At 66.6% G+C, this 57,116-nt stretch carries 49 protein-coding genes and 2 pseudogenes (1 of these 51 running past the window's edge); 24 read left to right on the top strand and 27 right to left on the bottom strand.

Going from position 1 to position 57,116, the window contains the following annotated elements; all coding sequences use genetic code 11:
- From U5N23_RS20775 to mtgA, 5 genes are all read left to right on the top strand, one after another.
- On the top strand, positions 1-68 hold the final stretch of the coding sequence (locus U5N23_RS20775) for a pilin (RefSeq protein ID WP_322594640.1). It extends 451 nt beyond the left edge of the window; only the last 68 of its 519 coding nucleotides appear in the window; its start codon lies off the left edge, out of view; its stop codon occupies positions 66-68.
- A 56-nt stretch (positions 69-124) separates the two neighbouring features.
- Complete coding sequence (locus U5N23_RS20770) at positions 125-2,197, top strand: ribonuclease catalytic domain-containing protein (RefSeq protein ID WP_322594639.1); 2,073 nt, start codon at positions 125-127, stop codon at positions 2,195-2,197.
- Entirely contained in the window at positions 2,194-3,054 is an 861-nt protein-coding gene (locus U5N23_RS20765; protein WP_322594638.1) for a TonB family protein, read from the top strand. The genes U5N23_RS20770 and U5N23_RS20765 overlap by 4 nt, the downstream gene beginning before the upstream one ends.
- A gap of 171 nt (positions 3,055-3,225) precedes the next feature.
- On the top strand, positions 3,226-4,083 hold the full coding sequence (aroE, locus tag U5N23_RS20760) for a shikimate dehydrogenase (RefSeq protein ID WP_322594637.1): 858 nt from the start codon (positions 3,226-3,228) through the stop codon (positions 4,081-4,083).
- A 28-nt stretch (positions 4,084-4,111) separates the two neighbouring features.
- A complete protein-coding gene (gene mtgA, locus U5N23_RS20755) occupies positions 4,112-4,846 on the top strand; it encodes a monofunctional biosynthetic peptidoglycan transglycosylase (RefSeq protein WP_322594636.1) in 735 nt (244 codons plus the stop codon).
- A gap of 25 nt (positions 4,847-4,871) precedes the next feature.
- On the opposite strand, the gene U5N23_RS20750 is transcribed toward mtgA, so the two are convergent.
- The 3 genes from U5N23_RS20750 to U5N23_RS20740 form a co-directional block, all read right to left on the bottom strand.
- Positions 4,872-6,017, bottom strand: a complete 1,146-nt coding sequence (locus U5N23_RS20750; protein WP_322594635.1) for an AAA family ATPase — start codon at positions 6,015-6,017, stop codon at positions 4,872-4,874.
- Positions 6,018-6,054: 37 nt separating this feature from the next.
- Entirely contained in the window at positions 6,055-6,915 is an 861-nt protein-coding gene (locus U5N23_RS20745; protein ID WP_322594634.1) for an RNA ligase family protein, read from the bottom strand.
- Positions 6,916-7,339: 424 nt separating this feature from the next.
- Complete coding sequence (locus tag U5N23_RS20740) at positions 7,340-8,341, bottom strand: LacI family DNA-binding transcriptional regulator (RefSeq protein WP_322594633.1); 1,002 nt, start codon at positions 8,339-8,341, stop codon at positions 7,340-7,342.
- A gap of 123 nt (positions 8,342-8,464) precedes the next feature.
- Here U5N23_RS20740 and U5N23_RS20735 point away from each other — a divergent pair, with 123 nt between their 5' ends.
- From U5N23_RS20735 to U5N23_RS20715, 5 genes and pseudogenes are all read left to right on the top strand, one after another.
- On the top strand, positions 8,465-9,217 hold the full coding sequence (locus tag U5N23_RS20735) for a lysophospholipid acyltransferase family protein (RefSeq protein ID WP_322594632.1): 753 nt from the start codon (positions 8,465-8,467) through the stop codon (positions 9,215-9,217).
- A 1-nt stretch (position 9,218) separates the two neighbouring features.
- Positions 9,219-10,211, top strand: a complete 993-nt coding sequence (locus U5N23_RS20730) for a phosphatidate cytidylyltransferase (RefSeq protein ID WP_322594631.1) — start codon at positions 9,219-9,221, stop codon at positions 10,209-10,211.
- Positions 10,208-10,756 (top strand): crossover junction endodeoxyribonuclease RuvC, encoded by a 549-nt coding sequence (gene ruvC, locus U5N23_RS20725; RefSeq protein WP_322594630.1) that lies wholly within the window; start codon positions 10,208-10,210, stop codon positions 10,754-10,756. Before U5N23_RS20730 ends, ruvC begins: the two co-directional genes overlap by 4 nt.
- Positions 10,757-10,894: 138 nt before the next feature.
- Positions 10,895-11,053 carry a hypothetical protein gene (locus U5N23_RS20720; protein ID WP_322594629.1) on the top strand — a complete coding sequence of 53 codons (159 nt, stop codon included), beginning with the start codon at positions 10,895-10,897 and terminating at the stop codon, positions 11,051-11,053.
- An 89-nt stretch (positions 11,054-11,142) separates the two neighbouring features.
- A pseudogene (locus U5N23_RS20715) lies at positions 11,143-11,322 on the top strand (transposase); the annotation flags it as partial.
- A 168-nt stretch (positions 11,323-11,490) separates the two neighbouring features.
- On the opposite strand, the gene U5N23_RS20710 reads toward U5N23_RS20715, so the two are convergent.
- The 7 genes from U5N23_RS20710 to U5N23_RS20680 all read right to left on the bottom strand — a co-directional run bounded on the left by U5N23_RS20710 (position 11,491) and on the right by U5N23_RS20680 (position 22,894).
- The gene (locus tag U5N23_RS20710; protein ID WP_322594628.1) at positions 11,491-12,051 is read right to left on the bottom strand and encodes a hypothetical protein; all 561 of its coding nucleotides are present in this window, start codon (positions 12,049-12,051) and stop codon (positions 11,491-11,493) included.
- A 240-nt stretch (positions 12,052-12,291) separates the two neighbouring features.
- Positions 12,292-13,863, bottom strand: coding sequence for a hypothetical protein (locus tag U5N23_RS20705; RefSeq protein ID WP_322594627.1), 1,572 nt, complete (start codon positions 13,861-13,863; stop codon positions 12,292-12,294).
- Positions 13,864-14,028: 165 nt separating this feature from the next.
- A complete protein-coding gene (locus U5N23_RS20700) occupies positions 14,029-15,564 on the bottom strand; it encodes a methyltransferase regulatory domain-containing protein (RefSeq protein ID WP_322594626.1) in 1,536 nt (511 codons plus the stop codon).
- Positions 15,565-15,782: 218 nt separating this feature from the next.
- On the bottom strand, positions 15,783-17,363 hold the full coding sequence (locus tag U5N23_RS20695) for a hypothetical protein (RefSeq protein WP_322594625.1): 1,581 nt from the start codon (positions 17,361-17,363) through the stop codon (positions 15,783-15,785).
- A 316-nt stretch (positions 17,364-17,679) separates the two neighbouring features.
- Entirely contained in the window at positions 17,680-19,227 is a 1,548-nt protein-coding gene (locus U5N23_RS20690) for a hypothetical protein (protein WP_322594624.1), read from the bottom strand.
- A 55-nt stretch (positions 19,228-19,282) separates the two neighbouring features.
- Positions 19,283-21,352: a CHASE2 domain-containing protein gene (locus U5N23_RS20685; RefSeq protein ID WP_322594623.1), complete on the bottom strand. Its 2,070-nt coding sequence runs from the start codon at positions 21,350-21,352 to the stop codon at positions 19,283-19,285.
- Between the two features lie 96 nt (positions 21,353-21,448).
- Entirely contained in the window at positions 21,449-22,894 is a 1,446-nt protein-coding gene (locus U5N23_RS20680) for a FecR family protein (protein ID WP_322594622.1), read from the bottom strand.
- A 316-nt stretch (positions 22,895-23,210) separates the two neighbouring features.
- Between U5N23_RS20680 and U5N23_RS20675 the strand changes: the two genes are divergently transcribed.
- From U5N23_RS20675 to U5N23_RS20630, 10 genes are all read left to right on the top strand, one after another.
- Positions 23,211-23,909, top strand: a complete 699-nt coding sequence (locus U5N23_RS20675) for a Crp/Fnr family transcriptional regulator (RefSeq protein WP_322594621.1) — start codon at positions 23,211-23,213, stop codon at positions 23,907-23,909.
- 67 nt (positions 23,910-23,976) lie between these two features.
- Positions 23,977-24,780 carry an ABC transporter permease gene (locus tag U5N23_RS20670; RefSeq protein WP_322594620.1) on the top strand — a complete coding sequence of 268 codons (804 nt, stop codon included), beginning with the start codon at positions 23,977-23,979 and terminating at the stop codon, positions 24,778-24,780.
- The gene (locus U5N23_RS20665) at positions 24,770-26,080 is read left to right on the top strand and encodes an ABC transporter ATP-binding protein (RefSeq protein ID WP_322594619.1); all 1,311 of its coding nucleotides are present in this window, start codon (positions 24,770-24,772) and stop codon (positions 26,078-26,080) included. Before U5N23_RS20670 ends, U5N23_RS20665 begins: the two co-directional genes overlap by 11 nt.
- The gene (locus U5N23_RS20660; RefSeq protein ID WP_322594618.1) at positions 26,077-27,072 is read left to right on the top strand and encodes a GNAT family N-acetyltransferase; all 996 of its coding nucleotides are present in this window, start codon (positions 26,077-26,079) and stop codon (positions 27,070-27,072) included. Before U5N23_RS20665 ends, U5N23_RS20660 begins: the two co-directional genes overlap by 4 nt.
- 120 nt (positions 27,073-27,192) lie before the next feature.
- Entirely contained in the window at positions 27,193-28,011 is an 819-nt protein-coding gene (locus tag U5N23_RS20655) for a class I SAM-dependent methyltransferase (RefSeq protein WP_322594617.1), read from the top strand.
- Positions 28,008-28,955 carry a lysophospholipid acyltransferase family protein gene (locus U5N23_RS20650; protein WP_322594616.1) on the top strand — a complete coding sequence of 316 codons (948 nt, stop codon included), beginning with the start codon at positions 28,008-28,010 and terminating at the stop codon, positions 28,953-28,955. The genes U5N23_RS20655 and U5N23_RS20650 overlap by 4 nt, the downstream gene beginning before the upstream one ends.
- A 33-nt stretch (positions 28,956-28,988) precedes the next feature.
- The gene (locus tag U5N23_RS20645) at positions 28,989-29,732 is read left to right on the top strand and encodes a hypothetical protein (protein ID WP_322594615.1); all 744 of its coding nucleotides are present in this window, start codon (positions 28,989-28,991) and stop codon (positions 29,730-29,732) included.
- Positions 29,729-30,913: a class I SAM-dependent methyltransferase gene (locus U5N23_RS20640; RefSeq protein ID WP_322594614.1), complete on the top strand. Its 1,185-nt coding sequence runs from the start codon at positions 29,729-29,731 to the stop codon at positions 30,911-30,913. The genes U5N23_RS20645 and U5N23_RS20640 overlap by 4 nt, the downstream gene beginning before the upstream one ends.
- On the top strand, positions 30,904-32,034 hold the full coding sequence (locus U5N23_RS20635) for a glycosyltransferase family 2 protein (protein ID WP_322594613.1): 1,131 nt from the start codon (positions 30,904-30,906) through the stop codon (positions 32,032-32,034). The genes U5N23_RS20640 and U5N23_RS20635 overlap by 10 nt, the downstream gene beginning before the upstream one ends.
- A 538-nt stretch (positions 32,035-32,572) precedes the next feature.
- Positions 32,573-33,142: a hypothetical protein gene (locus U5N23_RS20630; RefSeq protein ID WP_322594612.1), complete on the top strand. Its 570-nt coding sequence runs from the start codon at positions 32,573-32,575 to the stop codon at positions 33,140-33,142.
- 167 nt (positions 33,143-33,309) lie between these two features.
- On the opposite strand, the gene U5N23_RS20625 is transcribed toward U5N23_RS20630, so the two are convergent.
- The 13 genes from U5N23_RS20625 to U5N23_RS20565 all read right to left on the bottom strand — a co-directional run bounded on the left by U5N23_RS20625 (position 33,310) and on the right by U5N23_RS20565 (position 51,330).
- Complete coding sequence (locus tag U5N23_RS20625; protein ID WP_322594611.1) at positions 33,310-34,452, bottom strand: hypothetical protein; 1,143 nt, start codon at positions 34,450-34,452, stop codon at positions 33,310-33,312.
- A 101-nt stretch (positions 34,453-34,553) separates the two neighbouring features.
- Positions 34,554-35,726 (bottom strand): hypothetical protein, encoded by a 1,173-nt coding sequence (locus tag U5N23_RS20620; protein ID WP_322594610.1) that lies wholly within the window; start codon positions 35,724-35,726, stop codon positions 34,554-34,556.
- 373 nt (positions 35,727-36,099) lie between these two features.
- A complete protein-coding gene (locus U5N23_RS20615; RefSeq protein WP_322594609.1) occupies positions 36,100-36,603 on the bottom strand; it encodes a hypothetical protein in 504 nt (167 codons plus the stop codon).
- 25 nt (positions 36,604-36,628) lie between these two features.
- Positions 36,629-38,434 (bottom strand): methyltransferase domain-containing protein, encoded by a 1,806-nt coding sequence (locus U5N23_RS20610; RefSeq protein ID WP_322594608.1) that lies wholly within the window; start codon positions 38,432-38,434, stop codon positions 36,629-36,631.
- 53 nt (positions 38,435-38,487) lie between these two features.
- On the bottom strand, positions 38,488-42,381 hold the full coding sequence (locus tag U5N23_RS20605; protein WP_322594607.1) for a glycosyltransferase: 3,894 nt from the start codon (positions 42,379-42,381) through the stop codon (positions 38,488-38,490).
- A gap of 394 nt (positions 42,382-42,775) precedes the next feature.
- On the bottom strand, positions 42,776-43,672 hold the full coding sequence (locus tag U5N23_RS20600) for a glycosyltransferase family 2 protein (RefSeq protein WP_322594606.1): 897 nt from the start codon (positions 43,670-43,672) through the stop codon (positions 42,776-42,778).
- Positions 43,669-44,781 (bottom strand): DUF1972 domain-containing protein, encoded by a 1,113-nt coding sequence (locus tag U5N23_RS20595; RefSeq protein ID WP_322594605.1) that lies wholly within the window; start codon positions 44,779-44,781, stop codon positions 43,669-43,671. The genes U5N23_RS20600 and U5N23_RS20595 overlap by 4 nt, the downstream gene beginning before the upstream one ends.
- Positions 44,778-45,749, bottom strand: coding sequence for a glycosyltransferase (locus U5N23_RS20590; RefSeq protein WP_322594604.1), 972 nt, complete (start codon positions 45,747-45,749; stop codon positions 44,778-44,780). Before U5N23_RS20590 ends, U5N23_RS20595 begins: the two co-directional genes overlap by 4 nt.
- A 32-nt stretch (positions 45,750-45,781) precedes the next feature.
- The gene (gene rfbC / locus U5N23_RS20585; protein ID WP_322594603.1) at positions 45,782-46,342 is read right to left on the bottom strand and encodes a dTDP-4-dehydrorhamnose 3,5-epimerase; all 561 of its coding nucleotides are present in this window, start codon (positions 46,340-46,342) and stop codon (positions 45,782-45,784) included.
- An 18-nt stretch (positions 46,343-46,360) separates the two neighbouring features.
- A complete protein-coding gene (gene rfbA / locus U5N23_RS20580) occupies positions 46,361-47,245 on the bottom strand; it encodes a glucose-1-phosphate thymidylyltransferase RfbA (RefSeq protein ID WP_322594602.1) in 885 nt (294 codons plus the stop codon).
- A 12-nt stretch (positions 47,246-47,257) separates the two neighbouring features.
- Entirely contained in the window at positions 47,258-48,148 is an 891-nt protein-coding gene (gene rfbD, locus U5N23_RS20575) for a dTDP-4-dehydrorhamnose reductase (protein ID WP_322594601.1), read from the bottom strand.
- Positions 48,145-49,233, bottom strand: coding sequence for a dTDP-glucose 4,6-dehydratase (gene rfbB / locus U5N23_RS20570; protein ID WP_322594600.1), 1,089 nt, complete (start codon positions 49,231-49,233; stop codon positions 48,145-48,147). Before rfbB ends, rfbD begins: the two co-directional genes overlap by 4 nt.
- A gap of 111 nt (positions 49,234-49,344) precedes the next feature.
- Complete coding sequence (locus tag U5N23_RS20565; protein WP_322594599.1) at positions 49,345-51,330, bottom strand: SDR family oxidoreductase; 1,986 nt, start codon at positions 51,328-51,330, stop codon at positions 49,345-49,347.
- Between the two features lie 220 nt (positions 51,331-51,550).
- Between U5N23_RS20565 and U5N23_RS20560 the strand changes: the two genes are divergently transcribed.
- The 3 genes from U5N23_RS20560 to U5N23_RS20550 all read left to right on the top strand — a co-directional run bounded on the left by U5N23_RS20560 (position 51,551) and on the right by U5N23_RS20550 (position 53,904).
- Positions 51,551-52,162, top strand: coding sequence for a phasin family protein (locus U5N23_RS20560; protein WP_322594598.1), 612 nt, complete (start codon positions 51,551-51,553; stop codon positions 52,160-52,162).
- A 247-nt stretch (positions 52,163-52,409) separates the two neighbouring features.
- Positions 52,410-53,072: a TetR/AcrR family transcriptional regulator gene (locus U5N23_RS20555; protein WP_057200023.1), complete on the top strand. Its 663-nt coding sequence runs from the start codon at positions 52,410-52,412 to the stop codon at positions 53,070-53,072.
- A gap of 58 nt (positions 53,073-53,130) precedes the next feature.
- The gene (locus U5N23_RS20550) at positions 53,131-53,904 is read left to right on the top strand and encodes a hypothetical protein (RefSeq protein WP_322594597.1); all 774 of its coding nucleotides are present in this window, start codon (positions 53,131-53,133) and stop codon (positions 53,902-53,904) included.
- A 24-nt stretch (positions 53,905-53,928) separates the two neighbouring features.
- Here U5N23_RS20550 and U5N23_RS20545 read toward each other — a convergent pair whose 3' ends face one another.
- Complete coding sequence (locus U5N23_RS20545) at positions 53,929-54,696, bottom strand: type III pantothenate kinase (RefSeq protein ID WP_322594596.1); 768 nt, start codon at positions 54,694-54,696, stop codon at positions 53,929-53,931.
- Positions 54,697-54,883: 187 nt separating this feature from the next.
- On the opposite strand from U5N23_RS20545, the gene lysM reads away from it, so the two are divergent.
- A complete protein-coding gene (gene lysM / locus U5N23_RS20540) occupies positions 54,884-55,366 on the top strand; it encodes a peptidoglycan-binding protein LysM (RefSeq protein ID WP_322594595.1) in 483 nt (160 codons plus the stop codon).
- 63 nt (positions 55,367-55,429) lie between these two features.
- Here the strand turns inward: lysM and U5N23_RS20535 are convergent, their stop codons facing one another.
- The 3 genes and pseudogenes from U5N23_RS20535 to U5N23_RS20525 form a co-directional block, all read right to left on the bottom strand.
- Positions 55,430-55,840 (bottom strand): rhodanese-like domain-containing protein, encoded by a 411-nt coding sequence (locus tag U5N23_RS20535; protein ID WP_369818153.1) that lies wholly within the window; start codon positions 55,838-55,840, stop codon positions 55,430-55,432.
- Positions 55,841-56,041: 201 nt separating this feature from the next.
- Positions 56,042-56,542, bottom strand: a pseudogene (locus tag U5N23_RS20530) (MBL fold metallo-hydrolase); the annotation flags it as partial.
- Between the two features lie 64 nt (positions 56,543-56,606).
- A partial coding sequence (locus tag U5N23_RS20525) for a SprT family zinc-dependent metalloprotease (protein WP_322594594.1) occupies positions 56,607-57,116 on the bottom strand: 510 nt, incomplete at its 5' end.

Genomic DNA, 57,116 nt, shown 5'->3' with positions numbered 1-57,116 from the left:
GAACGAACGCCACGAACATCCCCGCCATTGCCACGCCTTTGGAGTGCACCGGCCCGGCCGGATCCTGACCCCTTCTGCCCCCTGCCTGCCGGAAGGGGCCGCGCCCCATGGGAGAATGCCGCCCATGCATGCATTGTTTGAAGAAGCCGGCAAGTTCATGGCCGGCCGTATCCTGTCCGAGGCCGAGAGCTCGGCCCAAGTCGAGCTCGATTCGGGCAAGCGGGTCAAGGTCAAGGCCGCCAACGTTCTGTTGAAGTTCGAAAAACCCGCTCCGGCCGAGCTGGTGGCCCAGGCGCAGGCCGTGGCCGAGACCATCGAGCTGGACCTGGCCTGGGAATTCGCGCCCGAGGACGATTTCGGCTTTGCCGATCTGGCGCGCGACTATTTCTCCGAGAACGCCACGCTGGTCCAGCAGGCCGGTGCGCTGTTTCGCCTGTACGAGGCGCCGCACTACTTCCGCCGCGCGGGCAAGGGCCGCTTCAAGAAGGCACCGGCCGAGATCCTGCAGCAGGCGCTGGCCGCCATCGAGAAGAAAAAGGCCGTGCTGGCGCAGATCGACGAATGGGCTGCGGCCCTCGCCCGGGGCGAATGCCCGCAGCCCATCCGCGACCAGCTCTACAAGATCCTGTTCAAGCCGGACAAGAACGCGCCCGAGTACAAGGCCGTGGTCGACGCCAGCCGCGCTACGCACACCGCCCCGCTGGACCTGCTGCAAAAGGCCGGCGCCATCGACTCGGCCTACCAGTTCCACTGGAAGCGCTTTTTGTTCGAGAACTTCCCCAAGGGCACGGGCTTCCCCGCCATGACCGCCCCCCAGCCGCCGGACGACCTGCCGCTGGCCACGGTGCAGGCCTATTCCATCGACGATTCGCAGACCACGGAAATCGACGATGCGCTCTCCGTGCAGGGCCTGGGCACGGGCACCGTGGTGCTGGGCATCCACATCGCCGCGCCCGGCCTGGCCGTGCAGCCGGGCAGCGCCATCGACCAGTTGGGCCGCGCCCGCCTGTCCACGGTGTACATGCCGGGCTACAAGATCACCATGCTGCCCGACGAAGTGGTGCAGATCTACACGCTGGACGAAGGGCGGGCCAACCCTGCCGTGTCGCTGTACGTCACGGTCAACGAGACCACGCTGGAGATCCTGGCCACCGAAACGCGCCTGGAGCGCGTGCCGGTGGTGGCCAACCTGCGCCACGACCAGCTTGACCACATCGTGACCGAGGCCTGGCTGACCGACCCTGCCGTGCAGGTAGAAGGCACGCCGGAGCGCGTGGCACAGTTGCGCAGCGAACTGTCCTTCCTGTTCCGCCTGGCCAAGAGCCTGAAGGCGCAGCGCGAGGTGGTGCGCGGCAAGCCCGAGAACTTCAACCGGCCGGACTACAACTTCCGCCTGGTGGGCAATGACCGCGGCGAGCCCAATGGTTCGGAGACGGTGCAGATCACCACGCGCCAGCGCGGTGCCCCGCTGGACCTGATCGTGGCCGAGGCCGCCATCGTGGCCAACAGCACCTGGGGCAGCTGGATGGCCGAGCTCGGCGTGCCCGGCATCTACCGCAGCCAGGCCAGCATGGCCCCGGGCGTGAAGGTGCGCATGGGCACCAAGGCGCTGCCGCATGCGGGCATCGGCGTGAAAAGCTATTCCTGGGCCACCTCGCCGCTGCGCCGCTACACCGACCTCGTGAACCAGTGGCAGATCATTGCCTGCGCGCGCCACGGCAAGACGGCGGCGCTGGCGGCGCCGTTCAAGCCCAAGGACGCCGACCTGTTCTCCATCATCAGCAGCTTCGACGGCGCCTACAGCGCCTACAACGGCTACCAGGCCGGCATGGAGCGCTTCTGGACGCTCAAGTACGTGCAGCAGAACGGCCTGACCGAGCTGACCGCCACGGTCTTCAAGGAAGGCCCGGGCGGCAGCTTCCTGGTGCGGGCGGACGACATTCCGCTGGTGTTCCCGGTGCTGGGCGCGCAGAACCTGCCGCGCGGTGCGCGTCTGCGCGTGAAGCTCGGCGAGATCGACGAGATCACGCTGGACATCCATGGCACGGTGCTGGAACGCCTGGACAGCGACGAACCCGAGGCCGGTGCCGACGAGGCGGCGGAGGAGGACGACGAGACCGTGGCCGGCCCGATCGCCATTGCCGTGGACATGAACGAAGCCGAAGCGCCCGCCAGCGCTGATAATCTGACGCCGTGAAACTGCCCGCCTTCCTCCGCACCTTCAGCACGCTGCAGCTTGCGCTCGGCATCTCGATTGCCGTGCATGCGGCGCTCATCACCGTGCGCTTCATCGACCCGGAGGGCTTCAACCGCGTGTTCGAGGACACGCCGCTCGAAGTCATCCTGGTCAATGCCAAGTCCAACGAGCGCCCCGAGAAGGCCCAAGCCATCGCCCAGGCCAACCTGGCCGGCGGCGGCGATGCGGAAAAGGGCCGGGCCACCAGCCCCCTGCCCTACTCGGCGCTGACCGCCCTGGGGGACGATTTCGAGGAAGCCCAGCGCAAGATGGACGCGATGCAGGAGCAGCAGACCCAGCTCCTGACCCAGCTGCGCAAGCAACTGGCCACCATGCCGCCCCCCGATCCGCGCAAGCCCAGCCAGAGCGGTGAGCAGGCTGCGCAGGACGAAAAGCGCCGCCAGCTGGTCAAGCTGCTGGCCGAGATCGAAAAGCGCATCAACGAAGAGAACTCGCGCCCCAAGAAGCGCTACATCAGCCCCGCCACGCGCGAAGAGGCCTATGCCATCTACTACGACGCGCTGCGCCGAAAGGTCGAGGACAAGGGCACCGAGAACTTTCCCGAGCAGGCTGGCCGCAAACTCTATGGCGAGCTGACGATGATCGTCACGGTGAACCACGATGGTCGCGTGCTCGAGACCGAGGTGGTCCAGGGTTCGGGCAACGCCACGCTCGACCGCCGCGCCGAGGCCATCGCCCGCGCCGCCGGACCGTTCGGCGCCTTCAACCAGGAAATGCGCGCCAAGGCCGACCAGATCGCCATGGTGGCGCGCTTTCGCTTCACCCGCGACCAGACGCTGGAAACCACCGTTCGCTAGAAATGAAGCACCCCCTGAGGCGCTTCGCGCCTTCACCCCTCTCTCGACTCGCTGCGCGAGTCGGGAGGGGGACGCCCCCAGTGCGGCGGGGCGGCCCTTGCACGGGGACGCTGGCGTGGGCCGCGCCAGTTGCATGCGTCGCGGGTGGCGTGAGCGCTATGGATAACTGAGATGAGCCAAGCTACTGACTTGTATTGCGTGATGGGCAACCCGGTGGCGCACAGCCGCTCACCGGCCATCCACGCCCGCTTTGCCGAACTGACCGGCGAGCGCCTGGCCTACGAGCGCCGGCTGGTCGCACTCGACGGGTTTGCCCAGGGGGTGCGTGCATTTGCGGCCCAGGGCGGGCGTGGCTGCAATGTCACCGTGCCGTTCAAGATCGAGGCACCCCTGCTGGCCACACAGTGCAGCGAGCGCGTGCAACTGGCCGGCGCGGCCAACACCCTGGCGTTTCGCCCGGACGGCAGCATCCACGCCGACAACACCGATGGCCTGGGCCTGGTGGCCGACATCACGCGCAATGCCGGCGTGGCCTTGCAGGGCCGCGACGTGCTGCTGGTGGGCGCAGGCGGCGCGGCGGCCGGCGTGCTGGGCCCGCTGCTGCAGGCTGGTGCGCGCCACATCGCCCTTGCCAACCGCACCCTGGCCAAGGCCCAGGCGCTGGTGCAGTCGCACCAGGCCCTGGCCACACAGCTCGGCGCGCGGCTTGCGGCCAGCACCCTGGATGCCGTGACCGGCGACTTCGACGTGGTCATCAACGCCACGGCCAGCAGCCTGGCGGGTGACGCCGTGCCCGTGGCGGCCAGCGTGCTGCGCCCCAGCGGCCTGGCCTACGACATGATGTATGGCCCTGCGGCCCAGGGCTTCCTGGACTGGGCTGCCGCCCATGGGGCGGTGCCGCGCGACGGCCTGGGCATGCTGGTGGAGCAGGCAGCCGAGGCCTTCGCCTTCTGGCGCGGCGTGCGCCCACCCTCGGCCCAGGTGCTGGCCGAGCTGCAGTCGCAACTGGCGCTGCAGCCCCCGCACTGAACCCCGGCCAGGAAAAGAGAACCCGCACATGAAAGCCGTGCTGCGCTGGCTGGGCCTGGTGGTGTTTGCCGCCGTGGCACTGCAGCTGTTCTTCGTGCTGCGCATCGCGGCCATGGTGGTGGTGAACCCCGAATCCACCAGCTTTCAGCGCTCCGAGGCCTGGGTGCAACTGGCCAGCAGCGGCCAGGTGCGCTGGCGCCAGCAGTGGATGCCCTATGGCGATATCTCCGACCATTTGAAGCGCGCCGTGATCGCCTCGGAGGACGACGGTTTTGCCAACCATGACGGCGTGGACTGGGCTGCCATCGAAAAAGCCTGGGAGCGCAATGCCAAGGCCGAAGCCCAGGCCGCCAAGGCCCAGAACCGGGCGCCTGAAAAACCCCAGCGCGCGCCCAAGATCCGGGGCGGCTCCACCATCACCCAGCAACTGGCCAAGAACCTGCTGCTCTCGGGCGAGCGCACCCTGCTGCGCAAGGGGCAGGAGTTCGCGCTCACGCTGCTGCTGGAGCAACTGCTGAGCAAGGAGCGCATCCTGGAGATCTACCTCAACAGCGTGGAATGGGGCGAGGGCGTGTTCGGTGCCGAGGCCGCCGCCCAGCACTACTTTCGCAAGAGCGCCAACCGCCTCGCACCCGGCGAGGCGGCCCGCCTGGCCGTGATGCTGCCCGCCCCCAAGCGCTTCGAGAAGACGCCCGGGTCGGCCTACCTCGCGGGGCGAACGCGGACCATTCTGGCCCGGATGAACAGCGCGGAGCTGCCCTGACCCAGCACAGGACAGCGTCCCGTCGCTACCCCGCGTAACGCACCCTGTGCGCCTCGGTGGGCAGCGGCACCTCCCAGCGCAACAGCATCTCCAGCAGGCGCTTGTTGGTCAGCGACGTATCGCGCCGCTGGTTGCGTGCCAGCACCTCTGCGCGGGGCTGCTCCAGGTACACGATCTCCACTTCGGCGTGGTAGGCCAGGCACAGGTCCAGTGTCTTGGCACGCATCTGGTCCGACAGGTGGGTGGCGTTCCACACGAAGGGTTCGTGCGCCCGCAACAAGGCCTTGGCCTGTTCCACCGCGTGGTGGGCCACCATGCCCTCGTTCTTGCCATGGCGCAGGCCCAGCTGAGCGCGCGCATCGTCGAACGACACCACGGGCAGCCGGGGGTGGTGGGTGGCCACCCAGGTGTCCTTGCCTGAAGCCGGCAGGCCCGACATCACCACCACCCGGGAGCCGGGCTCCTGGTGCAGGGCGTAGTCGGGGTGAACGCTGGCCCCGCGAAAGTAGCTGAGCGCCGTGTGCGCATCGGCAAAGGTGCGCGGCTGGCCGTAGCAGTTCTCCTCGCGCGCCAGTTCGCGGAACAGCTCGATGGCATCGAGCGTGCGCTGCGGGTCAGGGCAGATGCGCCCGCGCATGTCCGCCTCGGCCAACAGGGCCAGGAGGTGCAGGTCCACCTGCCAGGACAGCTGGCGCACGGTGAACTCGGGCGAGGTGCCCTTGCGCGAGGTTTCCAGTGCGAAGAACGGCACCTGGTGCACGGCGATCAGCCGGCAGATGGCCTCGCGCGCGGCCAGCGGCGCGCCCGCATCCCACAGCGCGATGCGCGCGTCGATGGCCCCCTTGCGCGAGTGACCAGGCTGCGAGATGCGGCCCGTGGCCTCGTCCACCACCGTGGTGCTGCACTTGGCCACGTCGTGCAGCAGTGCGGCGAGGAACACGACCTCCTGGTCGGCGCGCGCAAGCGCGGCGTAGTCCGCGCTGTCCAGCAGGCAGCGCAGCACCATGGCCGTGTGGGTCCATACATCGCCCTCGGCGTGGAACACGGGGTCCTGCGGCGTGGTCGCGGCCAGCCGCAGTTGCGGAAAGGCCTCCAGGCAAGCGGCCAGATCGGGCGCGCCGCCTGCGGCAGGGACCAGGCCCTGCACATTTTTCCATTGAAATGTCGTCATGGGATTCTCCTGGGCGGGCCTTGCCCGCCGCTGGGGTTCAGAGGCGCCCGCCGCCCGCCATGGGCCAGCGCTTGTCGACCTCGGGGCCGAACAGGTCCACGCCCGCACGCAGGCGGTTGGGGATGACCGGGCGCTCGCTGTGGTGCGACTGCGAATCGAGGATGGTCTGGATGAAGTCCGGCCGCACGAGCTTGAAGCGCCCCACGGTCCGACCGCCCTCCTCCACCTTGATGTACAGGCCCTCGGCCAGCTCGGACCGGTCGGTCTGCTGCCAGCACAGTGCCAGGTCAAGCCCCTGGCGTGCGACCTCCTCCTCGAACGCGGCGCGCCACTGGGCACTGCGTGCGAGCGAAGGTGCCACCAGGGCCTGCAAATCCTGGATACGCCGTGGCGCAAGCCCCGCATGGAGCACGGGCACCGACACCACCGGTACACCCGCCAGCAGGGCATGCCGCGCGGGCGTGTCGAGGAATGCCTGGGCGCGGCGGTCCCAGATGTCGAACTCGCAGAACAGGTGCGGCAACGCGTCGTAGTAGACCGAGTGCTTGGCGTGCATGAACTCGCCGTACACCACATAGCGGTCTTCCAGCACGTCGAGCAGCCGGCCTTCGTGCGCCCGCGCCCATTGCTTGAACAGGTTGAACTGGCGTTCGCGGCCGCCCAGTCGGTCCACGTCGAGGTAGTGGCCGCGCGACTGCAGCAGCAACTGGCCTGCGGCATCGAAGCTCAGGCCGGCGTTGGCGGCGTCGAGCTTTTCCTCCACCACGAGGGTTTTGCCCAGCAGCTCGGCATACGCAACGGGTTCGCCCTTGTCACCGGGCTGGTAGCGCGAGCCCTGCAGATGGGGCGTACGGGGGTATTTCGCGAGATCGCGGTTGTGCAAAAAGGTGTGCGTCATGGAATTCTCCGGCAGGCAGGGAACCAGGCAGCAAGGCCTGGGACAGGGGCCGAAGACGACGCAGAAGGTCAGCAGGTGACCATGGAGGGCTGGATCAAGGCAGGCAGTTCAGGGGCCGTGCGCACGGCGTGCGACAGGGGAACTGGCTGGCTTGCCCGCATGCCCACACGAGTGGCATGACCCGGGGCTTGAGGCCGCGGGCTTCGTGTGGCGTGTCGTTCAGCAGGAACGGGAGGTGCGGGGCATGTCGGTCTCGAGGGTGAGGATTTTTGAAAGAGGGCGAATGCTACGTGCGAGCGCCGGTGTTTTCAAGAACAGCGCGCAACCCTGGTGTTTTATTGCCACAGCCCGGCGCTGTCTGCGCGCCTCCTGCACCGCTTCGTGGCTGTGTGCGTACAGGGTGGCACGGGGATGCGCCAGGGTGTCATGCGCTCGCGCGCGAGACGATCTCGAAACCGATGTCGATGATCGGTTGGTCGACCGTGCGGCCTTCCGCGCGGTCATCGATGAACTGCGCGGCCGTCCGTCCGATGCGCGTGCCGTCGATGCGCACCGTGGTCAGGGCCGGCTGCAGGCTGGCGGCGAACTCCAGGTCACCCAGGCCCACGACGGCCAGTTGCTGCGGCACCGACAGGCCGCGCGCCTGGGCCTCGATCAGCACCCCCAGGGCCAGCATGTCCGAGCTGCAGAACACCGCATCGGTCCCGGGGTGAGCGGCCAGCGCCGCCACCAGCCCGCTGCGCCCCGAACCCAGCGTGGTGGGCGCGGGCACCAGCACCGCAGGCACCTCGGCCGCGAAGCCCAGCTCTCGGGCCGCGCGCCGGAACCCGCCCATGCGCAGGCGCGCCCGGTCATCGTTGGCGCCGAGCAGCAAGGGCTGCCGGTAGCCGCGCTGGTGCAGGAATTGGCAGACCGCCTCGCCGATGCCTTCGTGGGAGAAACCCACCAGCATGTCGATGGGGGTGGGCGTCAGGTCCCAGGTCTCGACCACCGGAATGCCCGTGGCCAGCAGCTGGCGCCGGCCCTCTACGGAATGCATGATGCCGGTCAGCACGATGCCATCGGGCCTGCGCCGGATGATGGCGTCGAGCAGCGCATCCTCGCGCGAGGCGTCGTAGCCACTCTGGCCGATCATCAGCTGGTAGCCGCGCTCGTCCAGGGCCTGGTTCAGCGCGCGCACGGTTTCCTGGAACACCGGGCCCGTCAGCGTCGGCAGCACCGCGGCCACCAGCCGGGCGCGCGAGGAGCGCAGGCCACCCGCCATGCCGTTGGGCACAAAGCCCGTCTGGCGCACCACTTCGCGCACCTTGAGCAGCGTGGCGGGTGCCACCCGCTCGGGATGGTTCAAGGCGCGCGACACCGTCATGGCGGACACACCGGCCATGCGGGCGACATCGTGGACGGTGAAGACTTGGGGCTTTTTCATGGAGCAGCGTGCGCCCGGATGATACTGTCGCGCTGCAGCCGGGGGCCAACTGCCGCGCCAGCAGGCTGGCGGGCGGCTACCGGCTCGGCAGGGGCGCACGGGTTCGCCCGTATCATCCGCGCCATGCTTGCCAAGTTGATGAGTCTCCTCCTTCTGGGAATAGTGCGGTTCCTGACCGGCTCCCAGGCCCGCTGGTATGGTTGCCCGCCCAAGGCGGAGCAGCGCATCTACTTCGCCAACCACCAGAGCCATGCCGACATGGTGCTGATCTGGGCGGCGCTGCCCGAGGAGCTGCGCAGCATCACCCGCCCGATCGCTGCCAAGGACTACTGGACCAAGACGCCGTTTCGCCAATGGATCACCACCGCCGTGTTCAATGCGGTGTATGTGGACCGCCAGGCCACCCCGGCACGCCCGGCCGCTGTGGAGCCCCCACCAGGTACCCCGGCCCTGCCCGAAACAGAAACCGCCTCCGCCGGCGGGCCCGACCCGGCACCCGAGGCACCGCCCAGGCCCCCGACCCCCGAGGAACTGCGCGCCGCGCTGCCCGAGGGCGATCCGCTGGCGCCGCTGGTGAAGGCGCTGGAGAGCGGTGACTCCATCGTGATCTTCCCCGAAGGCACGCGCGGCCATGGCGAGGAGCCCCAGCCCTTCAAGTCCGGCCTGTACAAGCTGGCGCAGATGTTCCCGCAGGTGGTGCTGGTGCCGGCCTGGATCAACAACGTGCAGCGCGTGATGCCCAAGGGTGAAGTGGTGCCCGTGCCCATCCTGTGCTCGGTGACCTTCGGCGCGCCGATCGAGCTGGCGCCGGACGAAGATCGCCGCCCTTTTCTCGACCGCGCCCGGCGCGCGGTCATCGCCTTGAGGGAGGTGTGAGATGAACGCTTTCCTGCGCAACCTGACGGCCACCCAGCAGATCGGTGCCCTGTTCCTCGTGGTGTTCGGCCTGCTGTCCATCGTCACCATCTGGGCCTATGTGCGCATGCTGCGCGAGCAGTCCAACGATGACCCGCAGGCGGAAGCTGATGCGCTCGAAGCCAAGCGCTTCTGGGGCCTGCTCAAGACTTCGTGGGCGATGGCGACCGTGTTCTGGGTGGGCTGGGCGCTGGGCGATACGGTGGCCACCGTGCTGTTCGCCATCGTGGGCTTTTTCGCGCTGCGCGAGTTCATCACGCTATCGCCCACGCGCCGGGGCGACCACCGCAGCCTGGTGCTGGCCTTCTTCGTGGTGCTGCCGCTGCAGTTCTGGATCGTGGGCAGCCGGCATTTCGACCTGTTCACGGTGTTCATACCGGTCTACGTGTTCCTGGCGCTGCCGGTGGTGAGCGCGCTGGCCAACGACCCGCAGCGCTTCCTGGAGCGCAATGCCAAGCTGCAGTGGGGCATCATGGTCTGCGTCTACGGCATGAGCCATGTGCCGGCGCTGCTGCTGCTCGACTTTCCGGGCTACAAGGACAAGGGCGCCTTCCTGGTGTTCTTCCTGGTGTTCGTGGTGCAGACCTGCATGGTGGTGCAGCACCTGCTGGGCCGGCGCTTTCCGCACAAGCCGGTGGCACCGCAGGTGAGCCAGAGCTTCCAGTGGGTGAGCTGGCTGGCCGGCGTGGCCGTGGGCGGCCTGGTGGGCGGCCTGCTCTCTTTCATCACCCCCTTCAAGCCCGGCCAGGCGCTGGGCATGGCCCTGCTGGCCTGCGTGGCCGGCAGCCTGGGGCACCTGGTGATGAAGGCGCTCAAGCGCGACCGCGGCATCACCAGCTGGGGCATGCAGGGCATGTCGGTCACCGGCGCGGGCGGCCTGCTCGACCGGGTGGATGCGCTGTGCTTTGCCGCCCCGGTATTCTTCCACTCAGTGCGCTGGTACTTCGGACTATGAGAATCCTGGGCATCGACCCCGGCCTGCAGACCACCGGCTTCGGCGTGGTGGACATGGACGGCCACCGGCTCAGCTACGTGGCCAGCGGCACCATCCGCACCACCACGCTGGCCCTGGGCGACCTGCCCGGGCGCCTGAAGATGCTGTTCGACGGCATCAGCGAAGTGGTGGCCCGCTATGAGCCCGACACCTCGTCGGTCGAGATCGTCTTCGTCAACGTGAACCCGCAGTCGACCCTGCTGCTGGGCCAGGCGCGCGGCGCCTGCATCACCGCCCTGGTGGCCAGCAACCTGCCCGTGGCCGAGTACACCGCGCTGCAGATGAAGAAAGCCGTGGTCGGCCACGGCCGCGCCGCCAAGAGCCAGGTGCAGGAGATGGTGCGCCGCCTGCTGAGCCTGCCCGGCCTGCCCGGCACCGATGCCGCCGACGGCCTGGGCATGGCCATCACCCACGCCCACGCCGGCGCCGCCATGGGCCGCCTGGGCGAGGCCGCCACACTGCAGCGCCGCCAGCATGCCATGTACAAGGGCGGCAGAAGTTACTGACACCGCAAGACGCTGGCAGATTCCTCAGCAGCGAAAGCCGGCGCTCCGCAGGCCAGTACGCCCCCGAAAGGGCCCGATACCAAATTGCGTGCAATAAATTTATGACATCAATCCACGAACTTCAAAGCGCCGTGGATGATGAGCCTGATCACTGACAATAAAGCGACCGTGGCGCGCCTGGCAGCCCGGCTCAAGCAGGCCCGCAGCCATTCGCAGTACCAGCGCATCCAGTGCGTGCCGATCCGTGCCACGCCGGGCAGTTCGGCCACTGATACGGATTTGCATTCGATCGTATAGCTAGAAGGGAACCGCAGACAGTGCTGTAGCACGGCAAGGCGAACCAACGACGTTATACGGTTGAAGGCCAATCCGTATGAGATTGCTCAATTGCTTGGCTGGACCACAGCCACGTGGCCGAGGTCGCCCAGCGCCACGCTGAGCAATTCATCATGATGGTCATGGACCAGGCGGGCTGGCACCTGGCGGGCGAATTGACTGTGCCAGACAACATGCGGCTGATCTACCTGCCGCCCTACAGCCCGGAACTCAATCCGGCAGAGCACCTGGGGAGGCTGCGCACGTGGACTGTTTTGCCAACCATGTCTTCGCAGATCTTGATGCGGTCGAAGCAGCATTGACCAAGGGCCTCGTGGCACTCGAATCGAATCCCGGCAGAACTCAATCAATGACCGGGTTCAGATGGGTGATCTCTATATTTTTAACGCAAATTGGTATCAGACCAGCAAAGGCCCGGCGTCGCCGCCCACGCCCACCAATTGCACCATGGCAGCGTCGTCAATTTGCGGGTGCTCCGCCGCCGAGCTCCAGGCTGCAGCGCCTGCAGGGGTGCCCTTGGGCGAAGGGACGCCGTTGGCCGAGTTGGTCGAGTACATGTACGACTCTGCGATCTCCTTGGCCCATGCTGCTGCGGGGGCGTTGTAGACAGCCATGTCGCCGGTGGCGTTTTCCAGGCCGAGCAGAAGGTGGCCCAGTTGCACGGCGACGATGCCCACGTTCTCCTTGCCCACGGCGTCGAGGTACGAGACCAGCGCGCCTTGCAGGCCAATGTCGTTCCCCATCCCCATGTTGGTCACGATCTTCAGCGCCAGGGCCCCCGACGACAGGTGCTGGTAGTTGGCGCCGAACTGGAAGGCATAGTCCTGCCAGCTTTGCGGAGTGAAACCGGCGGCCATCTTCTGCTGGTAGAAAACCGTGCTCGAAGGCGACTGGTCGTTGAACGCACGGTTCAGAATGCTGACTTCGAGTTCGGCAGAGAGGACAACGGTCGCGGGCATCACACAGCTCCAAGATGAGGGAAACGCGCAGAGCATAGCGCGTAGCCTGGCACACGCCCGCGCAATGGATGCTTTCCATCACCCCACCTTTGGGTGATACCGCTTTGCAGCATCCTGCTGTTGATTTTCGGTTGCCGCGACCGGCCACCTCGGCCTTCAGGCACCGCGCGCGATGGCCATTCGGGGTGGCGCCCACCCCCGAATGGCGCTCATCGCTCGGCAACCCCCGGTGAGGCGTGTTCAGTCGCTGAGTCCACCCAGGATGGCCGTGTTGCCAATGGCGACACCGCGGGTACCCGGCGGCGTGGCGCTGCGCCGGTCGAATGCCGGGCTGGTGAACGACTGCGTGGTTGCGAACTTGCCCGCCGTGGCCACACGCACCATGGCGCCCGGAAGCGCCGCCTCTTGCGCAATGCCCAGAATGGAAGACGCTTGCGGAATGGTGACATGGAGCTGCGCGGCGCCCGACGAGGGCTGCCCGCAGGCCACGCTGACCAGCATGCCGCTGGAGAGCACCTCGGTCCAGGCGTAGGACAAGGGGTACGAGCTGGAGGTGCTCAACACGAGCGTGCTTTCTATCGCGCTCAGGTCGGCATTCCAGCTGTAGAGGTGTGTGGTGAACCCACTGCCCACAGTATGCACCGCCATCAATGGCCCGGTTCCCGCCCGGTCGAACAGCATGAAGGGCTGTGTGGGTGCCAACAGTGACTGCCGCAGGCTGATGCCGGCATTGTCGTACTCATACAACTGCCCGCCCACGGTCAACCAGAAACCGCCGAACTGGCGCGGGCACATGCACACGGTATTGGGCATGCCCGCAGCCCCCGTGGCCACGGCCAATGTGGAAAGGTAATTGCCCGCCGCATCGTACAGACGCACCGCCGCACTGGTATTGCTGGATGGATCGACAAAGACCAGATGGCCATTGGTCAACTCCATGGCGTTGCGCTCGGAGGGGCTCACGGAGCGGTTGGGCGAGCCAGCTGCCAGGGTGGTCAGCGCACCCTGCTGCGAGCCATCGGCGGAAAAGCGCGCGAACTTGTATGCCGTGCCGGATGCGTACCGGTAGTGGTGCACCACAAAGCCTCCCACCCTGAGGGCCAGCACCCCCACAAAGGCCGGCGATGCACCCGCTTCCACCACGGTCTCGCCGCCCTGCAACACGCCAGCGGCATTGAAGCGCCTGAAGACCAGGTCGCTGCCACCACTTTTGCCATAGGCCAGCACGAAATCACCACCTGAAAGGGCGGCCAGGTTCCACCCCTGGACATCACTGCTGGCCAGCGTGGCCACGGTGGTTTCGGAAGCCACCACCGCGCCGCTGCCTGCAGAATGGATGGCCAGTTTGAGTACCGCCCCCTCCGTCCAGGCCACGGCAATGTGGTCGGCACCCGCGCGCGCCAGGCGCGTACCCACCACCCCGGTGGCGGATGCCACCACCACGCGCGGCGATACGGGTACCCGCATGGGGTTGTAGAGCCGCAGGTTCACGCCGGTATCGGCCTGCGAGCCATTGCCGCTGAAGACCACTGCGAACCGTCCGCTGCCGAGCGCGAGAACAGAGCGAAAAAATTGCCCATTGAAACTGGTGCGCCCCCATGCACCGCTCCCGCCGTCCACCAGTGTGGCGGGTACCAGGGCGGTCACGCCACTCGATGAATTTTGCAGCGCCAATGGCACGCCATCAGCCGCTCGCCGCACATATCCACCCACACCGAGTCTCGCGTAGTCGCCCGCGCCGATGGCGCTTTCGGCCATGAGCGAAACCGCCTGGTGCGGGGTTTCGGTGGCCGATGTGAAATGACGTCCCATGGGGTAGCTCCATTCTTTGAACCATTGTGAGGAACGGGCAGAGAGCCCGTTCGCACCATGTTCATTCGATTGAGTCCGCATCGGAACCTTGCGCATATATGCGGCCGCCCAATCACCCCGAGCGGCCACAGGCACTGGGCAATGGCTTGCCACATGGCCGGTATGTCAGGCAATCATCAATGCCTTTAGCATAGGCAGTCGCTTTTGCACGAAGGTATTGGCCTGTTCCACCAGTTCAGCGATATTCTCTTCGTCGGTCACCAGTGCTTGGCCATCCTTGACCAGCCTTCGCCCTTGCGCCTTGACCACGGCCCAGACAAATGCAGCCCACTCCTCAGGCTGCTTCTTGCCCTGCGCCAGCGCCAGCAAGAACAGTTGCTGGAACTTCGCCACGGACACGCCCCCGCCCGTGACAGGGCTTGCCAGAAACTCCACCTCGTCGTCACCCCGGGCTTTTCGCATGAGGTGGAGGTTGATTTTTTCAGTCTGCTTGCGCACCTTGGCGATCACGGCATCACTTTGCACCGCAGCGAAGTGACCCAGCCCTGAAAGCACGATTGCGGACTGGAGGATCTGGCCGAAATCGATTCCTTGCTCCTTCAAGGCCGCTTGAATTTGCCCCAGTGTGCGCGGCTTGTGGTCAGCCATCAGGTCCAGCAGCGGCTTGTAGATACTCTCGTTCAGCTGTGCCTCCCCCGCGGGTCCAGGCACCTTCAGGGCGACAGACGCACGCTCAGCCACCAGCACCATTCTTTGCTCAAGAAGCGCTTCCATGCGCTCGACCGCACTGAGCGTACGGCGGCCCTTGACCCAGTAGTCCCGGCGAAATTGCTGGTTGGTGATGAAATCCCGGGTACTTTCGCGAAGAATGGGGTTGCCAATCGACCTGAGCAACTCTTGCTGCTCGCCTGTCATGCTGAAGCCCTCCACATGGTCCATCGGATGGGCAGAACAAGCAAATTGTAGCTTGGCGGTCTCCAGCCAATCGGCCACATCGCCAAAGTGCATGGGCAACCAGTCGCGATTGAAGTACTCGTGCGCCACATAGTGGCGGTTCTGCCCTTTCACGGTCTTGAATCGGTCTGCCACCTTCGGATTGGCCTGGGCATAGATGGGATTGGTGGCCAACAGTTTGTCGGCAAACTCAAAGGCACCATCGACGCGCCCCATGGTTCCCTGCCCCACCGCGCCGGCAATTTGCGCATGAAGGCACAGCAAATGGCGCATGGGTGCAAAGGCCCCCCAGCCCGGCTGGGTGTTGTAGCTGATATAGACCACCCCCCCCACCTTCAGGCGCGTGCGGATGAATTCAACGATGAAGGCCCTGTTTTCATTGCTCACCCAGGTCCAGATGCCGTGCAGCCCGATGTAGTCGAACTGGGGCAGATCCTCACGGGCCGCAAACTCTGCAAAGGCTTCGTCGTACAGCTTTGCATCGGTGCCTGCCACATTCGCTAGGTCACGCGCAAACCCCGCCTGGGAGGGGTTGAAGTCCGTCCCGTGCCATGTCGTCACGCTGGCCGCCGCATGGAAATTGGCGCTGAGCCCCTGCCCAAAGCCTAGTTCGCAGGCAGCGCCCACCTCCGGCATTACCAATCCCTGGTTCAGAAACAGAAGCTTCAATCGCAGCGGATTGAGCTCGGCGTAATAACCAAAGGTATATCCAATTTCGGCGACGTAGCCGGCGGTCCAGTCTGACATGTAGCGCAACTCCTCTATCAACAGTTTGGGGGCAAGTAATGGAAGGGCCGACAAGGCAGTGGCAGAACACCATGCACCCCACCCGAATGTTCAGCCCGGCTGCGGCTATATATCACCCGCGAAGAAGAACCCATTGTGGCAAAAAAAAACCCCACCGCTCAGGGAGCGGCGGGGTTTTGGCACCTACCCTAATTGCTTAGGGTGACGCTGACTGGCAATTAAGCCAGGGTCAGGTCAGCAGCGGTGAAGGTGGCAGCAGTTGCGCCGGTCAGCACCAGGGCCAGGTCAGTGCCAGCGTTGAAGTTGCCGTCCTTGTTCACGTCAACGTACACGGTGTCGGTGGTGTCGTTCAGCACGACACGTGCGGTGCCGCTGAAGAAACCAGCGATGTCACCAGCAACATTCACGGCGGTGGAACCGACGGTGGTGTCAGCGCCCAGGGCGAAGGCAGCAACGTCCAGCTTGTCAGCGGCGAAGTCGAAACCGGTAACCGTCGTCAGCTTGTTCACGGTGGACACGTTACCAGCCACGAACTTGATCACGTCGGTTTGACCGGCCGTGGCGCTCATCGTGATGGTGTTGGTGCCGCCGCTGGAAGCCAGGATGGTCACGCCGGTCGTTGGGTCGGTACCCGTGGCCAGGTCCAGAACCAGGTTGCCCTTCAGGCCGGAAGCGTCGAAGGTCTTCAGTGCGGTGAAGTTGGCATCAGCATGGTTACCGATGGTCAGCGTGCCGACCGTGCCGGTGGCGACGATGTTCTTGGTGTTGGCAACAACCAGGGCACCGATCGTGGAAACATTGGTGCCAGCAGTCGAAGCCAGATCCGACACAACCAGGTTCAGGTTTTCGATGGCGGCAATGGTCACCTTGTCACCAGCGGTGAACGCGGCTTCTTGCACAGCGACGGTAGCGGTGTCGTTGGTGCCGGTGGCGCCCTTGAACACGAACGTGGCGTCGGTGGTGGCGTTGTACGTGCCGGTCAGGCCAACGGTGGAGGTCAGAGCAACGTCGTTGACCGTCAGGTCTACGGAAGTTGCAGTGCCCTTGAACCACACTTGTTGCAGACCGGAGGCATCGCCCAGTTCCAGCGTCGAAGCAGCCGTCACCGTGGTCAGGTTCAGGATTTCGATGTTGGACAGAACTGGCTTAGCGGTGCTGGCGTTCAGCAGAGCGTTCAGCGTGTCGGTACCGGCGCCACCGTCGATGCTGTCGATGGTTTCCAGCACGTTGGCGGCCACGTCGCCGCGGAACGTGTCGTTGCCCGACGTGGTCTTCTTCGCAGCTTCAGCACTGGTAGGCGACAGGCTGTCAGCGCCAGCGGTCAGCGTGAACGTCGTGCCGGGCGTGGTCACAGGACCTGCGTCCGAAGGCGTGACGTTGGCTGGGTTCGACGAGTAGTTGTAGGCAGCGGTGACTTCGTTGTTCCATGCCACGGCAGCGGCCTTGAAACCAGCTTGGTCGCCGGTAGCGTTTTCCAGGCCCGACAGGATGTCGCCCAGTTGCAGAGCGATGATACCGATGTTGGCAACGCCAGCCGCCGTGATGTAGTCCTTCAGTGCGGTTTGCAGGGCTGCGTTGGGCAGCACGCCCAGGTTGCCCAGGATCAGCGTCGACAGAGCGTCAGCGGTTTGGCCAGCGAAGCCAGCGCCGTATTGCTTCGCGAAAGCCATTTGGCTGTCGGTGGTGGTGCCAGCAGCAGCCACTTGGTTGTTGAACGTGGCGTTCGATGGGGAGATGTCGTTGAACGCGCGGTTCAGGGTGGTAACAACCGACTCAGCGCCGAAGATTTGTTTAGGCATTTGGAACGTTCCTATTCACAGTTAAGAAATGAAAACAAGTTGCTAAAGCAAGGCCACCCTGTGTTCTTGCACCACGCTTGCCTGCCGTGCGTGCCAGTTCAGCCCCATCTTTACAAGTTTGCTCTGGCATTATCACACGCACTTTTAAAAAAATGCCAGTGATCAAGAGCAATGCCTAGCCAACTTGGGATGAAGTGTAGCAAGCATCCCACCGGACGGGGCGTGACGCGGATCACAACTACCGCGCGCTAGTTGGCGAGGCCTGCCTGCTGCATCCAATGTTGTAACAAGCCAACATCCGCCCAATGGCCAAAGGCTACCACTGCCCCCGGATGGCCAGGTAGGGCCCGCTGCTGCGGATGGCGAACAGCGGCAGGTTGGCGGTTTGCCTGAAGCCTTCGAAACCGAACACGGCCACGGCGCCAGGCGCCAGCTGGCGCAGGGGGTGCTGGTACTCTGCCCGCATGGACAGGCGGGTGGTGTTGCGCACACGCCCGTTGTCCAGGATGGGGCTGTAGGCGGTGGTGTCACGGTTGTGGCCCAGTTCGGCATCGAGGTACCAGCGGGGCCCCAGGTGGGCGGCCACGCGCAGGCTGTATTGCTGCTGGCGGCCGCCGGGGCGGGTGGCGTCGGTGGGCATGTCCACCCCGGCGCGCAGGCCAATTTGCCACTGACTGAAGGCCAGGCCCGAACTGTCTGCCAGCACCTGCTGGGGCTGGGCATTGCAGCTCCACAGCCACGCCAGGCCCGCATAGCGGCCCGACAGCACGGGGTTGCTGTACAGGTTGCGTACCTGCGCCTCTGCCCCCACGCGGGTGTTGCAAATGGACGACATTTGCGATGTACCAAGCAGGCCGGCAGCACCGTTGGCGGGCATGTATTTGTCTTGCAGTTGCAGGCCCGTGCCCAGGTGCAAGCTGGTGTAACGTGTGCCACCGCGCGTGTGCAGGCTGGCTGCGGCGGCACTGCTGTAGTGCTGCAGCAGGGTGGTGTTGCCTGCCGAACCGATTTCTCCGGCCACGCGGGAATATTCGCCGGCCAGTTCGGCCTGGGTGGTCTCGGTCTGCGGGGCCCGGGGGCTGGAGCGGGACAGCACGGCGGCGGCAACCTCCACGCGCTGGCCATCGGCCCATTGGCGCGCCAGGTCCATGCGCACATCGGCGCGGGTGTAGGTGCCGGGGCGGGGCAGGCTGCTCTCCTCTACCGGCAGGGTGATGTTGCCGGTGGGCAGGGTCAGTGTGAGGCTGGTGATGCCGGGGGCGCCGGCGAGGTTGCTGTCGCGCCCCAGCCGCAGCCCGGCGTGGCGGCGCCATTGCCAGCCGGTGCTGGCACGGCCCGCGGCGGCATAGCGCTGCTGCGCCTGGGCCAGGCTGGCGCGCAGGGTGTCGGGCAGGTCGGGGCGGGCCAGCCATTGGCCCAGCAACTGGGTGGCACTGAGCAGGTCGCCCACGCCGGCCAGGGCCACGGCGTAGTCGAGCCCGGCCTGGATCTGGTCGGGCTCGAGCATGAGCGAGCGCTCCAGGTGCTCGGCGGCCTCGTCGTAGCGGCCTTCCTTGTTGAGCAGGGCACCCAGTTGGGCCAGCCATTCGGGCACCCGCTGGCAGGTGATCACATAAGGGGTCAGGCGGTCGGCAGGGGTGCCATCGGGCACCGGGACGCACACGGCCGCCACGGCGGCCTGTGCGGCGCTGGGGTCTGCGCCCGCCGGCGGAACCTGCGGTACGTTGAAGGCGGGTGCCATCTCTTGCGACGGGGCTGCCAGGGGAGGCAGGGCACTGCCTTGCCTGTCTGCCAGGGGCGCCTGCGCCTGCGCGGCCGTGGCTGCGCACAGGGCCACGGCAAACAGCCACACCGTGCGGGGCATTGAACCCGAAGGGGCAGATGCTGCGCAGGCCTGGGCAGAAAAGTGGTAGTGCCGCCTACGCTGTGCCATGGGCTGTGGGTGGGTCCGCCTGGCTGTCCCCCAGTGCAGGCGGGTACTCGGCCGCCAGGGCATCCAGGGGCACGGCATATATATGGTGGGGCACGCGCAGCCCTTCGAGCAGGAAGGTGCCCATGGACTGCAGGTGCTGCGTTTCGAGCGAGCCGCCGCCATCTGCTCGTGCGCCCACGGAGAACTGCCCGCCCAACTGCGCCGCCATGCCCTCGCCCACCAGGATGGGGTGCGCAAGGTCCATCGTCAGGTCGACCAGGCGGCTGGCAATGGTGATGGTGCGGCCCATGACGGTGTGGGTGCGGCGGCTGGCCAGGCCAAAGGACCCGACCATGGCGGGGCCCGTCTCCAGGCCCAGCCCCAGGCTCAGGGGCTCCAGGCCCGCGGGCGCGGGGTCGGGCAGCAGCTTGAAGGATTCCGTGAGCAGATCGAGGGCGGCGGCGACCGCCTGCCGTGAATGGACCTGTGCGTGCTGGTCGTCGGCCGCCGAAGGCAGGGGCACGTCGTCCGCGCCGTTCCACACGGCAACGACGGCATCGCCCTGGAAGGACTCGATGACGCCGCCGTGCGCCTGCACGATGCGGCTGGCGGCGGAGAAGAAGGCGTGCAGCACGGCGGCTGCCTCTTCGGGGGGGCGGGCTTCGCAGTAGGCCGAGAAATTGCGGATGTCGGCCAGCAGCACACTGACCTGGCGTGTGCTGGCACGGATGGCGCTCGATGGCGGCTGCAAGGCCAGTGCGGCCGCCACGGGCGCGGGCAGGTAGCTGGCCAGGTGCTGGTAGAGGCGATCGCGCTCGCTGCGGCTGCGGGCGTGCTCGATGGTGCCGGCAAACACCCCCGCCAGCAGCACGAAGAGTGCGGGCAACAGCCAACCCACCCACACATCGGCCAGCCACAGCGCCAGGGCGTGGGCAATTACCAGCGCCAGGGCATAGCCCAGTGCCGCCACAGGCAGCAGGTACACCGGCATGCGCAGCATGGGCGAAGGCGTGCGGGCCTGGGCATCGCGCGCAGCCCCGCCGCCCTGCCCGGCCAGCCGCACCAGCAGCCACAACAGCAGCGCGCCCAGTGCAGCGGCAGCGGCCTGCACGGGCAAGGCGGCGCGCGGGGTGTAGGGGGTGTGGCCGTCCACCAGGGCGCTCAGGATCTGGGCGTGCGCGAGCAGCCCGGCACTGGCACCGCTGTAAGGGGTGGCGATGGTGTCGTTCATGCCGAAGGCGCTGGCCCCCACCAGCACCCAGGCACCCGTCATGATGTCGGTCGGCACGCGGCCCGCCAGCACGTCGGCGGCAGGAATGCTCACGAAACTATCGGGGTGCAGGCGCCAGGCGACGCGCATGTTGCCCCGCTCGTCCAGGGGCAGTGCGGGCAATGCCTGGCCGGCGCTGCCCAGGGTCCAGGGCGCATCCCACCAGCCGCCACGCTGCAGCAGCAGGCTGGTTTCAGAGGTGGCGCGCAGCAGCGAGGCAATGGCCAGCGAGGGATAAGACTTGCCTTGCCAGCAGATGATGGCGGGCTGGTGGCGCACCACGCCGTCGTCCGCGATGCGGGGGCTGATGTGGCCGGTGCGCCCCTGGGGCATGTCACCCAGCGCAGCCAGCGCAGGGAAGTTGGACAGATGCCCCAGGGCCTCCGAGAAGGGCGCCGGGCAACTGGCCCAGTCGAGCGCACCCGAGGGCTGGCCCACGCGCGGGGCGGCCTGTTCGCTGAGCTGCGGCAGGCCCGTGCCAGGGCCGGATGCGCCCAGCGCGAAGACCTGGGCCAGGACCGGGCGGTGCTCGGCCACGGCGGCAAGCAGCGAGGCGTCATCGTCACGCGGGTCGGTGAAGACCACATCCAGGATCTGCTCACGCGCGCCCAGTTGGGCGATCTGCTCGATCAGGCGGGCCTGCGTGCTGCGCGGCCAGGGCCAGGGGCCGACTTCGGCGAGTGATTTTTCATCGATGTCGACGACGAGGACGCGGCGCTCCTCGGTCTTCTGGGAACCCAGGCGCCATACCCAATCGCCCGCCCGCTCCTCAACCGCCTGCAGTGCAGGGCCAAAGAGCAGCGACAACAGCAGGCTGACAATGGCAGCGGCTGCCAGTCCTGCCAGCAGCGCCCGGTGTCGTCCTACCGGACGTCTGTCCGCTGGCGGCTGGCGTGGCGTCAATCAGCGCCCCCAGAGGGTTACGCCGCTGAGCGAACCTTGGTTCACGCTTTTCTCGAAAGCATAGGCGGCTTCGGTACCGTTCGCATTCAGGGAGCCGACGACGTTGGCATTGGATGCGGTGGGAACGAACTGCCCGGTGGCGCCCACATTGCCCGAGGCCTGGATGCTTTGCGCGCCCGCGCTCTTGCTGGCCATGTAAAGCGAGGTCTGGAACAGTGAGCGACCGAAGTCCACCTGCAAGGCCCCGCTCTGCACCGCCACCGCTTCGATCGGCGTGAAGGAATCCTTGTAGAACTGGGCCGTGGCATTGGCCAGGCGGAAGTTGACGATGCCCTCCTGGGGCAGTTTGCCCTGGGCATCGGGCGACTGGAAGAGCACGTTGGATACGTTGCCGACCACCCGGTTCCAGCCCGACTTCAAGGCGGTTTCGTAGTCCACCACGAAGCTATCCGTTTCGCCACGCGAGCCCCAGGGCTGGCGCGACCACGCCAATTGCGTCACCTGGGGTGGCAGCACTGGCACGGTGGGCTCCACCACCACAGGGGGCGGCGCCGGAGTAGGCGCCGGGGCGGGGGTGGGGGCCACCGTCACCGGGGGTTCTGGCGGCGGTGGCGGCGCCACGGGCGCCACCGGCGGGGTATAGACGGCGACTTCCACCGCCTTTTGCTCGCTGGTGAGCGATTTGACGGGGGTGGGTTCGGAGCGCAGGTCGTCCAGCGCTGCGGGTTGCGACTTCTCGGTGCGTGCTGCGGTGATTTCACCGGCGCGGGCATTGCGCGTCACCGTGTCGGTGGCCACCAGCAGGGGCGTGGCATCGCGCCGGCTGTACTCGAGGATCTGGCCCTTCATGTCGTCCGACAGCAGCTTTTCATGGCCGCTGATGCAGGGGCCGACGCTTGCGCCGCAGCCATTGTTGGCCAGCGGAGTGAGCGTGATGGCGCCGGTGTAGACCGATGCGGCCGTGCGTTCCATGTCGGAGCGCACGACGAAGTCCGTGCCCTTGACGCCGATGGCGGCCACGGGCGTGTTCAGGCGAAAGCGCTCGCGCGCGGCCTCGCCCCAGCTGCCGGTAATGGAGCGCACCACGCCTTCATCGAGGCGGAACTTGATGGCCCCCAACTGTGGCTGCTGCGCAGAATGGCTGTAGCTTTCGATGTGCAGCCGGCTGGCCGGCCGCACGCTCAGGCGCCCACCGTCCACAAAGCGCAGGTGCACATGGCCACCGGCCTTGGTTTCGATGCGGTCGCCGACACGCACGGCGGCACCACGGTCCAGCGCGCGGCTGCTGCCGTCTTCCTGGAGGATGGAGGCAGCGCCGATGACAAACGTGGCTTCACCCACGACAGCGCCCAAGGGTTGCCCGGGCGTGGAGGCAAGCGCGAGGCCACCCATCCCCATCAAGGGGAAGGCGAGGCAGGCGGCAATGGGGAGCAATCGGTGGTTCATGGTGTGCCTTTCGGACAGCAGAGAATGCCTGGCGGCGCCAAAACGGGCGCAGGCCAGGAAACAGCTCTGGTCTCTATTTTCGCTCATGTCTGTTTCACAGTGTGTGAGCACGGTCACACACCACTTGCCGAAGCGCTGGCAATATGCTGGGAGCGTTGCCAGTGGTGTAATGCCGCAATGCGCTGCTTGGCGCAGCCCGGCTGCATCCCGTGGATGCGTGGCACGATCCACGCCAGGATCTGCGTCCCCAGGCGCCCGTTGGGCGCCGTTTTCAGCGGCTTCGTATTATCGGCTCAAGCCGCGTTTTCCCCTACCTATGCCCGTTTCCGTTCAGTTGTTGAGCCAGTTCCCTTTGCTGCAGCCATTGGCGCGCGAAGCCCTGGAGCCACTGTCGGCGCGCATGGGGCTGCGCTCTTTTGCCCGCCGGGCCATGGTGATGGGCAAGGAAAACCCCACTTTCGAGCTGGGCTTTCTGGTGGAAGGACGGCTGCAGGGCGTGGATTTCACGGTGGACGGCCGCAGCGTGGGCATGTATTTCGTGGACCCCGGGGACTATTTCGGCGAGCTGGCGCTGGTGGATGGCAAGCCTCCTTCGGAATTCGTCATTGCCGCGGTGAAATCCACGGTGGCATTCCTCGATGGTGCCGCTGCCCGTGAGCTGATCCTGGGCCACCCCGCGCTGGCACAGGCCGTGATGAACCGGCTGGCACAGCGGGTGCGCACGGTGATGGCGCAGCGCACGCTGCTGAGCCTTCCCAACCCCTTCCAACGCCTTTGCGTATTGCTTTTACAATTGCCGCAGCGCCCGGTTGACGGGGTGGCCGAGGTCGCACAGGCCCCCACCCACCAGGAGTTGGCCATCATGATCAATGCCAGCCGGGAGACGGTGACACGGGCGTTCCAGGTGCTGTTCCTGCACAAGGTGCTGGTGCGTGAAGGCAACATCCTCAAGCTGATGCAGCCCGAGCTGATGCGCGATATCGCAGAAGGACGCGCGGACCCCCCCAAAGCCTGACACCTCTTGCCATGGGCGCCTCCACCGGGCCGCCGCTGGCGCTCTTCCTTGTTTTACGGTTACTGCCTTGAGATTCCTGCTGTCCTATCTGTGGCCCTGGCGCCATCTGTCCCTGGTGATGCAACTGGCGCGCCGCGAAGTGCATGCCCGCTATCGCCAGTCGTGGCTGGGCATGGTGTGGGTGGTGCTCACGCCTTTGCTGATGCTGGGGGTGTACACCCTGGTGTTCCGCCATGTCATGCGTGTGCGCTGGCATGGCGTGGACGAGGGCAACCTGGCCTTCGCATTGCGCATCTACGCGGGTCTGGCGGTGTTCGGCTTCTTCGCGGAGTGCGTGAATCGCGCGCCCAATCTGGTGCTGGAGCAGCCCCATCTGGTCAAGAAGGTCGTCTTTCCGCTGGAGATCATGCCCTGGGTGAATGCGGCCAGCGCCTCCGTGGGCCTGGCGGTGTCGGCGCTGCTGCTGCTTGCCATGGCGGTGTTGAGTGGCCACGGGCTGTCCATCACGGCCTTGGCATTGCCCCTGGTCTGGCTGCCACTACTGCCGCTGGTGCTGGGCCTGGGCTGGTTCCTGGCCGGAGTGGGTACTTATGTACGCGATGTGGCGCAACTGCTGGGCATGGTGGTCGCGGCACTGATGTTCCTGAGCCCGATCTTCTTTCCGGTGGAGGCCCTGCCCGAGGCGGTGCGCCCCTGGCTGCTGCTCAACCCGCTGGCCTGGGTGATGACGGGCACGCGCGAGGTGCTGCTCAATGGCCGCTGGCCCGACTGGCAGGCCCTGGCGGTGCTGCTGGCGGCCTGCACCGCCGTGGCGGCGGCAGGCGCGGCTTTCTTCCACAAGGTTCGCACGGGGTTCTCCGATGTCGTTTGATACCCCTCCTGGCGATAGCGCACTGGCGATCGAGGCGCGCGGCGTTGGCAAGCGCTTTTCGCTGTTTTCGCAGCCCAGCGACCGCCTCAAGCAGCTCCTGTGGGGCCGCTACAAGCAGTACAGCCGTGATTTCTGGGCACTGCAGGAGGTGAGCTTCGACATCCGCCGCGGCGAGGTGGTGGGGCTGGTCGGCCGCAACGGTGCCGGCAAGTCCACGCTGCTGCAGATGGTGTGCGGCACGCTCACCCCCACCCACGGCACGCTGGCGGTGCGCGGGCGCGTGGCCGCGCTGCTGGAGCTGGGCGCTGGCTTCAGCCCCGATTTCAGCGGGCTCGAGAACGTGTACATGAATGCCGCCATCCTGGGCATGGGGCGGGCGCAGGTGGACGAGCGGCTGGACGGCATCCTGGCGTTCGCCGACATCGGCCAGTTCATCCACCAGCCGGTCAAGACCTATTCCAGCGGCATGTTCGTGCGCCTGGCGTTTGCCGTGGCCACCAGCGTGGACCCGGACATCCTGGTGATCGACGAGGCGCTGTCGGTGGGCGACGGCGCGTTTGCGCGTAAATCCTTCGACCGCATCATGGACATGAAGGACCGGGGTGCGACCATTCTGTTCTGCTCGCACTCGATGTACCACGTGCAGGCCCTGTGCTCGCGCGCGCTCTGGCTCGAAAGCGGGCGCATGCGCATGTGGGACGAGGCGCCCAAGGTGACGGCAGCGTACGAGACTTCGCTGGTGATGGAAGACGCGCCCAGCAGGGAGGTCGGTGCCAGGCCTGCGGCCGCGGACGCAGACACGAATGCGGCGGCGGACACCTTCGAGGCCGACTCCGTGGCCCACGGCGCCAGGGTGCGCAAGGCGCCCGACGGTACGGCCGTGATCACCGATATCCAGGCGCTGGCCGATGGCGTGGCCGGGCGCGAGCTGGCCATCCACTCCGGCCGCACGACGCTGGAGCTGCGCGTGCAGTTCGACAGCGACCCGGCCCTGCCCTGCCCGTCGGTGGCCATCGGCATTGCCCATGCCAATGGCACCGTAGTGGCCAGCGCCGGAAGCGCCAACGACGGCGTGGAGCTGTCGCGGGACGCCTTCGGCTCGGGCGTGGGCACGCTCACGCTGCCTCGCCTTCCCCTACTGCAGGGCGACTACAGCATCTCGGTGATCCTGGCCTGCGAGCGCGGCCTGCATCCCTATGAGATCGTGGAGCGTGCCATCACGCTGCGCGTGGTGCAGACTGGCCTGGAGCAGGGCCTGGTGAGCCTGCCGCGCCAGTGGACGGCAAAGGTGGCGGCATGAACGCAAGGTCCTGGCACGCCGTCGACCTGGGGGCCGCCGAGTCGCCCGAGGTGCGCGCCCTGTTTGCCCAGGTGTTCGGCGCTCCCATGAGCGATGCGCTGTGGCACTGGAAGTACGCGGACGGCCGGGGCCGTGCCACCGGCACGCGCAACCTCGAAGGCCATCTGATCGCGCACTACGGCGGCACGGCCCGCACCTTGCTGTGGGATGGCCAGGAGCGCGCCGCCGTTCAACTGGGCGACGTGATGGTGATGGAGCAGGCGCGGGGCGTGCTGTCGCGCAACGGCGCCTTCGCCACGGCAGCCCAGTCGTTTTTGCAGCAGCACATCGGCGAGCAGACCCGCTTTGCCATCGGCTTCGGGTTCCCGAACGAGCGCGCCGCGCGCCTCGGCAAAGCGCTGGGCCTGTATGAAACGCTGGGGGAAGTTCTTGCGCTGGAGTGGCCCAGCCCACCGGTCGGCCAGCACCGCGGCGGGCTTCGCCAATGGGCCACGGCACCGCTGGACTGGACGGACCCGCAAACGCCGGACCGGCTGGACACGCTCTGGCAGGCATTGCGCAGCGACGCGCAAGACTTCGTCTTGCCCCGGCGCGACGCCAACTGGTGGCGCCATCGCTTCGCCAACCACCCCGATGGGCCTTACCAGGCCTGGTGGGTGCGCCACCGGTTCACCCGGCGCATCCTGGGCGCAGTCGTCCTGCGGCCGGGCGCTGCCACCTGGGAAATCGTGGACTGGCTGGCGCCCCTGCGCCACACCGCAACCGTGCTGGTGGCGGCCCGCGCCCTGGCGGCATCTGCCGGCGCCACGGCGCTCACCGGATGGTTCAGCGCCCCCCTGGCGGCGCGACTGGGTGCCATGCCGGCACTGGCAGACGCCCGCTCGCAACTGGCATGCACCAACTGCGTGACGGTGGCCCGCGACCCTGCGATCACCGGCGATCTGCTCAAGCGCCCCTGGTGGCTTACCGGAGGGGATACGGATTTTCGCTAAGCTTGGCCCCTGAGGCCTGCGCGCAGCTGTCGGCCCCCCTGTGGGGCCCTGCGCTGATTTCCACGATGATGGACAAGAGCCCCCGCAACGGGCCCGCGCCATTCCTTTTTACCGAGTTTTATGCACAGCGTACACGAAGTTTCAGATTTTTACGCCCAGAACCGCGACTACTGGATCGCCCTGGGCAGCAAGGCCGCTGCACCACCCACCGTGATGCTCAACTTCGGCTACTGGTCGAACGGCGTGGACCATCTGTACGAAGCCCAGCAGTCCCTGGTGCACCGCATCATCGCCTCCATTCCCAGGGACGGGGCCCAGGGTGTGGAAGTGGGTTGCGGCATCGGCGGGATCAGCATCAACGTGCTCAAGCAACTGCCGCACGCGCGCATGACCGGGGTGGACATCGCCGAGGGCCAGCTGGCCCTAGCGCAGGCCAATGCCCGCGCCCATGGGGTGCAGGACCGCTTCCAGGCGCAGCAGGGCGACTCCATGGCCCTGCCCCTGCAGGACAACGCGTTCGACTTCGGGCTGTGCATCGAGTCCTCGTTCCACTACGACAACAAGCCCGCGTTCTTTGGCGAGATCTTCCGCACCTTGCGGCCAGGAGGCCACGCCGTGGTGGCGGACATCACCTGTGCGCGCGTGGAGGGTGTGCGCTTTCGCCAAGGCAACTATTTCGAGAGCGCGGAGACCTACCACGGCCTCATCCGCGATGCCGGCTTCGAACTGGTGTCGACCGAGGACATAGGCCGCCAGGTGTACGGCCCGCTGTACCAGCACGTGCATGAATTCAACGCCGGCCAGCCCAACGGCCGCAGCCGCATCTCCAAGTACTGGTCGCTGGTGCTGAACAACTACCGTGAACTGGCCCAGGCTGGCGACATGGGGTACCACATCTTCGTGTTGAAGAAGCCGGAAGCCCCGGCACAGAGCCGTTGAAGCAGTTTCCACGCTGGCTGTCGCGGGGCGTGGCGCGGCTGGACTACGGCCTGGTACTGCCCCTGCTGGCACGCCTTCCAAGGTGGCTTGCCCGGCCGCTGTGGATACTGCGCGGCTGCATCAACTACGCGATGGACTGGGACTGGCGCACCTTGTCGCTGGGCCACGGCTACGTGCGCGAGGCCACGCAGCACGCCATGGCGCAATTGCGCATGCAGGCCAGGGAAGGCACGCTGCCGCGCCGGCTGACCCTGCGGCGCTTCGTATGCATGTCGCGCGAGGAGGTCGAGGCCGTGCGGCTGACCCGGCTGGACCGCAGCACCATCCGAGCCACGGTCACCGGCCTGGCGCCCCTGCTCAAGGCGCGCGACAGCCAGCAGGGCGTGGTGCTCATGACGGCGCATTTCGACAGCCTTTATGTGGGGCTGGCGGCGCTTGCCGAGGCGGGCCTCACCGTCAACCTCATGTCCACCAAGCTCACGGACGATGCCATGGTGCCGCCCGCCATCAGCCGGCACTTTGCCACCAAGGCCGTGGCGCTGAACCGGCTGCTGGCCCCGGGGCGGGTGACGCACTTCGAGGACAGCATGCGCTTTTTCGTGAGCGCACTGCGCCGCGGAGAGATCGTGGTCATTGCCTGCGATGGCCCCTCCACCTCGCAGGAGCGGTCGCAGCCGGTGGACTTTCTGGGCGCGCAACGCCGAATGGCGTCGGGCCCGCAATTCCTGGCCCGGGCGGGCCATGCGCCGCTGGCGCTCTACACCTGCCAGGAAGGACCGGGCGGGCACTTCACCGTGGAAGTCACCGAACCCATCCCCCTCGACAACGGCGGCTTGCAGCAGGCCTACACGGCACTCGAACGCCACCTGCTGGCCCATCCCTGGAAATGGTGGGCTGCCGACCTGTACCGCACCTATGTGGCCGCCGAGGCCACGGGCGCATGATGGCGGCTGGTGCCGCCCCAAGGATTGTTGACCGTGTCTGATTTTCTGTTTGTCAGTGCCGTAAGCAGCTTCGACATCGTGCGCGCGCGCTTGTTGGCATCGCCCTGCATGGCGCCCGGTCGGCAGCCGCTGGTGCTGCGCTGGAACGCACCGTCCGCAGCCCATGTGTTCAACGCCGTGATGGAATCCCGGCCCACGCAGGAGTGGGTGGTGTGGGTGCACCAGGATGTGGTGCTGCCCGAGGGCTGGGACACCTTGTTCGCCCAGGCCATCGCGCAGGCTGAGCAGCAACTGGGGCGCCTGTCCGTCGTCGGGGCCTACGGTGTGGCCGGTGCCGGTGAGAACGCCGTTCACGCAGGCCATGTGCTGGACCGGGGCCAGGTGCTGCGTGGTCCGGCGCCGCTGCCCTGCCTGGTGGACAGCCTGGACGAACTGCTGGTGGCCGTGCGCAGCGACAGCGGCCTGCGCATGGACCCGGCGCTGGGATGGGATTTCTACGCCACCGACCTGGTGCTGCAGGCCCAGGTTGCGGGGTTGCAGGCTGCCGCCGTGGATGCTTTTTGCGAACACTGGTCCAACACCCCGCAGCACCCGCCCCTGCCCCGCCCCACGGCGCAGCGCATCGCACGCAGCGGAGCGGCGTTCGAAGCCAAGTGGGAGCAGCAGTTCCCCCTCACGACGACCTGCGTGGCCATCCACCAGCGTGGCGATGTGCGCGCTCTGGCGCAGTCCATGCTCGGGGCGGAGGCGCAGCCCCTGGACCAGGACGCGCCATGACACCGATCGCACTGGTCATCGTCTCCACCGCATCGAGCCCGCTGTCGTCGGAAGAATTCCGCCATGGCTGGGACCAGTTGCACCGCGTGCTGCCACCGCCCGCCGTGTGGCTGGAGACACCGGCGCCGGCCAGCCCACAGGCCTGGTGCCAGGCCCTGGACCAGACGCCAGCCGCAGCACTGCTGGATGGGAATGCCCGCGTGCTGCTGCTGCGCCATGGCCATGTCATGCTCGACCCCGACGTGCTGGAACGGCTGGGTCGGGCCCTGGACGATGTGCACGATGCGCCCACGGCTGTGCATGCGTTCGACCCGGGCTTTCCTCCGGCCCTGGCCCCCGACTACTGCACCGTGCGCGGCATGGAGCGCTACCTGGAGCAACTGGGAGCCCGTGAACTCCCGCTTCTTGCGGACACCGGCCAGCATGCACCGCTGGTGACATTGACCACTTTGGCCGCCGTGCGTGCCGATACGGTGCGCAGCCGCGCCCGGTGGGTGCCTGGGGCCTTCGTGCACGACTTTGCCAGCTACCACCAGGCGCGGCGCGAGGACATGCTGCCCCTGCTGCCTGCCGGCGTGGCCCGTGTGCTGGATGTGGGCGGTGGTGAGGGCGGCTTCCTGCAGGCCATCAAGGAGCTGCGCGGCTGCGAGACCCACCTGGCCGAGTATTCGGAAGACGCTTGCCGCACCGCGCGCACCCAGGTGGACCATGTGTGGCAGGGTGACTTTCTCACGCAGCCGTTCGCCGGGTTGCCGAAGCAAGGCCAGGGTGCATTCGACTGCATCAGCTTTCTGGACGTGCTGGAGCATGCCAATGACCCGCGCGCCTGGCTTGCCCGGGCCCGCGACCTGCTGGCACCGGGCGGATCGGTCCTCATCTCCATCCCCAACGTGGGCCACTGGGGTGTCATGGCCGACCTGATCGAAGGGCGCTGGGACTATTGCCCGCTGGGCATCCACTGCGTGACCCATGTGCGCTTCTTCACCTGGAAGACCCTGCAGGACCTGTTGGCCAGCGCAGGGTTCCAGGCAGAGCATCTGGAGCGCGTGCAGGTGCCAGCCCCCGAAGACTGGGCCCAGCACTGGGCCCGGAGCCCGCGCCTGAAGGCCGACCCGGAGAGCTGGAACACCTACGCCTTCCTGGTGCGCGCCACCCCCCTCAAGGAGGGCCCATGGGCCTGAGTTGCTGCGCCATTCTGGTGAACTACCGGGATGCCGCCGAGATTGCGGCGGCCGTGCAGTCGGTGCTGGCCGATGCGCCTGGCATCGAGGTGCGCGTGGTCGACAACAGCGATGACGACGGTGAATGGGCCCTGCTGCGGTCACTGCTGCCGCCGGCCGTGCACTGCCAGCGCGCTGAAGGCAACATGGGGTTTGGCCGGGGCTGCAACCTGGCCGTGCAGGCCTCATCCGCCGACTGCTTTTTTCTGGTCAATCCCGATGTGCGCTTGGTCAAGGGATGCACGGCGGCACTGACCGAAGTGCTGGCCAGTGACGCCACCCTGGGAGCGGTCGCACCCCGGCAATTCCTGGACGCGGCCCTGCAATGGCGTCTGCCACCCAGTTGGTTGCCCACCGCGGTGCGGGCGTGGGCCACCGAACGCGCCCGCAGGGAGCCGGGCATCCGGGACCGGGTTCGCCACGCCACAGGGGCGGAGGCCTTGCGCCACTGGCAGGCCCTGCAGGCACCACTGCGCCAGCGGGCCCTGTCGGGAGGCGCGGTCCTGGTGCACCGCCGCGCCCTGGACGCTGGCGGAGGTCTGTTCGATCCCCGCTTTTTCATGTACTTCGAGGACTCCGACCTCTGCATGCGCTTGCGCCGCCAGGGCTGGGGCATGGCCATGGCGCCAGAAGCACGGGCCGTGCACGCATGGCGCAACGCCCCCCACAAGCAGGGGCTGATGGAAGCCGGCGCCGCCATCTACTTCGCCAAGCACTATGCCGACGACCGCTGGCTCCAGAAGGCCCAGCGACTGCAGCACACTCCACCCGGACCCATGGGGGACGCCCTTTCGCTCACGGCACGAACTGCCGAGGGCATCGAACTGGCGGTACCGGATTCAATCCAGGCCGGCTGGGTGCTGGAACTCAGTCCCGACCCTTTGCTGCAGATCTGCATTGGACACCTGGGAACCGGGGCGAGGGCATTTGCCTCCTACCAGACGCTGGAGCATTTCGGGGCGGGCACGGTGTTTGTGCGCTTGCGCAGCAACCGGCAGGGAAGCCATGGGCCCCAGGTGATGGCCCGGCTCAACCCTCCCCATGCGCAAGCCCAGGAGGCAGGAACGCAAGCAACGGCCTGAGTGGCGCCCCCCGGACGCCGCAGGACGACACATCCTGTAGCGCGAAGGGCAGCCGCCACTCTGCGAAAATCCTGCCTACAGACAGGGAGGGTGCGCTGCAAGGCCGCCTGCTACCCATCGCCGCACAACATCTCCCTGCTCCATCCGCCCTGCCGGGCGGATCGCAGCAGCACTGTTTGTTCTTCGCCAGGCTCGCCTGGCATTTCGATTTCTTGGGAGTGAGTACATGCCTACTCTTGGTTTCCTTTCCACCCCGGCGGGCAAGCCGCTGCCATGCTCCGTGGCATGGGCGATGGCCGCAGCAGGCATCGCTCTCAGCGGGCAGGCACTGGCGCAGGCTCCACAGGGGGCTGCGCCTGGCACTGCAGCCCGTCCTGCAGCAGCAATTGCGACGGCAAGCACCCCGCCTGCCGCTGCGGCGCCGGCAGCCCCCACCCCCGTCCTCATGGGCGCAGCCAACCCCTTCGATGCCCAGCGCAAGGCGTGGCCGGATCGCGTCCCGCCCGTTCCACCACCGCCACCACCCCCACCGCCCGCCGTGGTCACCGACCAGGACCTGCAGCTGTACGGCGTGGTGATTGCAGGCAGCGTCAAGATGGCCAATGTGCGCCTGGGCCCACGTTTCGCCAGTGCAGCCACGGAGGGGCGTCCCTTCTCGACCTTCCGCGAAGGGCAGGCACTGGGCGAGTTCACGCTGTCACAGGTCCACCCCACCCATGTGGTGCTATCGGCACCCGGGGGGCAGCAAAGCATCTATTTCACCAAGAAGACGGACAGGGCTGCAGGCCCTTCGGCACCGGCCCCTGTGGCCCAGGGCCAGGCACCCGTTCAGGGCGCTACGCCGGTAGTGCAGGCACCGGCAGGAGATCCCGCCACCCAAGCTGCAGCCCCGTCGGGCACTCCACCCTCGGCCGCCAATGTCGCGCAGGCGGCGGCCCCACAGCAAGCGGCGGTACCGGCAGCAGCACCGGCCGCCAATTCACCGAATGCCGCCAACACGGTGTTCAACAGCCTGTCGGAGGCATTGAATGCTGCACGCAACAATGCCAACATGCAGCAGAACCAGGGGGCCAACCCCTTCCAGGTTCCCGGCGCACCCCGGCAATGACGCGCGCGCCGGGCCCCAGCACTGTGCGCGGCGCTCGGCAGCGGTGACAAGAGACCGGGAAGTCAGGCTGGCAAACCATCTGACCAGCGCACCGCCTCGTTCCCACGAATGAAAAAAGGCCCCGAGGGGCCTTTTTTGCGTCTGAACAAAGTGCGTGTTGGCTGGCCTTACCAGATCTTGCCCTTGTTGACGAAGGAACCACTGCTGTTCTTGAAACCGAAATAGATCTCGATGTTGAACGCGCGCAGGTCTTCGGCTGTCAAATCCAACGTGGGGGTGAACTTCAGGGTCGCCGCGTTGGTGATCTGGCTGGAGTACGCAACGGTCTCGGGGTTGGGAACGACCAACTGGGCCCAGCCGTCCACCTTGCGGAAGAACCAGACATCAGTCGTGAAGAACAGCCCATTGGCCGGGATGCGCGCTGCGATCCACACGCTGGTCTTTCCGTTGGCAACCACTTCTGCAGCGGTCTGCGTCAGCGTGATATCCAGCTTCAGAGGCTGGCCGGCGGTAGACACCACATTCGTGGTCACAGACCCAGCCGTGGTCGGCGTGGTGGGCGTGGTAGGTGTCGTTGGCGTGGTAGGTGTCGTGGGGGTCGTCGGTGTGGTGGGCGTCGTCGGAGTCGTTGGCGACGCGGTGTCCACGGGGTCCGGGAAGGGGCTGGTGGTCCAGGAGATGGCGTTGTAGCCGGCTGCGTACTTGGGCATGTCCACATCCAGGGCGCCCTGGTAGTCGAACAGCACGGCGCCGCTGAGCTGGCGCACATAGAGCCACTGGCCCTGGTCGGTGCTGCCGCGGTTGGCGTCGAGCTGGCCACCCACGAAGCGCAGGGTACCGCCACCGTCGTGCACGACGAAATGGTCGACGTCCTGGGTAACCAGGCGCGCGAAGGACGAGTCGATGCGCTCGCCAGTCTGTGCAGACTGGTACTCGCTGCCGCTCAGGGCCGCGACGCGGGTGGGCTCCTTGCCGTAGCGCAGCACGAAGGCCGACTGGGTGCCTTGGGGTGCGTAGCCCGAGAACAGGAACGAACGCGTGCCTGCTGGAATGTAGATCTTGAATTCCTGGTTCTGCATCTGGAAACCAGTGAATTCAGGCAGGGAGAGCGAACCGCCGCCAGGGAAGGCACAGCCGCCGGTGCCGAAACCGATCGCGCAACCCGTCACGCCGGTGGGAGCGTACTGCTCCTTGAACCCGACCTTGTTATCGAAGGGGTAGGTGAAAGTGCCTGGCGCTGGTGGCAGGGCAATTCTGAGTGCAGACTGGTGCACCGACACGAAATTCGCGGCCTGGGCAAACGTACCCATGGCAGCCAACAAAATAACAATTAGATACCGCATTGCATCCGCCCAAAAAAAAAAGGCCGCGAGCTCTCGCCGGCGGCCTTTTTTACTAAAGTCGCAACTTCTTAGTTAGAAGGAGCGTAGTGCCACGTGACTTCTGGGCCAATCGTGTTGATGTAGGTAACAACGCCAGGACCGCCCGACTTGCCCAGGTTCACAGAAGGAGCCGAGGTTTGGCCAACGGAAACCGTTGGGTTGGCGTAGCGAACGTTAGCCCAGCCAGCCGTGAACGAACCCACGCTGATCTGGCTACCGAAGGCCAGCCAGTCGTGTTCGAACACGCTGGTGACCGATGCGGCTGGCAGAGGCGAGATGTTGAACGCTGGACCGGTGATGCGGTTTTCGCTGTAATCGAACACGTCAGCAGAGATAGCAACCTTCGTTTGGAAGGGGTACTGGCCGCTGATGACGTTACGGTACGTCAGCTTCGTGGGGAACGTGAAGGAGACCAGCGAAGACTGGTTGCCACCGACAACGTAAGGCACGACGAACGAGGTCTTCCACAGTGCGTCTTCGATGTCAGCAACCGTAGCTTGCGAACGTGGAGCGCCCAGGCTGGAGTCAACACCGATGTTTTGCTTGATGCGGTTGTTGTAGTCAGCCAGTGCCAGGGTAGGCAGCGAAGCGTTTTGGCCGTTGATCGTGTTCGAGATCGTCAGGAAACCAGCCAGCACGTTAGGCGTGTTGGTGTCGGCAACCACAGCTGGAGCTGCGTCGAAAGCGGCCTTGATGGCAGCCTTGGACACGCCAGGAGCGTTAGGAGCGATGTCGAATGCTTGCGATTCGATGATCGTGATGTAACCGATGTTGGTCAGAGGAGCACGGCCTTCACCAGCACCGCTCACGATCACTGCTGGGGTAGCAGCGGTGGCGAAGTTGTTGGAGTTAGGCAGCAGGATCGAATCGTCGCTGGACGTCACGACCGAGCGGGTCGTTTGGCCGTTGGCGGCAGCGGCTTGGCTGGCCAGGGTACCGACCCACACGTCGCCAGGCGACAGGTAGATCAAGAAGTCCAGACGTTCTTCAGAGCGCTCGTTGTCGTGAATCACGACCTTGGCGACCACGGATTGCGTCAGGCTCGTGTTGATAACCTTCAACTCACTTTGCCATCCCCCACCGATGAAATACGAGGGAGCGACCAGCAAATCACCCAAACCAGCGTGATTCACGGTCACAGCGTTTGCAGCACCAGCAGCGAGCATGGCGCCCATTGCTACAGCAAGAAGTTTCTTCTTCATCACAGATTTCTCCATAAAAATTAAAAAAAGCACCTGAGCAAGCCCACACTCATAGCTTTACAAGTTTACACCAGATACTTCAACAATCCGCCCCGCGTACACAATCTAGACAAGCGGACTCTATGGACTGTTGATTCGCATCCTACACAATCGCCCTGCGGTTTGCGCAGGGGGGCGTAGATAAAATGTGTTTGGTGTCACAACTAGGGCGAAGGATGTTGCACCTCTGCAACAAGCGCCAGTTGTCCTTTTCCTGTGCCCGGCACGGCAAGCCTGCGGCCTGCCCTGCTGCGGCACAGCGGGCCGGAGGCAAGACACCCGGGAACCCAGCGCACGTGGTCGCCCGGCCCTGCGATGCTGCCGCGGCCCCTCATCAGCGCGACTTCAGGACAGCGTCGAGATTGACATGCTTCCACTGTCCGTCGACTTCCAGCCAGATATCGGAGGTGCGGAAGGTGGTCTCTGGCTTCTTGCCGGTCGGATCGACCATCGTGAGCTCCACTTGAACGCTGGCATTCTTGCCTTCCTGGGCCACATCATGCACCTTGAAGGATTTCAGGGTCCAGGCTTTTGCATGGTACTCCGCATAGAACTTGGCATCCGTCCGGCTGGGGTCGATCCCATGCTCCAGATCGTAGCGCACGGCCCAGTTGCGGTCCACATGGGCTTGCCAATAGCGTTTGAAGTTGGTAAGCACACCGATCTGCACCATCTTCGACTCCAGGGCTGCCGACTCGAACACGATGTTCAGCGGCTTGGAGGCCGCCTGGGCTGCCCCCGCACCGGCAGCGGGCTGCTGGGTGGCGCAGCCGGCAAGCCATGGAACCGCCGCGACCATGGCGGCGGCAAGCGTGATCTTTCGTGCAATGTTCTTCATAGGTCTAGCGAGATAGTGTGGATCTTCAACGCATCACCGGGAGGTGACGCGCACGGGATGACTGCTCTTGCAACATGTGAAAGAGCACCAATGGGATATGGGCTACCTGGCGATAGTTCAAGTCAATGATGGTACCCGCACCATTTCGGCGCAACGCGTCACCGGCCAGCAGCACGCAAGGCGCGAGGACGGAAAACGAACAATCGGCCTGAGGCACCGGCGCGCTCAGGCAGCGCGCGGGCGGCATCACGTCATCGCGTCCCAGGACGGCAACGTAGTCGGCCATGATGGCCTGGGTATCGGGCCGTGCCTTGGCCAGCGTGAACATTTCCTGCAAGGCGTTGAAGGCAAGCGTGGTGCCTTCCTGCAGCACCAGCCGGTACTGCCCGCGCCAGGCATACGCGTCGGCAGTCTCTGGCCGGGGGACGATGGTCAGCCGTGAGTCCAGCCGGGCAAAGTCCTCCATGGCCCTGCGCACTGCAGGGGACTGGTCGGGGTGCCCCAGCAGCAGGAGCTCCCAGCCCGTGTAGGTCTGGCGCACCAGCGAAAAGAAGGTGGCGGTGAGGGCTGCCACATCGAATGGCTGCACGACTGCGGAGACGAAGGGCGCGGCCACCGGCTGGGATGGGGTCGCTTGCATGCCCAGCGCCGTGCCTGCGCCAGACAACGAGCGCCAGCCGTCCCTCATGGAGCGCCACAGGCCTGGCGGCACCACGGCGCGCACCATGTTCTTCGCGTGGAACAGGGCATGCGCTCGCCGCCCCGCTCCCAGGGGGGCGTCTTCGCCCGCATCGGCGAGGAGCCGGTAGTACTGCGCCAGGTAACGTGCCTGGTCGTTGGCGAGCAACTGCTGTTCACGCACCATGCCCAGTTCCGCGCGAAGATGCTCGATGTCCATGCGCGCGGCAGCCAGCTTGCGATCCAGGTCGGTGGCCACGACAGATGTTGCGCCCGCAAGCGCAGGTTCCGACGCACAAGACAGCGTCTTGGGGGGGTTGACTGCACGGATGGACACCCCCGCAGCCAGCGTACGCAGATGGTGCTGCGGCAGCGCAGCGAGCGCATCCATGATGGCGGCATCCTGCGGCTGTGCCGCCCCCGTGCCGGAGCGCTGCAAAGCATCCACCACCTCGCCCAGCGGCGTGGCACGCAGCAGCGCGGCGGCATCGGCAGGCAGACGGTCCAGGTAGACACCCAGGAACCAGCTCAGCGACCAGCGCGGATGCTGGTGGGGCTCCACGCCGCTCCAACGCAGGTCGAACTCGCGGAACCACTCGCGCAGGCCGGTCTCGGTGGCGTTGTAGAAATGGTGGGGGTAACCGTGCTCCGGCTGGAGGAAGGCGGTGTCGATCTTGACCACCCCACCCGGCTTGAGCACGCGGCGGATCTCCTCCACCGCCGCCTGCGGGTACTGCAGGTGTTCGAACACCGCCTGGCTGATCACCGCACCAAAGCTGTTGTCCCGGAAGGGCAGCCGGTCGGCGGAGCCGACCACGTCCGTCATGGGGTAGCGGAAGATGTCGATCTGCACCACGTTGTCCCAGCGTTGCAGTTTGCCGCCAGCGCCCAGGTCCAGCACCCATTCGCCCCGGTGCTCCTCGATGATCTTGAGCGATTCCTGGCTGTAGGGGTGGCGCGACACCGGATCGTCCACCGACGCCTCGCCCGTGCCCGCTTCCTCGATGGTTTCCGGCAACAGCACGGGCACCCCATTGCGCAGGGGATAGGCCGTGCCGCAGCCACCGCACACCACCTGGCTCGGGTGCTGGTTCAGCCTGGCGCCACAACGCGGGCAGGCCAGCAGCGGCAAAAGAGAGTCAAGTCGGCTCATACGATGGTTCAAGGAAGAAAGCGGTCAAGGAGCAAGGACGGCGGCGTGCGCCGTCAGGAAACCCGGGGGGGCCAGGCCAGCGAGAAGTCTTCGGCGTCGATGGTCAGGTTGGGGTTGTAGCAGGGGTCATTGGCCAGTAAGACAGGCCAGCGGGTCTGCAGGATCTTCACTTCCGAATTGAAGCGCTTTTGCTTTTCGGGCGTGTCTTCGTAGCCGCGCGAGACGGACTCGTGGTGGATCAGCTCGGCATAGGGCGTCCAGTGGTTGCGGTAACCCGCCTCGCGCACGCGCAGGCAGAAGTCCACATCGTTGAAAGCCACGGCCAGGCTCTCGTCCAGGCCACTGACCTCTTCGTAGATGGACTTGCGCAGCAGCAGGCAGGCGGCCGTCACGGCCACGAAGTCCTGCGCCAGCACGGCGCGGCCCATGTAGCCGTGCTGGCCGCGCGCCAGCAGCTTGTGCGCATGGCCGGCCACTCCGCAGACCAGCACCACGCCGGCGTGCTGGATGCGGCCATCGGGGTACCACAGCCGGGCGCCCACGCAGCCCACGCCCGGCTCCAGGGCCGGCCCGACCATCTCATCGAGCCACTCGGGGTGGGTGGCCTCGATGTCGTTGTTCATGAGCAGCACGAACTCGCCGCGCGTGGCCTCGTGCACCGCCCGGTTGTTGATGGCCGAGAAGTTGAACGGGCCGTCGTCGCGCAGCACCCTTATCTGCCCCGACGCCGTGCGCTCGGCCAGCAGCTGCAGCGAAGCCGCTTCGTCGCTGCCGTTGTCCATGACGATGATTTCGTAGTTCGGATAGCGGGTCTGCACCAGGCTGTCCAGGCACTGGCGCAGGATCTTCTCGCCATTGCGGGTGGGTATGACGATGCTGACCAGCGGCGGATGGGCCGGAATGCCCCAGCGCACGCGGTACATGCCGGAAGCCTCGGGCGCCTCCAGCACTTCGCCCTGCAGGCCGCGGCGCTGCAGGTGCTCCTGCAGGGCGCGCCGCCCGGCCTCGAAGGCATAGCTCTTGTTGCCATGTCCCGAGGCTGTGCTGCCGGTTGCCGTGCGCCAGTGGTAGAGGATCTGCGGCACATGGAGCACGGCCTGCGGCGCCACGCTGTCGATGGCACGCAGCGCCAGATCGTAGTCCTGCGCGCCCTCGAAGCCCACGCGCGGGCCGCCGAGCTGGCGCATGAAGTCCGCGTCATAGACCGCGAAGTGGCACATATAGTTGTGCGAGCGCAGCAGGCCCAGGTTGAAGTCGGGCTTGAAATAGGGATCGAAGCGCCGGCCGGTCTGGTCGATCTTGTCCTCGTCGGAGTACAGCACCTTGCCCTGCGGGTTGCGCGCAAAGGCCTGCATGGCGCGCAGCAGCGCATGCGGCGTGAGCTCGTCGTCGTGGTCGAGCAGGGCGATGTACTGGCCCTTGGCCAGGGCGATGGCCGTGTTGGTGGCCACCGAGATGTGCTGGTTCTGCGCGTGGAAGGCCAGGCGGATGCGGGAGTCCTGGGCAGCCGCAGCCTCCAGCAGTTCGCGCGTGCCGGCCTTGGTCGAGGCATCGTCGCAGATGCACAGCTCCCAATGCGGGTAGACCTGGTTCTTCACCGAGGCAATGGCGCGACCCACGTCCTGCGGATCGGGGTTGTAGACCGGCATGATGATGGAGACCAGGGCCTTGCGCGGCAGTTCGGCCACTTCGGCCACCAGCCGCGAAAGCCTGACCGGGTCCATGGTGTCGTATTTCGCCACCCAGTCGGCATAGCTGCGTGGTGCGGCACCGGGCACGGCGTCCGGCACAGGCGCTCCGGTATCCAGGGCTTCCAATTCATGGCCAGAGCCATGCAGCATGCGCCGCAGACGCTGGCGCACGCCCTGCACACCCTGGGTGCGCAGCACCGAAACCGTGCGCTTGACGAGGTGCGACAGGCCCACACCCCGGCCGCGGGCGACCGAATAGGCCGCCACGACGCTCCTGGCGTAGCGCGGCAACCGGACCACCAGGCGCAGCGGCCGGGTGACCTTCCATGAGCGCGAGCCCGTCACCAGGCGCAACTGGTGTTGCGTGGCGTCCAGCATGGTCTGCAGGTTGTGGGCATGGTTGCGCGCCAGCGCGATCTCGGCACCCAGCGCGGTGGCAGAAGCCTCCAGGGAGCCGATGTGCGCCTGGGCGTCGGTGTACAGGTCCAGCACGTTCGCGCCGTGCTGGTTGGCCAGATCCCGCTCACGCATCACAGCATGGAGTTCCGCGATGGTGGCGTCGCGCTCTTCCTGCACCAGGTCGCGTGCGGCGCAGGCCAGCTCGTGCGCTTCGCCCAGGTGGTGCGCGTCCTGGCGGGCCTTGTCGGCCGCCTGCTGCGCGTCCAGCGCACGCTGCTGCTGGTCCACCAGCTCCTGGGTCAGGCGCTGCCGCTCGTCGGCCAGGCGCGTGACATCCTTCGCCCGCTCGGTCAGTTGGGACAGCAGGCTGCGCCGCGACAGCGAGCGCGTCACCAGTTCCTCGAACGTCTGTTTCGATTGCAGCACCTGCCATTTGGCATAGAGCTGCGCCGTGGCATCGGCCGCGCGCTGGCGGTCGGCCTGCACGCCCTCCCCGGCTCCGGCGTGGATGCGGTAGGCAGCCGAGACACCGGGCACGAACTGGAACGGCGTGCGGCCTTCCAACTGCAGCCAGAAGTCCCAGTCCTCGTACAGATCGAAGCGCTCGTCGAAGGCGGCGCCGCCGGCCTGCACCAGGCTGCGGTGGAACAGCACCGCGTGGATGGGCATGAAGTTGCCATAGCGCAGCTCGCCCGAGGCGTAGGGGAACTGGAAGATCTCGCCCACGGGCTCGCTCTTCGCGTCAACGCATTCCACCGCCGTGTGCACTGCCTTGACCGTGGTGCTCTGGCGCACGGCCAGTACCAGCTTGGCGATGTGGTCCGGGTAAAACCAATCGTCGTCGTCCAGGAAGATGAGGTAGTCGCCCGTGGCCGCCGCCATGCCGGCGTTGGCCGCAAGCGCGCGGTTGAGCTTCTTGCCCTGGGAGACCAGGGTGGCCGGCACGGGGCCATCGGCCCACTGCGTACCCGGCAGGCCGTCGCCAGCGGCGTCCACCAGCACGATGTTCAGGTGCGGGTAGGTCTGCAGCGCCACGGATCCGAGGGCTTTGGCCAGCGTGGGGCGGCCCATGGTGCGCACGATGACCGACACCAGCGGCACGTCCTGCGGCAGCACGGCCACGCCGCGGCCCAGCAGGCGCTGCTTTTCGCCCTCGATCAGCAAGGGGCCGCCAGCGCGCAAATCGGCCGAGGTGTAGCTCTCGAAGGCCTCGGCATATTCCGCAGCGGGGAACAACGTGAGCGCGCGAAAGCGGTTGAGCGCGGAGATGAAGCTCGCGTAAGGCAGCTTCTTCTCCTGGCTGGCAAAGACCTGCATGGCCTGCTGCTTGAGCGCCCAGATGGGGGTGATGTCCAGCAACCGGTTGGGCCGCAGCGGCGCGCTCACCTCGTACAGGTGCAGGCCCACGCCCTCCAGGCGGCGCACGGCCTCGATGGCGCACAGCGCCGCGGCGCGGTGGTCGGGGTGCAGTTCCCAGGGTGACGGGGCATACACCACGTCGGCACCGGTATCGCCAATCGCCTGGATGATCCTGTGCACCAGCGCTTCGCCATAGGTGATTTCGCGGTCCGGCAGGCCCCAGCACAGGGGGGGCGGCAGGCCCAGCACGCGGGCTGCCTCGGCACTTTCGGACAGACGGGTGTCCGCATACCCCTGGCCGGCGCCCTCTTCGCCATGCCCACCGGCAGTGAGCAGGACGACGTGCACGGAGTGCCCCGCCTGCACATGCCCGGCGATGGCTCCACCGCAACCGAAGACCTCGTCATCGGGATGGGGCGCCAGTACGAGCACGCCCCCCGGGGCGGGAGGCACGGGTGAGGCGTGGTAGGGAATGATCTCAGCCTCGCTAGGGTGCATGTTGTGCATTCAGATCAGGAAAGGAACGTGGGGACGGTCTGTGGCGCATGGAAACAACCGGCGTGCATCCGCAAAAAAGGCGCAGGCACGGCAAGGGCCGGGCCCTCGCTGGCGGCAGCCACACCTTTGATGAAGGCCGGGCCATCGCCAACGAAAAGGACCGCCGTGGATGCCAGGGCAAAGACCAGGTCTGTGGGATTTTTCGCGTGAAGCCCGCCGCGGCGGCCCTCAGAGCGGGTCTGCAATTCTATATTCTGTCGTATGCAGCCACGATCATGCGCTTACCCGCGCAATGGCAACGGATTTTTGCACCGTACCGCTCTTTCTCATCCGAAATATTGCGCATTGGTGCGACACGGATCACACCCGGCGGTGTCTCTTTCAGCGCCCGGCCTTATTCAGCGGGACGTCGCAACAGCCCGTGCACCGCGCCCCGGGCTGCCGCGAGCAGGCGCCCCAGCCGCTGGTCGGGCAGCAGCGGCTGCAGCAGAAGCTTGCGCGCCAGTGGGGCCAGCAAGCTGCGGCGCCAGCCTCTGGGCACGCTGCGCGAACGCAACAGCCAGAGCGTGTTGCGGACCTGGAAGTAGATGCGCTGCGGGGTATGTGCCAGCACCTGGCGCCCCAGCACGGTGACACCCGCCTTGCCGATGGTGTGCTGCAGCACCACCGCCCCGGTTTGCTGCACCGACCGACCCAGGTGGCGGGCACGCCAGCACCACTCGGTATCGACCAGGTCCACGAACCAGCCCCCCCTGAACGGCCCCACGGCAGACAGGGCTGCCGCCGGGTACAGGCAACCGGAGGTGATGACGTGGTCCACCGCCACGGTCTGCTGCACGGACCAGGGGTCGGCAGACACCACCAGGCGCAGGCGCGGATCCACGCGCCGGACAGGCAATGGCCTTCCCGTGGCTTCGTCCCGGATGGCGGGCCCGAGCGCGGCCCAGCCGCTGGCGGCGTCCCCCGCGCGCAACCAGACATCCAGCAGGCCGGCCACGTAGCCAGCAGGAGGCAGAGAATCCTGGTCGAAGGTCAGCAGAAAATCGTAGGCGCCGTCCAGCGCCCGCTGGCGTGCCAGGTTGAGCGCGGCGCCCACCCCCAGGTTGCTGGGCGCCCGGTGCCACTGCACGGCGGCCATGTCGGACCAGGGCGCCGCGTTCGGATCAATGGACTGGCCGTTGTCGATCACCAGCACATCCGCAACCTCCGGCCGCAGGCGGGTCACCAGGGCCGGCAAGCGATGGACATCCGGGTGGTAGGCCACCACGCAGGCCAGGACGCGCGGCGTCATGGAGCAGCCGCCCCGCAGCACAGTGCCTCGTAGGCGTCGGCAATCGCCTCCCAACGGTAGCGCCCCGCCAGCGCCGGCTCCGGCAGCCACGCTTGCTCCTGCGGAACCTGCAGTTGCCGCGTGAGCACGGGCACGTCGGAAAAGTAGCCCCCCTGGTTGTCCAGCGTATGGCGATTGAAGCTGCAATCAAAAGCCAGCAGCGGCCTTTGGTACGGCAGCATCTCGACCAGCGAGGGATTGGTGCCCCCCACGCTGTGCCCGTGCAGATAGATATGGCAACCGGCGCGCAGGGCCGCCAGTGCCTCGGGCTCGAACAGGGAATCGATGAAGCGCACCCGCGGCTCGCCCTGGTAGCGCGCCAGCAACTCGCGCCCGAGCGGCGTGGCGCTGAAGTTTCCGACCAGCACATACAGGGGCTGGGGCGATGCCAGGAAGGCCTGGAGCATCTCGGCAATGTGGTTCTCGGGCTCGATGCGTGCCACCGTCAGCAGGTAGCCGCCAGGCGCCAGCCCAAAACGCTCTTTGAGCAAGGCATGCGCGTGCCCTGGCGGCAACTGCAGCACATGGTCGCAGCCATAGGCGATGACGGTGCTGGCGCGGCCATAGCGGGCCTGCACCATGTCGGCAATACCCTGGTTGTCGCTGACCACCGCGTGCGCATGGCGCACGGCCAGGGCCTCGCTGCGCTCGAGGAACCAGCGTTTGAACCCGGTCCATTTGTCGCGCCGGGTCTCCAGCCCGTCCACATTCACGATGATGCGCCGCGGGCCAGCCATGCGGCGCAGCAGAGGCAGGAAGATGCCGCCCGACACGCCCATCACCAGCATGGCATCCACCTTGCGCCAGCACACCAGGAAGTTGAGCAGGTCATAGGGCACCGACCACAGGCCATTGGCACGCAGCGGCAGGTAGCGGTGCGCCAGGCGCTCGCCATCCACCGCCAATGCGGTGCGGCCCACCGAGGAGCCGAAGACCAGGGTGGCATGCCCCCGGCGCGCCAGCCGGGGGGCGAGCTGCTCGACGCAGGTCTCGAACCCGCCATAGCGTGCCGGCAGGCCATCGGTGCCGATGACCGCGATGCGCAGCGGGCTCTGAGAAGAATCCGTCATGGCCGGGCGCCTTGGCGTGCAGGGCGCAGCGCCTGCAGCACGAGAAACAGCCCCATGGCCCGGCGCCGCAGCGTGGGACCCGACACCAGCGCGTGCCAGGCCAGGTGCAGCGCCACCCGCAACTGGTTTCGCCCGGCCCACGGCTGCGCAAGCCAGCCGGGCAACTGGGCCGCCGGGGATGCCGCTGGCAGCACGCCGCCCGACTGCGCCCGCGCCCAGGCCATGGCCTGCTCCAGCACCTGTGCGGCCAGCTGCATGCCGCGTTGCAGTTGCGCGCCCAGCGAACGCTGGCGCGATGCACCCAGCAGGTTGGCGCCATGCTGGCGGTACAGCGACAGGCACTGCGGCACCCAGGCCAGGCGCTGCATGCGCTGCGCCACCAGGGCCACCGCCCAGTCGTGCATCACATAGGCCGATGGTTCAGGCAGGCGGGCCACGCTGGCCAGCATGTCGCCCGAGAGCACCAGCGTATGCCCGATCACCGGGTTGACCAGCAACAGGCGCCGGGGATCGATGTCACGGGGCACGGCATAGGGGTTGCCGGTGTAGAAAGTGGGCTGCAGCGGCGCAAGCGCCTCGTCCACCACCTGCACGTCATGGAACAGCGCCCAGGGCAGCGGCAGCCCGGCGGCGGCCTCCAGCATCGCCGCCACCTTGCCGGGCAACCATACATCGTCCTGGTCCGCCAGGAAAATGCAATCGCCTGCGCCCACCTGGGGGGCGAGTTGCGCCATGGCGTTGAAAAAAGACAGTGCGGGGCCGGGGGCGTTGTCGATCCAGTGCAGCGCCAGCGGCGCGCCACCGGATTCCTGCGCCAGCTGCGCCAGCACTTCGCGCGTGCCGTCCTGCGACGCATGGTCAAAGACGTGGATCACGTCCACGGCGCGGGATTGGGCGCGGATCGAGGCAATCTGCTGTGCAATGAAGCGTGCCCCGTTGTGGCTGCACAGGAGCACATGCAGGGTCATGCCGGACTTTTCAGGTGCGCCACAGGCCGCCGTCAGCGGGCGGCAGCAGCGAAGACTTCCGCGTTCTCCAGGGTCAGGCCCTGTTGGTCCTTGGCCGACAGCAAGGGGTTGGCGCCGATGTCGGGCCACTCGATGCCGATGGAGGGGTCGTTCCAGATGATGCAGCGCTCATGCGCCGGCGCGTAGTAGTCGGTGGTCTTGTACAGGAACTCCGCCGTCTCGCTGAGCACCAGGAAGCCATGCGCAAAGCCCGGCGGCACCCACAGCTGACGGTGGTTGTCTTCGCTCAGTTCCTCGCCGACCCACTGGCCGAAGGTGGGCGAGCCCTTGCGGATGTCCACCGCCACGTCGAACACGGCACCGCGCACCACGCGCACCAGCTTGCCCTGGGGCTGCTGGACCTGGTAGTGCAGGCCGCGCAGCACGCCGCGGGCGCTGCGACTGTGGTTGTCCTGCACGAAATCGTGGTCGGTACCGGTGGCCTCGTTGAAGGCACGCTGGTTGAAGCTCTCGAAGAAGAAGCCGCGCGCATCGCCGAACTTCTTGGGTTCGATCAGCACGACATCGGGAATGGCCAGGCGGGTTGCTTGCATGGAGTGAATTTCAGGAAATCAGTAGATCTTTTCTTTGAGCACACGCATCAGGTACTGGCCGTACCCGTTCTTGGTCAGCGGCTGGGCCAGCCGCTCCAGTTGCGCGCTGTCGATCCACTGGCTGCGCCAGGAAATCTCTTCAGGGCACGCAATTTTGAGGCCCTGGCGGTGCTCCAGCGTGGCGATGAACTGTCCGGCTTCGAGCAGGCTCTCGTGCGTGCCGGTATCGAGCCAGGCATAGCCCCGGCCCATGATCTCCACATTCAACTGGCCGCGCTCCAGGTACAGGCGGTTCAGGTCGGTGATCTCGTACTCGCCGCGGGCCGAGGGCTTGAGGCCCTTGGCCAGCTCCACCACCTGGTTGTCGTAGAAGTACAGGCCCGTTACCGCATAGCTCGACTTGGGGACCTTGGGCTTTTCTTCGAGCGACAGCACCTTGCCGTGGGCATCGAACTCGGCCACGCCATAGCGCTCGGGGTCATGCACATGGTAGGCGAACACGGTGGCACCATCGGTGCGCTCGGCCGCACTGCCCAGCAGCTCGTGGAAGTCGTGGCCGTGGAAGATGTTGTCGCCCAGCACCAGGGCACTGGGGGAACCACCAAGAAAGGACTCGCCGATCACGAACGCCTGCGCCAGGCCATCCGGGCTCGCCTGCACCGCGTACTGCAGGTTGATGCCCCACTGGCTGCCATCGCCGAGCAATTGCTCGAAGCGCGGCGTGTCCTGCGGGGTGCTGATCACCAGGATGTCGCGGATGCCCGCGAGCATCAAGGTGCTCAGCGGGTAATAGATCATGGGTTTGTCGTACACCGGCAGCAATTGCTTGCTGATGGCCAGGGTGGCCGGGTGCAGCCGGGTTCCGGAGCCTCCGGCGAGGATGATGCCTTTGCGTGCCGTCATGGATGGTGGTTCTCAGAGAATCTCGGTGAGCATGCGCGCCACGCCGGTCTGCCAATGGGGCAGGGTCAGGCCAAAGGTGCTGCGCAGCTTGGTGGTGTCCAGGCGCGAGTTGTGGGGGCGCACGGCGGGCGTGGGAAAGGCGCTGGTCGGCACGGGAGCCACTTCCTTGGCGATGATCTTCTCGGCCACGGGGTGCTTCGCAGCCACCGCCAGCACGTACTTCGCGTACTCGTTCCAGTTGGTTTCGCCGGCCGCCACCAGGTGGTACAGGCCCGCATCTTCGGGGCGCTGCTGCAGGTGGCGGATGGCATGGGCGGTCACGTCGGCCAGCAGGTCGGCGCCGGTCGGGGCGCCCCACTGGTCGTCGATCACGGTCAGGCGCTCGCGCTCCTGGGCCAGGCGCAGCATAGTCTTGGCGAAATTGCCGCCTCGCGCGGCATAGACCCAGCTGGTGCGCAGGATCAGGTGCCTGGCACCGGACTGGGCAATGAGCTGCTCGCCTTCGAGCTTGGTACGGCCGTAAACGCTCAGCGGCGCGGGCGCATCGGTCTCCACCCAGGGGCGGCTGCCGCTGCCATCGAACACATAGTCGGTGCTGTAATGCACCAGCCAGGCGCCGAGCTTCGCCGCCTCCAGCGCGATGGCGCCGGGCGTGGTGGCGTTGAGGGTGCGCGCGAAGTCGACCTCGCTCTCGGCCTTGTCCACCGCGGTGTGGGCGGCGGCATTGACGATGACGTCGGGGCGCAGAGAGCGCACGGTTTCGGCCACGCCGGCCGGGTTGGCGAAGTCACCGCAGTGCTCGGTGCTGTCGAAATCCAGCGCCGTCACGGTGCCGAGCACCGACAGGCTGCGCTGCAGCTCCCAGCCGACCTGGCCACCCTTTCCGAAGAGCAGGATGTTCATGCGCTGGCGTCCGCCACGGCAGCGGGCTCCTGCGCGTACTGGGTCTGCACCCAGTCGCGGTAGGCACCGGTCTGCACGCTGGCCACCCAGTCGGCATGGTCCAGGTACCACTGCACCGTCTTGCGGATGCCGGTGTCGAAGGTCTCGGCAGGCTTCCAGCCCAGCTCTCGCTCGATCTTGCGCGCGTCGATGGCGTAGCGGCGGTCGTGGCCCGGGCGGTCCTTCACGTAGGTGATCTGGGTGCGGTAGCTCTGGCCGTCGGCACGTGGGCGCAGCTCGTCGAGCAGGCTGCAGACCATGTTCACGATCTCGATGTTGGGCTTTTCGTTCCAGCCGCCCACGTTGTAGGTCTCGCCGGCAGTGCCGGCTTCCAGCACGCGGCGGATGGCGCTGCAGTGGTCCTTCACGTAGAGCCAGTCGCGCACCTGCATGCCGTCGCCATACACGGGCAGGCTCTTGCCGGCCAGGGCGTTGACGATCATCAGCGGAATCAGCTTCTCGGGGAAGTGGTAGGGCCCGTAGTTGTTGCTGCAGTTGGTGGTGAGCACCGGCAGGCCGTAGGTGTGGTGCCAGGCGCGCACCAGGTGGTCGCTGGCCGCCTTGCTGGCGCTGTAGGGGCTGTTGGGCTCGAAGCCGCGCGTCTCGGCAAAGGCCGGGTCGGTGGGTGCCAGCGATCCATACACCTCGTCGGTGGAGACGTGGAGGAAGCGGAAGGCTTCGCGTTCATCGTCGGGCAGCGCGCTCCAGTAGGCACGCACGGCCTCCAGCAGGCGGAACGAGCCGACGATGTTGGTCTGGATGAAATCCTCGGGCCCGTGGATGGAGCGGTCCACATGCGATTCGGCCGCGAAGTTGACCACGGCACGCGGCTTGTGCTCGGCCAGCAGTCGCGCGATCAGGGCGGAATCGCCGATATCGCCCTGCACGAAGACATGGCGGGCATCGCCCTGCACGGAGTCCAGGTTGTGCAGATTGCCCGCGTAGGTGAGCTTGTCGAGGTTGACGACGGGTTCGCTGGAGGCAGCAAGCCAGTCAAGAACGAAGTTGGCGCCGATGAAACCCGCGCCGCCGGTAACCAGAATCATAGGGTGGGCTGTGTGAAATGCCTGCTCGGCAGAACCCGCGATTATCCCACCCTGCCCGGTTACCCGGTAACAGAGTTCAACACGGGCCCACCGGGGCGGATTGAAAGGCCATCAGAAATGGATGCCGCGCATCATCTGCTGCAGCGCCACCGCCTCGGCCGACAGCTGCGGCTTGGCGTCCTTGCTGCCCTTGGCGGCGGTGGAATCCGGGAACATGCGAAAGCTGGTGTTCATGGTGATCTGCGCCACGCGCGGCACCAGAGCATGCAGCAGCTGGCCGGTGATGCCCAGGCGGGTCGCGATGCGCACCGGCTTGAAGATACAGGCCTGGGCGATCATGTCCGCCGCCTCCTCGGGGCTCAGCGTGGGCACGTTGTTGTAAATCTTGGTGGGCGCGATCATGGGCGTGCGCACCAGCGGCATGTTGATGGTGGTGAAGGTGATGCCCTGGTCAGCGAACTCGCTCGATGCGCAGCGCGTCCAGGCGTCCAGGGCCGCCTTGCTGGCCACGTACGCCGAAAAGCGCGGCGCATTCGTCAGCACGCCGATGGAGCTGATGTTGACCACATGGCCCTTGCGCTTGGCCACCATGCCAGGCAAAAAGCCCATGGTCACGCGCAGGCAGCCGAAGTAATTGAGCTGCATGGTGCGCTCGTAGTCGTGGAAGCGGTCGTAGCTCGACTCGATGGCGCGGCGGATGGAGCGGCCCGCGTTGTTGATCAGGAAGTCCACGCCGCCATGCTTGTCGATCAGCAACTGCACGAAGCGGTCGCAATCGGCCATGTCGGCGATGTCGGCGGCATAGGCGATGAACTCGTAGCCCTTGGCGCGGGCTTCGGCGCAGGCCTCGTCGAGCTTGTCCTGGTCGCGCCCGCAGATGACGGTGGTGGCGCCCGCCTCGGCAAACTTGTGCGCCGCCGCCAGGCCGATGCCCGAGGAGCCCCCCGTCACCAGCACCACCTTGCCGGCCACCGTGCCCTTGAGGCTGCGGTCGATGAACAGCTCTGGGTCGAGGTTGCGCTCCCAGTAATCCCACAGGCGCCAGGCGTAGTCCTTGAGGTTGGGGCAGGTCACGCCCGAGCCCTTGAGCGCCGCCAGGGTCTCGCGGCAGTCGAAGCGCGTGGGGTAGTTCACGAAGGTCAGCATGTCCTCGGGCAGGCCCAGGTCCTTCATCACGGCATTGCGCACGCGGCGCACCGGCGCCATGGCCATCAGGCTCTTCTTGATGCCCTTGGGGATGAAGCCCAGCAGCGCGGCGTTGATGAACAGGTTCATGCGCGGCGCATGCGCGGCGCGGCTGAAGATGTCCAGCACGTCACCCACGCGGTAGCCGACCGGATCCACCAGATGGAAGCATTTCTTGGCAATGGACTGCTGGTGGCTGATGACGTTGAGCGCATTGACCACGAAGTCCACCGGCACGATGTTCACGCGCCCGCCCTCCAGGCCCACGGTGGGCATCCAGGGCGGCAGCAACTGGCGCAGGCGCTGGATGAGCTTGAAGAAATAGTAGGGGCCGTCGATCTTGTCCATCTCGCCGGTCGTGCTGTCGCCCACCACCATGGCCGGGCGGTACACCGTCCAGGGCACCTTGCAGTCCTGGCGCACGATCTTCTCGCTCTCGTGCTTGGTCTGGAAGTACGGGTGGTCCAGGCCCTCGGCCTCCTCGAACATGTCCTCGCGGAACACGCCCTCGTACAGGCCTGCGGCCGCGATGGACGAGACATGGTGGAAATGCCCGGCGTCGATCGCCTTGGCAAGATCGACCGTGTTGCGCGTGCCCTCGATGTTCACGGCCACCTGGGTCTCTTCGTCGGCACCGAGGTCGTAGACCGCTGCCAGGTGGTAGAAATGGTCGATCTGCCCCTTGAGCTTTTTCACATCCTCGGAGGCCACGCCAAGCTTCCTGGCCGTGAGGTCGCCGAACACCGGCACGGCCCGGGCGGCCGACACGCCCCAGTAGCTGCGCAGGTCGGCCACCTTGTCCGCGCTCCCCTGCCGGATCAGGAAATGCACCACGGCCCCCTTGCGCTCCAGCAGCTTCTTCACGAGCCGCTTGCCAATGAACCCCGTCGCTCCCGTCACGAAATACTGCATGGAAAAACTCCTGTGAGATCTGTTCATTCTTGCGCAAGCGCATGGCCGGCGGCTTCAGCACAAACCCGCGCAGCCCGGCCCCCACTCCCTAGACGCTGCGCTCTACGTTTTTAGGAGCGCGCGCCTACACCTGGCCTGCCGCGCGGCGTACAGTTCGGCCATGCGCCAAAGCCACCCGGCACTGGCAACCCCCAACACCCACCCGCATACCGGAGGCCCCATGGTCAAGAAACTGCAGAAACTCAGCGCCGACAACAAGAAGAGCAATGCCCAACTGTCGAGCACCGTCAAGGACTCGGCCCAGCAGATCTGGCTGGCGGGCCTGGGTGCCTTCTCCAAGGCCCAGGAAGAAGGCGGCAAGGTGTTCGAGTCCCTGGTCAAGGAAGGCCTGTCCATTCAGCGCAAGACCCAGGCCGTGGCCGAAGAGAAGATCTCCGAAGCGACGAGCCGCGTGACCACCATGGCCAGCGACATCGGCTCCAAGGCCCAGGGCCAGTGGGACAAGCTCGAGAACATCTTCGAAGACCGCGTGGCCAAGGCCCTGTCCAAGCTCGGCGTGCCCTCGGCGCGTGACCTGGAAGCCCTGACCGCCCGCGTGGACGCCCTGACCAAGGGCACGGGCAAGGCGGCTTCGGCCAAGGCACCTGCCAAGGCCGCCGTGAAGGCAGCAGCCCCCGCGAAGAAGGCCGCCGCCAAGAAGGCAGCCGCTCCCCGCAAGGCCGCCGCCAAGCCTGCAGCCAAGGCCGCTCCCGCCAAGAAGGCTGCAGCCCCCGCCAAGAAGGCCAGCGCCAAGGCCGCTGCTTCCGCCTCGGCACCCGCCGCTTCCAACTAACCTCCTGCCAGCGGGCCCGCCCGCTGCGGCAAGCGGCTGACACGCCTTGTGCGTGCCAGCCGCTTTTGCGTTGTGGCAGGCTTCGAACCATCGGCCGCGCGCTCTGCGCGGGTGGCCGATGCCGGAACGTCAACGCGTTCCAGGGACATGCCAGCATTGGTGCGGTGCAGCATCTGTGGCTCGGTTAGAGTAGGCCCCAGAGACATACCAACACCGATCCCAATCGACGCGAAGAGGGCCTGCACACATGGTGAAGAAAGCGCCGCGACGCACCGCAGAACGCATTCTGGAAGTCACGCTGGACCTGTTCAACCGGTTCGGCGAACCCAACGTCTCCACCACCCTGATCTCGGCCGAGCTGCGCATCAGCCCTGGCAACCTGTACTACCACTACCCGGCCAAGGACGAGCTGATCAATGCGCTGTTCGACCGCTACGAACAGTCGCTGACCGAGCTGCTCGCTGCCGCCGATGGCGTGCGCAACGTGGAGGACGCCTGGTTCTTCATGCACACGCTGTTCGAGCTGATCTGGCAGTACCGCTTCCTGTACCGCGACCTGAACGACCTGCTGTCCAAGAACCGGCGCCTGGAGACGCATTTCCAGGCCATCCTCAAGAACAAGACCCGGGCCGTGCGCGCCATGCTGGACGGCATGGGCCGATCGGACGCACTGCACATCGACACGCGTGAGCTGGAGGCCACCGCGACGAGCATGGTGGTGGTGCTGACCTACTGGCTGAGCTTCGAGTACGTGCGCGACCCGCGCCGCGCGCTGGAGCCCGAGAGCGCCCAGGCGGCCCTGCTGCGCGGTGCCCACCACGTGCTCAACCTGCTGATGCCCTACCTGGAAAGCGGACAGCGCGCGCACCTGCTGGAACTCGTCGGCGCCTACGCCACCGCGCCGGGCTGAGCGCCTGGGCACCCTGTCCACCCCTACACCCGACCCCAAGAACCACAGGAGACACACCATGGCCAAATGGACCCCTTTTCCCCATGCGGGTGACTACAGCTTCGATGCCACGAGCGTGAAGAAGCACTGGGCGCGACTGCACAGCGGCGACGCCGAGCCCTGCCCCAAGGATGCGGCCGTGCTGCAGGCCTGGGCACTGTTCCACAGCGGTGATTTCGAAAAGGCGACGGCTGCGGGCCTGGCTGCAGGCGGCCCCGGCATCACCGTGGCCAACAAGGCCACGGCCATCTACGCCAACTACCTCGAACAGAAGGAAAAGACCCGCCTGGACCTGTTCACCCAGGTGGCCGAGCGCGCCGAAGCACAGGCCGGTGAAGAACCGAACAACCCCAACGCCTGGTACTGGCATGCCTATGCGCTGGGCCGCTACAGCCAGGGCATCAGCGTGGCCAAGGCCCTCGCCCAGGGCTTGGGCGGAAAGGTCAAGGAATCGCTCGAAAAGTCCATCGCCCTGGCGCCCAAGCACGCCGATGCCCGCATTGCGCTGGGCGCCTTCCATGCCGAGGTGATCGACAAGGTGGGCTCACTGATCGGCGGCATGACCTATGGCGCCAAGAAGGACACGGGGCTCAAGCTGTTCCAGGAAGCGCTCAAACTCAACCCCGGCTCGGCCATCGCCATGGTGGAGTACGCCAATGCGCTGGTGATGCTCGAAGGCGACAAGAAGATGAAGGAGGCGACCCAGCTCTATGAGAAGGCCGCCGCCTGCGAGTCTGCCGACGCGATGGAGCGCCTGGATGTGGAGATGGCGCGCGCCGAACTGGAAGACTGAAGCTGCCGGGCGACGCCCCGGCGCTCAGCTGGTGAAACGGCGCGAGGCGATTTCCAGCAGCCCGTCAAAGATCAGGTTGTCCACCAGCTCGAAGGGCCGGGTCATGCTTGGCGCCATCTTCCAGCCCGCGCCACCGGTCATGATGCAGGCCGGCTCCTCGCCGCAGTGCTGGATGACATGCTGCACCATGCGCTCCACGGCACCGGCGATGGCGTAGGTACCGCCGCTGGTCAGTGCATCGCTGGTGTTGGTGGGGAACATGCGCACGTCGCCTGTGGGCACGTGCAGGCCGGCGGTGCCTGTTTCGAGTGCGCGCAGCATGATGCCGTGGCCCGGCAGGATCAACCCGCCCAGAAAGCGCCCGTGCGCATCGATGCACTCCACGGTGACCGCCGTGCCCACCATCACCACCACCAGCGGCCGCGCAGGCCCCTGGGCCAGCACGTGGTGGCGCGCACCGATCATGGCCACCCAGCGGTCCGAACCCAGGCGCGAGGGGTGGTCGTAACCGTTGACCAGCCCCGCCTCCTCGCCCGAGGACACCACCCACTGAGGGCCCACGTCCCATAGTTCCATCTGCTCCTGCACGCGGCGCTTGGCGGCATCGCCCGCCACCACGCAGCCCAGCATGCGCTCGGGCGCCGGCAGGGCTGCCCAGCTGCCTTCGGCGAGCTTCTCGATATGGTCCAGGAACTCGGCGCCGTGCGCCAACAGCGCAGCCCCGGGGCGGTGGGCGTCGTACAACGCCCATTTGAGACGGGTGTTGCCGACGTCGATGGCCAAAAAAGTCATGTGGCGGATTATCCCGAGTTTTGGCCCTGTACACCGGGAGCACCCGGCAAAGGCCGCCGCGGCGCCCGTCGCAGCGGAGACAGCCTGTCAATGTGAAAAATCGTGTCGCGCGCCCGTCTTACACCAGCGTGTCGCACTTTCCCGCTACAGTGGCCCTTCCTGTTTCTGCAACCTTAGGAGATACGACATGGGTCTTTTCAGTTTCATCAAGGAAGCCGGCGAAAAGCTGTTCGGTGGCAAGGAAGCACAGGCCGCAACGGCCGCCGCTCCATCGCCGGAAGAACTCAACGCCAAGGCCGCCAAGGCCATCGAGACCTACATCGGTACGCAGAACCTGGGCGCGACCAACGTGCAGGTGGCGTTCGATGGCAGCCAGGGCAAGGTCACCGTCAAGGGCGATGCCCCCACGCAGGCGGCCAAGGAAAAAGTCACCCTGTGCTGCGGCAACGTGGCCAGCGTCACCAGTGTCGAGAACCTGATGAACGTGACCAACCCCGAGCCCGAGGCGCAATACCACGACGTGGTGCGCGGCGACACGCTCTCGGCCATCGCCAAGAAGTTCTACGGCGACGCCAACAAGTACCCCCAGATCTTCGAGGCCAACAAGCCCATGCTTACGCACCCAGACAAGATCTACCCCGGCCAGAAGCTGCGCATTCCGCCGCTCTGAGCGCACAGCGCTCCCCAACGAACAGCGGGCCATATGGCCCGCTTTTTTCATGGCGCCTTGTCTTCAGCCCTGGCGCCATGGCAGGCCGCGGTAGCGCCAGCCGCCCTTGCGCCCTCGGTGGGCCTGGCCGTCGGCGTCGCCCTCGAAGCCTTCGAGGATGTTGTAGGCCGTGATGCCCAGCTCCGTCGCACGCTTCGCCGCCGCCACGGAGCGCACGCCGCTGCGGCACAACAACACAACGCGCCCGCCTTCGGGCACGGCCAGGCGAATCTGCGCATCGAAATCGGCATTCATGGCCATGCCGGGCCACTGCTTCCAGGCCACGGGCACGGCCCCGGGCACCTGACCCACCCATTCGCGCTCGGCATCGCTGCGCACGTCGACCAGCACGGCCTGGCCGTCCTGCACCCACTGCCAGGCCAGCGCCGGTGACACGTCGCCGGCATAGCCTTCGGCCCCGCGCGGCGCTTGCAGCGCGGCGCCATCGGCGTCCTGGCGCTGGCCCGAGTGCTGGTTGGCGGGCACGGCCTCGTCCATGCGGCGCGGGCGCGGCAGGTTGAGCGAGTCCATCAGCGCGACGAATTCGGCCTCGCTGCGGCCGGCCACGCGCGCATTGCCGGCCTTTTCGGCAGCGATGCTGCTGTGGCTGCGGCCCTGGTAGTCATGGCCGGGCCAGACGGTGGTGTCATCGGGCAGTGCGAACAGCACGCCGGTGATGCTGCGGTACAGCTCGGCCGCATCGCCCGACTGGAAGTCCGTGCGGCCGCAGCCGTTGATGAGCAGGGCATCGCCCGTGAACACATGATCACGCCACCGGTAGGACATGCTGCCCGCCGTGTGGCCGGGCGTGTGCAGCGCCTCCAGCGTTTCGCCGCCGAAAGCCAGCGTGTCGCCATGCTGCAGCTGCACGACCGCCGTGCCGATGTCGCAGCCCGCCGGCACCGCCGCCTGCGCGCCCGTGTGCTCGGCCAGGCGCGCGGCGCTGGTGATGTGGTCGGCATGGGTGTGCGTCTCCAGCGTCCAGCGCAGCGTGAGCCCCAGGGACTGCAGTGCCGCCAGGTCGCGGTCGAGCTGCTCATCCACCGGGTCGATGATGGCGGCCTGGCGCGTGGCGGGGTCGTGCAGCACATAGGTGTAGGTGCTGGAGGCGGGGTCGAAGAGCTGCAGGGGAATCATGGTGGGCACGGGAGCGTTGTTTCCGCCATTTTGCCGCGCACAGCGGTACCCTGTCTGTCCGGGCTCACTCCCAGAGCGGGGCCGGTTCGTCGCGCAGGTGGTTGCGCAGGCTTGCGTAATCCGGCACCACGGTGGCCACCGTGTCCCAGAAGCGCGGGCTGTGGTCCATCACGCGCAGGTGGGCCAGCTCGTGCGCCACCACATAGTCGATGACGGCAGGCCGGTAGTGCAGCAGGCGCCAGTTCAGGCGGATGGAGCCGTCGGCCTTGGCGCTGCCCCAGCGTGTCTGCGCGCTCGACAGGCGCAGGCTGGTCCAGCGCACGCCCAGCAGCGGCGCAAAGTGCTCCAGCCGCTCGGTGAAGTGGCGCTTGGCATCGCGCATCAGCCAGGCCTGCACGGCATCGCGGATCTGCGCGGGTCCCGCGCTGTGCGGCAGGCCGATGTGCAGGCGCGAGGCCAGCGGTGCATCCGGGTCCTCGGCCGAGGCAATGGCTTTGAGCTGCCCACCACGGCCGCTGAAGCCGTGCGCAGGGTCGAGCACCACGGTGACCGGCCGGCCCAGGTAGGGCAGCAC

The organism is Acidovorax sp. (genome assembly GCF_034519795.1).
GTDB lineage: Bacteria > Pseudomonadota > Gammaproteobacteria > Burkholderiales > Burkholderiaceae_C > Acidovorax.
Note: the sequence above shows the minus strand (reverse complement) of the source record. Positions and strands in the feature narration are given on the sequence as shown.

Bases quoted from the DNA above. Each gene is read 5' to 3' on its own strand.
- U5N23_RS20620 (WP_322594610.1), bottom strand. From the start codon at position 35,726: ATGAAGAAGAAACTTCTTGCTGTAGCAATGGGCGCCATGCTCGCTGCT.
- U5N23_RS20750 (WP_322594635.1), bottom strand. From the start codon at position 6,017: ATGACGACATTTCAATGGAAAAATGTGCAGGGCCTGGTCCCTGCCGCA.
- U5N23_RS20560 (WP_322594598.1), top strand. From the start codon at position 51,551: ATGGTCAAGAAACTGCAGAAACTCAGCGCCGACAACAAGAAGAGCAAT.
- U5N23_RS20600 (WP_322594606.1), bottom strand. From the start codon at position 43,672: ATGACGCCGCGCGTCCTGGCCTGCGTGGTGGCCTACCACCCGGATGTC.
- U5N23_RS20590 (WP_322594604.1), bottom strand. From the start codon at position 45,749: ATGACCCTGCATGTGCTCCTGTGCAGCCACAACGGGGCACGCTTCATT.
- U5N23_RS20635 (WP_322594613.1), top strand. From the start codon at position 30,904: ATGGGCCTGAGTTGCTGCGCCATTCTGGTGAACTACCGGGATGCCGCC.
- ruvC (WP_322594630.1), top strand. From the start codon at position 10,208: ATGAGAATCCTGGGCATCGACCCCGGCCTGCAGACCACCGGCTTCGGC.
- U5N23_RS20720 (WP_322594629.1), top strand. From the start codon at position 10,895: ATGAGCCTGATCACTGACAATAAAGCGACCGTGGCGCGCCTGGCAGCC.
- U5N23_RS20655 (WP_322594617.1), top strand. From the start codon at position 27,193: ATGCACAGCGTACACGAAGTTTCAGATTTTTACGCCCAGAACCGCGAC.
- U5N23_RS20700 (WP_322594626.1), bottom strand. From the start codon at position 15,564: ATGTCAGACTGGACCGCCGGCTACGTCGCCGAAATTGGATATACCTTT.
- rfbD (WP_322594601.1), bottom strand. From the start codon at position 48,148: ATGAACATCCTGCTCTTCGGAAAGGGTGGCCAGGTCGGCTGGGAGCTG.
- U5N23_RS20745 (WP_322594634.1), bottom strand. From the start codon at position 6,915: ATGACGCACACCTTTTTGCACAACCGCGATCTCGCGAAATACCCCCGT.
- mtgA (WP_322594636.1), top strand. From the start codon at position 4,112: ATGAAAGCCGTGCTGCGCTGGCTGGGCCTGGTGGTGTTTGCCGCCGTG.
- U5N23_RS20705 (WP_322594627.1), bottom strand. From the start codon at position 13,863: ATGGGACGTCATTTCACATCGGCCACCGAAACCCCGCACCAGGCGGTT.
- U5N23_RS20680 (WP_322594622.1), bottom strand. From the start codon at position 22,894: ATGAACCACCGATTGCTCCCCATTGCCGCCTGCCTCGCCTTCCCCTTG.
- rfbB (WP_322594600.1), bottom strand. From the start codon at position 49,233: ATGATTCTGGTTACCGGCGGCGCGGGTTTCATCGGCGCCAACTTCGTT.
- U5N23_RS20615 (WP_322594609.1), bottom strand. From the start codon at position 36,603: ATGAAGAACATTGCACGAAAGATCACGCTTGCCGCCGCCATGGTCGCG.
- U5N23_RS20565 (WP_322594599.1), bottom strand. From the start codon at position 51,330: ATGCAGTATTTCGTGACGGGAGCGACGGGGTTCATTGGCAAGCGGCTC.
- U5N23_RS20695 (WP_322594625.1), bottom strand. From the start codon at position 17,363: ATGCCTAAACAAATCTTCGGCGCTGAGTCGGTTGTTACCACCCTGAAC.
- U5N23_RS20625 (WP_322594611.1), bottom strand. From the start codon at position 34,452: ATGGGTACGTTTGCCCAGGCCGCGAATTTCGTGTCGGTGCACCAGTCT.
- U5N23_RS20730 (WP_322594631.1), top strand. From the start codon at position 9,219: ATGAACGCTTTCCTGCGCAACCTGACGGCCACCCAGCAGATCGGTGCC.
- aroE (WP_322594637.1), top strand. From the start codon at position 3,226: ATGAGCCAAGCTACTGACTTGTATTGCGTGATGGGCAACCCGGTGGCG.
- lysM (WP_322594595.1), top strand. From the start codon at position 54,884: ATGGGTCTTTTCAGTTTCATCAAGGAAGCCGGCGAAAAGCTGTTCGGT.
- U5N23_RS20550 (WP_322594597.1), top strand. From the start codon at position 53,131: ATGGCCAAATGGACCCCTTTTCCCCATGCGGGTGACTACAGCTTCGAT.
- U5N23_RS20665 (WP_322594619.1), top strand. From the start codon at position 24,770: ATGTCGTTTGATACCCCTCCTGGCGATAGCGCACTGGCGATCGAGGCG.
- U5N23_RS20735 (WP_322594632.1), top strand. From the start codon at position 8,465: ATGCTTGCCAAGTTGATGAGTCTCCTCCTTCTGGGAATAGTGCGGTTC.
- U5N23_RS20555 (WP_057200023.1), top strand. From the start codon at position 52,410: ATGGTGAAGAAAGCGCCGCGACGCACCGCAGAACGCATTCTGGAAGTC.
- U5N23_RS20770 (WP_322594639.1), top strand. From the start codon at position 125: ATGCATGCATTGTTTGAAGAAGCCGGCAAGTTCATGGCCGGCCGTATC.
- U5N23_RS20690 (WP_322594624.1), bottom strand. From the start codon at position 19,227: ATGCCCCGCACGGTGTGGCTGTTTGCCGTGGCCCTGTGCGCAGCCACG.
- U5N23_RS20675 (WP_322594621.1), top strand. From the start codon at position 23,211: ATGCCCGTTTCCGTTCAGTTGTTGAGCCAGTTCCCTTTGCTGCAGCCA.
- rfbA (WP_322594602.1), bottom strand. From the start codon at position 47,245: ATGACGGCACGCAAAGGCATCATCCTCGCCGGAGGCTCCGGAACCCGG.
- U5N23_RS20710 (WP_322594628.1), bottom strand. From the start codon at position 12,051: ATGCCCGCGACCGTTGTCCTCTCTGCCGAACTCGAAGTCAGCATTCTG.
- U5N23_RS20740 (WP_322594633.1), bottom strand. From the start codon at position 8,341: ATGAAAAAGCCCCAAGTCTTCACCGTCCACGATGTCGCCCGCATGGCC.
- U5N23_RS20545 (WP_322594596.1), bottom strand. From the start codon at position 54,696: ATGACTTTTTTGGCCATCGACGTCGGCAACACCCGTCTCAAATGGGCG.
- U5N23_RS20605 (WP_322594607.1), bottom strand. From the start codon at position 42,381: ATGCACCCTAGCGAGGCTGAGATCATTCCCTACCACGCCTCACCCGTG.
- U5N23_RS20595 (WP_322594605.1), bottom strand. From the start codon at position 44,781: ATGACGGATTCTTCTCAGAGCCCGCTGCGCATCGCGGTCATCGGCACC.
- U5N23_RS20640 (WP_322594614.1), top strand. From the start codon at position 29,729: ATGACACCGATCGCACTGGTCATCGTCTCCACCGCATCGAGCCCGCTG.
- rfbC (WP_322594603.1), bottom strand. From the start codon at position 46,342: ATGCAAGCAACCCGCCTGGCCATTCCCGATGTCGTGCTGATCGAACCC.
- U5N23_RS20660 (WP_322594618.1), top strand. From the start codon at position 26,077: ATGAACGCAAGGTCCTGGCACGCCGTCGACCTGGGGGCCGCCGAGTCG.
- U5N23_RS20610 (WP_322594608.1), bottom strand. From the start codon at position 38,434: ATGAGCCGACTTGACTCTCTTTTGCCGCTGCTGGCCTGCCCGCGTTGT.